Below are 47,011 nucleotides of genomic sequence, written 5' to 3' on the forward strand. Positions count from 1 at the left end.
TCGACCCCTAAAGGCTGATGCCCTGCCTCTTTCGATTTAGCTGCCACACTATCCGCGAGGGATTTCACATGGCGGGAAGAGGTGCCTGATGCGATAATCATTACATCGGTGATCGTCGATTTACCGCGTACATCTAAGACCGTCACATCGCGGGCTTTCATATCTTCAAGGCTAGAGAGCACTAAAGTTTGCAATTGTTCGAGTTCCATTCCTACCTTCATCAGTTGTTAAAAAAGCAGTATTTATAAGCTTAAGAATAGCATGGCTTACAAACCGGCTGGAATCTTTCCACAGAGATTGGTATAAACCTGCCCACCACTCACCACAGGCAAGTGACAGGACAGTGATATATATTCAACTCATTACCCAGCTTTCAAAGCAGAATTGCTATGAATAAATGGGAAGCCATGCGCTTTGGCGCGATAGTATCTATCCCGATGATGCTGGGAAATCTACCTTTTGGAATGATTTTCGGCTCGTTAGCTGTGAGCCAAGGTTTAGAGCCGTGGGTGCCAATCGCGATGTCTTTACTGGTGTTTGCTGGCTCTTCACAATTTGTAGCCTTAGGTTTAATCGCAGCAGGTGCACCCATCCTAGTGATTATTTTCACCACTTTTGTGGTTAATCTACGCCATTTATTGTATTCCGCTGATTTCATGAAATATGTCAAGCACTTGCCTATGCCTTGGCGTGCAGTTTTAGCTTTTGGTTTGACCGATGAAACCTATGCTGCTACGAAGCCTTATTTTGTGAACGGTAAATTAGATGCCACCACAGGGCATTGGGCTTATTTAGGTTCATTTTTAGCGTTTTATAGTATGTGGAATCTCACCACTCTCATTGGTGTAGTCGCTGGTGAATTAATTCCGGGCATGAGTGAATGGGGCTTAGAATTTGCGATGGTGGCCACTTTCTTAGGCATTATTACCATCTATTTACAGACGCTCCCGTATTGGATTACCTTCATCGTGGCTGGCTCGGCCGCGCTATTTTTATATCAACTACCGAATAATCTTGGCATGCTGATTGCCGCCTTACTAGGGGTTGCGGCGGGAGTCCTAGTGCAGCATTTGCAACTGCGTTTAAAAGCCGGAGCAAGCGACCATGCCTGATACCTTAAGCCTGATTTTGATGATTCTCGGCATGGTTGCGGTCACTTTTAGTATTCGCTTTATACTTTTTGCACGAGCGCACCGTATTCAACTGCCTGTCTGGCTAGAAGAAGCTTTAGCTTATGTCCCGGTTGCGGTGCTCACTGCGATTATCATGCCGATGATCCTCATGCCAAACAAACAGCTGGATTTTAGCTGGCATAACCCTTGGCTGTTAGGTGGCTTAGCCGCTTTTGTAGTGGGTTTAATACTGCGTAAACCGTTGGTGACGATTATCGTGGGTGTGCTGGTATTTTTTGGCAGTCAATTTCTCTTGACTTAAGCTTCATTTAGACCTTCAAAGCCAAGCCCCTTGCTAAACGTGATTGCCGAAAGCGTAAGCCCATACTCTGCTGAGTGAGCAACTGACGCAAGGGTGCTATCCGATCCACGGCTACCAAGCCGCCTGCACGAAGCAGGCCTAAGGCTGGGAACTCAGCTGAAAATAGCTTAACGAGCGAATCCGTATAAGCGACAACACTCGCATAATCAGGTTGGCGGGCTGCCTGATAAGCGGCGAGTAACTTCACGACGCCATCATCGCTTCTGATTGCAGTTGGCGTGGCTAATAAATCACTTAAGGTCGCCACATCCCGTAAAGCTAAATTCAAGCCCTGCCCTGCAACCGGATGCAAACTGTGGGAGGCATTGCCAATCAACACAGCCCGTCCCTGCACTTCCGCGACGGATTTCACTAAGCTTAAGGGGTAGCTCGAACGCTTACCCACTTTAATAAAACGCCCTTGCCGATAACCAAAGCTAGTTTGTAATTTCTGCAAAAACTCAGCATCTGTTAGCTCCAAACTAGCGGCCACCTCCGCCGTTTTATGCGTCCAGACCAAGGAATAGCGTTCTTCAGTCATTGGTAAAAGTGCCAAAGGCCCAGAGCGAGTAAAACGCTCATAAGCCACCCCCGTGACCGGACGATCTGTACTTACATTGGCAATGATCGCGGTTTGTTGATAATCCTGAGTTTTAACGGCAATACCCAGCTGCTCACGTAAAGGTGATTGCGCACCGTCAGCGATCACTAATAAGCGTGTCTGCACAGTATCCGTGACCGTTTGACGCTCAAAATGCACTTGAACCGAGTCGCTATTCTGTTCTAAAGCATACACTCTAGCCGGGCTAATTACCTCAAAAGACGCAGCCCCCCCCTTCGCTAGTGCCTCAAACAGCACCCGACCTAATACCCGACTCTCAATCACATAGCCTAAGGCAGGCACCGCTGCTTGTTCAGCAGTTAAGCGAGTAGCCCCGAAATAGCCGCGATCAGAAACATGGATTTGTTGAATAGCCGCCATCTGTGCAGCAAGCTTACCTCCAATCCCCATCCCCTGATAAATCCGACTTGAACCATAGGAGAGTGCTACTGAACGATCATCATAAGCGGGCTGGGAATGGCTACCGAAGGCAACTGCTTCGATCAAGCCTAGTTTCAGATTCAAGGGTTGAAGAGCCAAGGCTAAACTTGCCCCAACCATACCACCACCGACAATCAGTACATCGAACATAGCTTATTTTGACTCAGCCTATTATTTAAGTGCTTTATTTACCTCGGTTTAGTCCGAGGCTTAATCCAAGGGTTGTGCCATCAAGGCTTCAATCTCAGCGATTTCTTTGACCACACCCGCAGTCAATACCTCACAACCGTCTGCAGTGACCAGCACATCATCTTCAATACGAATCCCAATATTCCACCATTTCGGATCGAGATTCTCCGCAGGCGAAAAATATAAGCCCGGCTCTACCGTTAACACCATACCCGGTTCTAAACAACGCCAGGCACCATTAATTTTATAATCGCCTACATCATGCACATCCAGCCCTAACCAATGTCCGGTTTTGTGCATATAAAATTGCCGATATGCTGCTTCTTTAGGCGCGCTCCCATCCGTAGTCTTAGGTGGATCTTGCAAGAGTTCCTCCACCTCACCCTGTAATAAACCCAGCTCAACTAAACCCGCGACTAAAGTACGCACGGCCGCTTGATGCGGTGCATCCCAATCATTACCCGGTTTCACCGCAGCAATTGCCGCTTTTTGGGCATCTAGCACTAATTGATACAGTTGGCGCTGCTCGTGGCTAAAACGGCCATTAACAGGGAAAGTACGGGTAATATCACTGGCATAGCCTTGATGCTCACTCCCGGCATCAATTAACAGCAAATCACCTGCTTTTAACGGTGTCCGATTGTCTACATAATGCAAAATACAAGCGTTTTCGCCTCCACCCACAATAGAGGTGTAGGCAGGTTCCATACCTGCTTTGCGAAATTCACGCTCAATTTCAGCTTGTAGTTCAAATTCAAATAAGCCGGGGCGGCAGATTTGCATGGCACGAGTATGTGCCTGCGCTGCAATTTTGGCTGAATAGCGCATCATTTCTAGTTCAGCGGGTGATTTAAACAAACGTAGCTCATGCACTAGCGTATCGAGCAGTTTGAGAGTATTAGGAGCAGCCACCCCATTGCGTGCTTGACGGCGTAATACCGTCAGCCAACCCAAAACCTTCAGATCAAACTCGGTATCAAACCCTATGCGATAATGCACCTCAGTTCGACCACTGAGGAGGGGGAGGATTTGCTTATCTAATTCGCCAATCGGAAAAGCCTGATCCGCGCCATAATCGTTAACAGCCCCGTCAATACCTGCACGTTTACCTGTCCAGCGTTCCATTGCAGGGTCTTTAGCTTGGCAAAATAAAACATATTCGCCCTCTGCTCGCCCCGGAATAAAGACGGCAACTGCGTCAGGCTCATTGAAGCCCGTCAAATACAAAAAATCGCTCTCTTGGCGAAACGGATAATCTGCATCCCGATTACGAATCACTAGCTGGGAAGCTTGAATAATTGCAATCGCCTGCTCGCCCAATTGAGCTAAGAGGCGTTGGCGGCGTTCAGCAAATTCACTAGCGGGAATCAATACAGGGCTTTTCATTCTTGTTCATACTCCTCAGTTTGTTCTGCTAATTGCGGCTTACCACGGATTGGTTGCAATTCTTCATTCATCATTAATACGCCCACACGAATAAACTCGGCCAGCTCGATAAAGGCGGCTTCCGACTCATCTTCATCCTGCACATCCATTTCACCTGCCGCTCCAATTTTCACGACATCTTGTACCCAATCGCGGCTATCTTCCGGTAGGTCTTGTAGCGTTTTCAAACCTGACAGTGCTAAACCAAAAGCAAAACCTTGACACCATTTTTGTAAAGCCGTCACTTGAGCGGCTAAACTATCTTGTTCGGGTGGTAAAAATAATTCAAAACTTAAATCACCCGAATTTAATTGCCATAAGCTGGTATTAAATAATTGCTGCAGTAGTTTCCGCGCTTCTTGGACGTGAAAATCACGATGATCGCCTTTTAAAATCTGAGCTTGCCAAGCTTTTTCATGGTATTGATTATTAAATGCTAAAACTGCACAGGCTATTCCATGAGCTTCTGAGGCAGTGAAATCAGCATCCACTCGTAATAAAGCATCTTCCAATGTATAAAATTCAGGCAACTGCGTATCCAACACATGCGTCTCCCATAGCTATGCGTGTATTATGAGCTGACAAGGAGCATTTCGCATCCATAGCCCCGAAAACAACGAGCATGCATGATCCCTTATGGCTTTGCAAAATCAACTTAAAACCCTAGAACAAGACTTGCAGCAATTATTAGTGACCCTTGAGCACTTAGCTGCCGAAAAGCGCCGCTTAGAAGAGCGTGAGCAAGAACTCATGGCCGCTTGTGAACATTTGCAACATAAAAATCGCATCGCTAGCCAGCAAGTCGAAGAAATCTTGGCGGCCTTAACTTTAAAGCGGCCCGTCTTACTCACTCCCCTCGAGGACTAAGCTAATGGAAGAGTCTCTCATTGTCCCCGTATCTGTCAAAATTTTTGGCAAAGAATACACCGTTGCTTGCCCTGAAGGGCAAGAGCAAGCCTTGATTTTATCCGCAAAACGAGTAGATCAAGAAATGCGCCAAGTACGGGAGTCTGGCAAAGTTTTAGGTACTGATCGCATCGCTGTCATGGTCGCGCTGAATCTTGCACATGAGTTATTAAACCAGCAGGGCTTAGAGGATCAAGCTGCTTATACTGAGACCTTAGCTAAAGTTGAGCAGATCCAAACTCAGGTCACAGCAGCCTTAGCGCAATATCAGCAGTATGCAACAGGTTAATACCCGATTAGTTAAGTTTGCTAGGGCTTCCCAGCAATGAATAATTGTAATAGTATGCAACTAAGGACGGTCATCTGGGATACTCGTGATGAAATGGATAAATCCTTGAGCCTATTTTTTTATCCCGGGAGCGATCTTTTGGTCTTGTGTGCATGACCGCTGCGGCGGTAAGCCTTTTGGACTAAACTAGCACCCACTTGAACCTTTGGTTCAAGGCTGAAGTTTCACACGACTTCTTGGAGCCGTCCCACTTTTCAATCTTGCTTAGCTTGCCTGATATTTTTCTTGCTTAGTCGTTTAATTCCTGAATAATCCGACCTTTTGCTCATAGTGTATGAGCAATGATAGGTTGTAAATTTATGGCTCATTTTTCTTCAGCACATTTCATTCTTGTTCTGATTTCTGCTATTTGGGGCAGCGGTTTTGTTGCACAACGCTTAGGTTTAGAAAGTTTAGGCCCATTTAGTTTTAATGCAGGACGTTTTGTCTTAGCGACTCTAGCTTTATTACCCGTTTGGTGGTGGATGCACCGTCGAACCCTTGTTCCTGCTACCTCTAAAAATCCTAAATTATTTTGGTTAGGCAGTGCCTTAGCGGGCTCTGTCATGTTTATTGGCTTTAGCTTTCAGCAAGTGGGGCTGCAATACACCACAGCAGGCAATGCAGGCTTTATTACCAGTATGTATATTGTGATCGTGCCGATACTCGGTTTATTCATCGGTCAAAGGACAAGGCTACTCACTTGGGCTGGTATTGGCTTGGCGGTCATTGGCTTATATGCCTTATCCGTTGGCCCGAATTTTCAGATTAACTACGGTGATGGCCTAGAGTTTATTGGTGCATTTTTCTGGGCGGGGCATGTGATCACTTTAGGTTGGCTATCTCGCCGGATCACCGATGTAGTAGGCGTGTCAGTGATCCAATTTGCGATTGCAGCCCTTTGGTCAATTCTTGCAGCTTTGCTGTTCGAGCAAGCGAGCTGGGCAGCATATGAAGCGGCGATTGGACCTTTGCTTTATTCCGGCGTGATTGCTAGCAGCCTATGCTTTACTTTGCAGATTATGGCTCAACGCACGGTAGATGCTAGTGTTGCCGCCTTAATTTTATCAGGGGAAGCGGTCTTTGCTCTCTTGGTCGGTTGGTTATTTTTAAATGAAGCCGTCACTAGCAAACAACTCCTCGGTTGCAGTTTAATGCTCACCGGGATCTTGATCAGTCAATGGCCAGAGCGTAAGTTAGTCAGTGTTGCTAACTAAGGAGTAAAACATGTCAGAAGCTATTTTTGCGAGTGGGCATTGCTTATGTGGAGCGGTAGAATTTACTGTGAGTAGCGCGCCTATTTTGTCAGCGCAATGCCATTGTGAACATTGCCAACGTGCTTCAGGGACTGGGCATATGTCACTAGCATTTTTCCCAGAGGCTGCCGTAGCTATCCGAGGTGAAACCCGCCATTTTGACTCGGTGACGGATACTGGTAGCATAAATACCCGCTATTTCTGCCCAACCTGTGGCAGCCGTTTATTTGGCCAAACCACGATGCGTCCGGGGGTACTTGGGATTGCCGTGGGAGCTTTTGATCAACATACTTGGTTTAAACCGGATCGTATTGTTTATCATCGCAATAAACCCGCTTGGGACTTTATGGACCCGAACCTACCGACCTTTGAAACAGGCGCACCGCCACCACCTAGTAAAGATAAAGCATCCAGCTGAATCAGCTTTAACCTGAATAGACTTAACTGAGCAGATTTAAGCCAATCGGTTTAAATCTATTCAATAGCCGCTAAGACAGCAGCGACCTCTCGCTCGAGGGGATCTGTACCGATGATGAGTAGATCCGCCTGTGTTTTAAAGACTTCGACATAAGCTTCGTGCATGGTGCGCACTGTCGTTAAGTATTGTATCAGTACATCCTCTAAGGTACGACCACGCTCCTGCACATCTCGTAATAACCGACGCGCCAAACGAATATCAGCTGGGGTATCAACGAATACGGATAGATCGACTAACGCCGCTACCCGTTGTAAAGCAAATAACAAAATACCATCAATCAAAATAAAGCGCTTCGGCTGCACAGTTTCTAACCTGTTTGAGCGATCATGTACCGTAAAATCATAGCAAGGCTTCTCAATGGTCTGCCCCTGTTTAAGCGCTTGCAAGTGCCCTACTAACAAATCCTCATCTAAAGCCAGTGGATGATCATAATTACCTTGAATCTCTACCGGAAAAGCAAGCTTGCGATGATAATACGAGTCTAACTCGACCAAGACAGCTTGATCAGCGGGAAAAGCAGACATTAAAGCACGGGCTAATTCGCTTTTGCCGCTCCCACTCCCACCACCAATGCCAATAAAAAACGGTATTTGGGTTTGCATATTGAAAACTGCTCAGATTTTATTAAAAGGCAGATTATATGCCTAAATGAACTAAAAAAAGGGAGCTAGCTCTACACGCTAGCTCCAATACCAGCTTCCCAGAAAATTCCTTAGCACGCTTTAGCAAGTACTAGAGCAGACTAGAACAACGCTAAAACAAGGTGACAGGGCTTAGAAAACGAGTAGCTTCGTCATAAATCACCTTTTCTCTCGCCTCTAAAATCACAATCCGGTCATCTTGTTGAATCATAGGATCTAAACTAGTACCACGGTAGATGGCATCTAAATTCACTGCATAATGCTGTTCGCGCCCATCTAAACCACGTCGGAAGACTAAGGCTTTGTACTTATTTGCCAGCCGAGTCATACCACCTGCAGTTGCCACCGCTTGCATTACGGTCATCCCCTCTTTAAGGGGATAGACCCCCGGCTGCCCGACAGCCCCACTGACCGTAAAGCGGTTATAAATCGCATCTTGCACGACCAAACGATCATCTTGTAAGAGTATAAAATCCTGCAAGCGTCCTTGGCGTATCGCTGCAATATCAATCGGTTGTTGGCTCAGCTCACCCTTAGCATCTTTGCGCAACAAAATAGCGCGCCGACTATCTGCTTGCTCGGTCAAGCCTCCTGCTTTGGCTAAGGCTTGCAAAACGGTCATGCTGCCAACGACAGGAAACACCCCGGGCAATCGCACAGCACCCTCTACTGTTACCCGATTTTGGGTTGACTCTTTGACCAAGACAGTGACTTGCGGATTATGCATATAAGTTTTTTCTAATAAGCTCGCCAGCTGTTGCTCTAATTGAGCCGGACGTAAACCTTTAGCTCGCAATTTACCCACTAACGGATAAGTAATATAACCCTGCCCATCGACGCGCACACTACGTGTTAAATCAGGGACTTTAAACACGGTAATATCCAATAAATCTTGCTCACCGATTAAATCACTACCAGCGACTTGGCTAGCTTTAGGTAGCACTATCGGTGCAACGGGTACAGGACGGGTAATCGGAGCTAAGGGAATAACGCTCGGATTATAAGCCGTCACTGTTGCGGCAAATAAAGGCGGCGCGGGGTAATTAGGGGTTTTAGCAGCACAAGCACTGAGGACAAGGCAAGCACTTAACAAGCTTAAATTCTGAGCTGGACGATGCATGGTTAACTCCATAAAGGATTTTGTTATGCACCGCAGACTAGAAAACTCCCCCATTGAAAGCGAATGCTGTCTGGGGTAATGGAATTATTTAACAGATAAATGGGATTTATTTCCGCCTAGGCTTCAACTAATGCTGGATACAAAGTATGAACATTAAGCTCAAGCCATCGCCCAAGCTTAGTCCAAGTTCAACCTAAAGTTTGCGCAATCTTTTAAGAATAGCCATGCGGATTTTGTTGCTGCCAACGCCAAGCATCTTCACACATGGTCAATAAATTTTTTTCAGCCTGCCAAGCTAATAAGGTTTTAGCTAAGCGTGGATCAGCAAAACAAGCCGCTACATCGCCTGCCCGCCGCTCTACAATTTTATAGGGAATCGACTGCTGACTGGCTTGCTCAAATGCTTGAATCATTTCCAAGACCGAATAACCCTGCCCTGTTCCTAAATTGACCGCTAACCAATGTGGAGTTTGTGGCCGACGGAAGGCCTCCAGTGCAGCAACATGTCCTTTGGCTAAATCCACCACATGAATATAATCACGCACTCCCGTACCATCGCGGGTCGAATAATCATTCCCAAACACGGCTAGCTCAGGATAAATACCCACCGCAACCCGAGCCACATAAGGCATTAAATTATTCGGAATGCCACGAGGGTCTTCACCAATGCGCCCACTAGGATGCGCCCCGACTGGATTAAAATAGCGCAAAACAGCCAGTTGCCAATCGGGTTCAGCCGTGTGTAAATCCAGTAATATCTCTTCAATCATCAGCTTACTGCGCCCATAAGGATTGGTCGCTGAGCGAGGAAAATGCTCTTGAATCGGTACAGTCTGAGGATCACCATAAACGGTAGCAGAAGAACTAAACACGAGCTGTTTAACCGCGTATTCTTGCATCAGCGCTAATAAGCTCACGGTTCCATTGACATTATTATCATAATAACTGAGCGGCTTTTGTACCGATTCTCCCACGGCTTTTAAGCCTGCAAAATGAATAACACTATCAATCGCATGCTGGCTGAATACTTGATTTAAAGCCGAGGTATCACGAATATCTAATTTATAAAAAGGTAGCTCACTACAACCAACAATATCGGCTACTCGCTTTAAAGATTCAGCGGAGCTATTGCAAAGATTATCAACCACGATAACTTGATAGCCTGCCGTTAATAGTTCGAGGCAGGTATGCGAACCGATATAACCTGCTCCGCCTGTGACTAATACCGTTTGCTGCTGTGACATGATTCTAACTCTAGTTTAGCAGAGGCTTACTCTACCTCTGCTAGCCAAGACTACAAGTCTAATCCGCCAATTCGGTTGCTTTTTTTGGTGTTTCTTTGTCCACTTTGATCTCAGAGCCTGCTTTGGTCTCCACTTTCGTGGCCTTGTCTTCAAGTTTGCTCGTTACTTTGGTTTTGCCCTCTGCACCGGCAGCGCCGTCGGTGGTTAAACCTTGATCTAAAGAAATATCAGCTTTGATTTTTTCAAATAAAGCATCACCAATCCCTTTCACTTCTTTAATATCCTCCAAATTTTTAAACTCACCATGCTCTGTGCGATAACTGATAATCGCTTCGGCTTTTTTAGCACCAATACCTTTTAAATGTTCTTGCATAATTTCAGCACTGGCTTTATTAATATTCACTAATTCAGCTGAAACTGTACTGGCAAATAAAGAACCTGCCACTAAGAGCAAAGAAACGACATACTTCATTGATGATCATCCTTATTATTAATTTTTAGACTGAGGTTTTAGATTTAAACTGAGGCTGTATATTCAGCGTTTAGAGCTTGCCATAATTAAATTTAATAGTCTAAGCTGGGCTGATAACTGGCTTTTCAACTGTATGAATAGATTTTTAAGGCTAATATCTCTAATCTTCAGGCTAAGCAAACGCTTAGGAGATTTTCATGCAAGCTCAGATTAAAAAAATTTTGTCCTACTCGATGGTCGGTAGCCTAGGCTTGACCGTACTCGCGAGCTTACAAGGCTGCGATAATAATACACAAACCACGGCAGTTAGTCCGTCTAACAACTCCTCGTCGATTGCAGATGCGACGAGTGAAGGCTTATTTATGGTAATTCAGCAAACGGGAGCGAATCCTGATACTTATGAGCTGAAAGAAAAATACCCATCTGCAGAAGGTTCAAGGGCGATTTTAAAAGGCCTAGATGGCAGTGAACGCATTCTTAATGAAGCCGAACTCAAGCAAATTGCTGAAGCGGAGGCTAAACGCTTTGAGGAGGGTAACTCACAACTTTCTCAACCCTTGGCTGAAAATCAAGGCTTAAGCTTAGGAGAAACGATTTTAGCTTCGGCAGCCGGAGCATTAATTGGTGGGATGCTGGCCAATAAATTGATGAGCAATCAGAATTATCAACGCCATCAACAACAGCAAGCACAAAAACCACAAACCACGATGAGCAGTACTCGCAAGCCTGCACCCACCACTAATACAGCTAACCAAAATAAATCACCACCGCGTTCGGGTTTCTTCGGAGGTAACCAGGGCAAAGCCAGTAATAGCAGTGGCGGCGGTAGTGGTAGTAGTGGAGGTTAAAACATGTTGCAAACAGAAATCGTTCAACCGATCAGTAATGCCTTGATGGAAGAGCTCGGTATGACTTGGCATACCGATTCAGACGGCACACCTTATATCCTGAATGAGATTATTCCCGTCACTCCAGACGAGGCGGAAGCTTATTATACAGCGGCTAATGAGCTGTATGCGATGTATGTTGAAGCCGCCCAATATGTGATTGATCAGGAATTATTCCCTGCATTGGATATTCCTTTCAACTTGGTTACACAGATCAAACGTAGCTGGGAACGGGATGACTTGCATCTGTATGGACGCTTTGACCTAGCAGGAGGCATTGATGGCTTACCGATTAAGCTGATTGAGTTTAATGCGGATACGCCCACCAGTCTGTTTGAAACCGCTGTGTTGCAATGGGCCTTATTAAAAGCCAATGGCATGAACGAAGCCAGTCAATTTAATAATCTCTATGCAGCCATTCAAAAGAACTTCCAACGCCTACTCACTGGTGAAGATGCACCGGAAAATTTTGCTCACTATTACCAATATCAGAATATTTTATTTTCTAGTCTGGCAGGGTTAGCAGAAGATGAGCGCACGACACGTTTTCTTCAGCAAATGGCCAGCGATGCAGGCTTCCAGACTGATTATTGCTATATGAATGAAGCCGCCTTCTCCGAGCAACAGGGTATTTTTAATCCTCAGCATACCCGCTTTGATTATTGGTTCAAACTGTATCCTTGGGAAGATATTGCCCTACAAACCGATGGGATCACAGGCATTCTTGATGATATTAGCCGCCAGCAAACCTGTACGATACTCAATCCTGCTTATACCTTGCTGTTCCAAAGCAAAGGGATCATGAAGATACTTTACGAATTATTTCCAGACTCTCCCTATTTGCTAGAAACCCGCACTGAGCCTTTGCAAGGTAAAAAGCAAGTCATTAAAACGATGTTCGGTCGTGAAGGTGCCAACACGACCATCCTTGATGCTAACGGTCGTGTCCTCAAATCCTTAGGCGGTGAATATGATAACTACCATAAGGTTTATCAAGCCTTTGCAGAGTTTCCTCAAGACCGGGAAGGTCGGAGTTATCAAGCTGGGGTATTTTATGCGTGGGAAGCTTGCGGTTTAGGCTTCCGACGGGGTTGGGACATCTTAGATGATATGAGCAAATTTGTGAGTCATCGTATTTTGTAAAACTCTTTTAACTCAAGGCTCAACGATTAAGTTTTAATTAAGCGCTTTAGATTTACTCTGCGCACATGGAATAAAAATAACGCAACGGATAGCGAGCAGCGAAGAAAAATAAGCTAAATAGCTCTATAAATCATAGAGTTAAAATTAGCAAAGGGCTAAAACACTTATATATCATACTGTTAGGGCTAAAGAGTATGAAAAACCGGGGTCGCACTTGGATAGGTGGATAATTTTAACAATAATATTTCTTCAGCTACGAGTACCTGCATTTATAATAAAAGCAAAATTCGCACGGTACTTGTGGCCATACTTCTTTTTGACCTCAAAGTAAATAAGATTAAATACCTTATTATTTCCACGGTCTGTTACGGTTTTTGCTGTTTTTTATGGTAGGCTTGCCTCGTCATCGACTCGTCATCGACTCGACATAAGGGCCTTAAAATCATGACTATAATTGCGCGCAATCCACTTTCTACACCACCTGCCATCCAAGCTGCTAATGACAGCAGCGCCTTTATTCGCCGCTTAAGACCCGATGTCGGCATTTCTGAACCGGTCTATCGTCAATTACAACGCCAAATCATTAGCATGATTCAAGCAGGTGAACTCCAAGATGGAGACAGTCTGCCCTCTGAGCGCACTTTAGCTGAAGCGCTGCAATTAAGCCGCACGACAATTCGGCGTTGCTATGATGAATTACGTGATCAAGACTACATTAGCACGCATGGTCGAGCGGGTGTGATGGTCAAAGCACCGCCACGGATTAATCCTGAAATTGGTAAACTCAAAGGTTTCACTGAAGAAATGCTTGAGTTAGGCATGCAGCCCTCTACCCAATTACTAGAACACCGTGTCGTCAGTGACCGAGTGATTGCCTCTATTTTTAATCGTCCTTCTACGGCTCGATTTCTGAAGGTTGTCCGACTACGTTTAGCCAATGAACTACCCATGACCCGTGAAGTCGCTTGGTATGACCTTAGCCTAGCGCCTAAACTTGCAAAATGGGATATGAATGGCTCGGTGTATAGTTTTTTACAAACGGAGTGTGGTTTAAGTCTACAACATGGTGAGCAATCCATCGAAGCGACCATGAGCAATCCCGATGAAATGGAAAGCTTCCAATTCCGCGAACCCGGCCCTTGTTTGCTGTTAAAGCGGCGAACTTATACAAATACAGGGCAAATGATTGAATATGTAGAAGGTACTTTCCGTGGGGATGCCTATACCTATCGTATTACCTTAAAAGTGGCGAATGATTCTGCCGGATAAACGCTTCTACGCTGCTTAGCGATGGCAAGGCAGCGAGTACGCCAACCTGCTGAGCCAATAGCGCCCCACAAGCATTCGCAAAACCTAAAGCCTGAGGATCGCTTGTTTGTTGCCCTAAGGTATAGACCCAACCTGCCGTAAAAGCATCCCCTGCCCCTGTCGGGTCAGCTTGCAGAATCTGCCAAGCAGGCTCATAAAGTGGCGCTTGACCTTGACGGAATAAAATCGCTCCGCGTTCTGCCAAGGTAATAATCAACAACTCGCCTGACCAATAAGCACTCCAATTGAGAGTGCACCAGTCTTGCTGAGTTAAGGGAGTTGGGGTGGCTAACTCAAACATTAACCGCGCTTCTACTTCATTTAAGATCAAAATATCCGTTAACTCCAACAGCTCTGCACTGGGTTTTTGCCAAGGGGATGGATTTAACAAAGTTTTTACCCGATAGCGCTTCGCTAACTGAAACGCCGCCAATACCACCGATGGTTGGATTTCAAACTGTCCACAGACGACTTGTGCTAAGGCGATTTCTTCTGTCAAAGCAGTAAGATGGCTAGTGTTTAGTAAATGATTAGCTCCTGAAAATACCGCAATCAAATTGCCTTCATCGACACTAATTAAACCGATACCAAAGCCTGAATGCGCCCCTAGCCGCACAACATGCTGAGTAGAGATACCTTCTGTTTGCAAGAATTCACACACAGAGCGCCCCGCTGCATCCTCACCCACCGCCAATAATAAGCAGACACTCAACCCCAGCCGATGCATACCGACTGCTAAATTCAAACCCTTGCCACCATGCTCTTGCCAATAGCTAGGGGCTTGAATAGAAGCGCCCTTAACAGGTAGAGCAGGCACAGCCAAACAATGTGCTTGCACATAACTCCCTAAAACAACAACCCGCATTACGTTCATCCTCGCGTTTTATTCTTTTCATTATTTTAGGTTTGGCAGCTCGAAAACTACATCCCTAATTGCACTAAGCGATTAAAATTCAACCAAATACTATGCTAAAAACGTCCTGCCATTGTACCTAAAGCTAAGCCCGAAGCTCGAAAACAACACTTGCCTGTAGGCTTTAGGCTAGCCACACTAAACGCTTTGTTAAGTGATTGAGGGTTGTCTGCATGCCAGCTGATGTAACTTGTGATGTTTTACCTGAGACTGTCCTAACGGTTGAGCAAGCTCAAGAGCGAATTTTGGAGACTATTCAAGCGATTACTGAGACAGAACAACTTGAGCTGAGTCAAGCCAATGGGCGGTTACTGGCTGAAACTATTCAAGCAGGTTTTGATGTACCGCCTCATCGTAACTCAGCAATGGATGGCTATGCCTTTGCCCATGAGAGTTTAGCCAGCACCGCCACTTTGCAGCAAATCGGTATTTCCTGGGCCGGTCGACCCTATTTAGGCAGCGTATCCTTAGGCGAATGTGTGCGCATTATGACAGGTGCTTGTTTGCCAGAAGGCACTGATACGGTGGAAATGCAAGAAAACACCCAGCAGCAGGCTGATCAAATCACCTTGCATACTCGACCTCAGTGTGGTGAGCATGTGCGCTATCCGGGGGATGATTTCAAACAAGGCGAGATTATCTTAGAAACAGGTCGCAAATTGACCGCTGCCGACTTAGGTTTAATTGCCTCCTTAGGTATCCCCGCAGTTAAGGTGATTCGTAAACCACGCATTGCCTTTCTTTCAACCGGGGATGAATTACAAACACTCGGTACACCCTTAGCATGGGGGCAAATTTATGACAGTAATCGTTATACCCTGCGCGCTTTGCTACAAAATTTACCCGTAGAATTAATCGACTTAGGAATTATTCCTGATCAACCGCAGGCGGTAGAACAAGCTTTTATACAAGCTCAACAGCAAGCGGATCTATTAATTACCAGCGGTGGTGTTTCAGTTGGTGAAGCTGATTTTGTTACTCGCAGCTTACAAAAGTTGGGTGAAATCAATTTTTGGAAAATGGCGATGAAACCCGGTAAGCCACTTGCACAGGGTAGATTAGGTAACTGTCTATTTTTTGGTCTGCCGGGGAATCCCGTATCAGTGATGGCAACCTTTTTGCTATTTGTCCGCCCTGCTATTTTAAAGCTAGCAGGCATCAACGTGGTTCAGCCACGCCTGCATCCCGCGCTGACCTTAACTCCGCTCAAAAAAGTACCCGGACGCAAGGATTTCCAACGGGGTATTTATACTGAAACTGCTGAAGGTTATCAGGTTCGCAGTACTGGGAAACAAGAATCACATCTGTTGCGCTCTATGAGTCAGGCGAATTGCTTTATTGTATTAGAACGCGACTCAGGGGATGTTGAAGCCGGTAGTCAGGTGAATATTTTGTTGTTTGAGAGCTTATCTTAGTTAGAATTAGATGTTTACTTGGTAAGCAGATTGGGGCAAGTCTCAGGGGGTATAGGTTGAGGTGATTTATTATTAATTTTACATAACATAAAATATGTGTATTCAACTAAACTTTAAGAAAACCACCAACGTGGTTTTCTTAAAATGCGTAGAAACTGTAAGCTAAGGCTTGACTAAAGCGCTACCTTCAATCCATTTTTCAATCAACTTTTTGCCTTGATAGCGAACAAAAAACCAACCAGCCCCTGAGTACGGATCACCTTCAGTAGGCTGCCAGTCGAGTAAACTGACAATATCCTTCTGAATCAGATACATTTTAGTTTTAGCTGCTGCATTCGGTCGATTATACAGAGCAGCCTTTTTCACCTTGATACTCGCACCCGCATTCGGTAAATTTTCACCGGTATCGCCACTTTGTTCATCTTGGCTAGACACTACTTTATGCCCAATCACTTGACCTTGTGGATTTTTAAAGGTCAACCGCTGCCAATTGCCATCATTCACTGTGATAGCCTCCCAATCGACAGCTGGATAAAGCTTGCCCTGCTCTAGTTTATATTTAGTACTAGACCAGACCGGCCCGCTACGTGCCGAAGTCGTCAGCACTTGCCGTTTCGCATCTAACTCTGGATTGCTAATCGTCTCACCAAACTTGCTAAACTGTTGAGCCGCTTGATCCCAGAGAAATAAGTGATAGAACAAGTTAACGCCTCCATAGCCATAACTTTCTAACAGGGCGAGGTCTTGTGCGCCATCAAAATTAAAATCATCAATTAAAGCAATATGTTGGATATTATCGCTAGCCTCATAGGTTTCGACCACGGCCAGCACTTGTTGCTTATTCTTGGGTAAATGGGCAATGACCTCTGCACCTGCAGGCTGATCAATGCTCACACTCTGCCCTTTGACGGGAGCAAATTTAAAGGGGAATTGCCCCTCTTCGCTCGCTGCTAGACCGATAGAGGCATAACTTAATAAAAAGAGTATGCCTATGCTTTGAGCACTTGCTCTAGACCTCATGTAACCAACCTCGCTTTTGTTGTGATCAAGTCCCAAGCTATCCAGCTTAACTCGCTTAGCTCTAAACCTTAGTTCTACTTGTAGTTTCTGTTAGCTTTACCTAGTATTGCCTAGAATTATATACCTAGATACTCATAACAGATTGGCTAACAGATTTGCAGCTTAAACAGGTATAACCTAAGGGTAAGCAATATGAACTATGCACTCAGAAAAACCGTGGGTTTTTTACTACTAACGGCGACAGTTGGCTTAGTGAGTTTACAAGCCGTGTTCCATTTATTTGCGTGAGGAGTGTTATGCCCCATCCTGTATCGAAAGCTCAACGCTATGCACCGGCCGCAGCCGCGACTGCGAGTGAAGCCGCTCATCAGGTGCGGACTAGCCTTCGAGGCCTGCTGCTCTATTTCCTACCGTTTCCTTTATTAATTGGGGCAATCGCTGCCTTAGTCGCCGGTAATGTAGCTAGTACCTTGGTATTAGGTGGCTCATTTGCCGCTTATATGCTGGCCGCAACGATTGCACGCCGGGGATTTAAACTCGAAGCCGAGTATCAACGCCGTAAAATTGCCCGAGCACCCAAAACACCGTTTAAAACCGTCGCAGCCCTCTTCACTGCAGTCACTACCGGCGTTTTAGCATGGTTAGGGGCTGATTATGGTGTGCTTGCCTCTATCATGATGGCAGCAGCAACCTTTTTAGGTTTTGCTTTGTCGTATGGACTTGATCCACGGCGAGATAAAGCGGGTGGTATTTCTCTCGGTGTGACGGTCGATGAAATTATTGAGGCAGTGGATGCAGCCGAAATTCGGATTAAGTCGATTGAACAGGCGCGGCGGGCGATTCGCAACCCCGATTATAGCCAGCGTCTAGAGCGGATTACCTCACAAGCACGCCAAATTATCACGACTATTGAAGAAGATCCGACTCGTTTATCACGTGCACGGAAATTCTTAAAAGTCTACTTAGATGGTACTGAAAAAGTCGCCCAAGGCTATGCGAAGAGCCAGAATAATCAGCAAGGTACCACCACAAATTTAGATACTGATTTCAACCGAGTTTTAGACTCGATTGAGCAAACCTTTCAAGAACAGCAAACTAAACTCTTAGAAAACAATAACTTTGATTTAGATGTTCAGATTGCAGTGCTAGAGCAACAATTAAAACGCGAAGGTGTGTTTTAAGAACCTACCTAACCTAGGTAGGCTAGCCTGCCTAGTTCAAGCATCAAGAATGATGAGGAGATAACAATGAGCAATACCGATCTACAAACCACCACGAGTACTGCCTTAGCCATTATTCCGGGTACAGAGATCACCCCACCACCCGTTATTGAGCCAGAAGTGGTTGCCTATACCGCTGCACCCCCAGCGGTGAAACAAGAAATTGAATCACTGATTGGTGAGATTGATCTTAAAGATCGCAGCAGCATTATGTTTTTTGGCACTAAAACCCAAGAGCAAATGACCGTAATCTCTGAGAAAATGCTCGAGGGGGTCAAAAATAAAGATCTTGGTTCAGCGGGTAAATCACTGACCAATATGATCACAGCGATTAAGGGCTTTGATATTGATGCGCTCAATCCGAATGACGAGCCAAGCTGGTGGGAAAAACTCCTCGGTAAATCCAAACCCGTCGTCGAATTCCTCAGCCAATATGAAGAAGTCCGTAAGCAGATTGACCGCATTACCGATGATATGGAAGGTCATAAGACGCAATTACTGACGGATATTATCACCCTTGATAAATTATATGAGGCTAATCTCGACTTCTTCCATAAACTAGAAAACTACATTGCCGCTGGTGATGAAAAACTGAAGCGGTTAGATAGCCACGATATTCCAGCACTAGTCGCACAAGTCCAAGCTAATACGGCGGATATGGTGATGGCACAAAGCCTACGTGACTTACGTAGCGCTCGTGATGACTTAGAGCGGCGGGTGCATGATTTGCGTTTAACCCGCCAAGTTGCGATGCAAAGCCTCCCTAGCATTCGTTTGGTGCAAGAAAACGATAAGACCTTAGTGAATAAGATCAACTCGACGCTCATCAATACCGTCCCTCTGTGGAAAAACCAGCTCGCGCAAGCCGTGACTATTTTCCGTATGAGTGATGCCGCTGAAGTCGTGAAACAAGCCAGTGATCTCACCAATGATCTCCTCGAAAAAAATGCTGAAACTTTACGCTTAGGCAATGCCGAAACCCGTAAGCAAATGGAGCGCGGTGTCTTCGATATTGAATCTGTGAAAAAAGCCAATCGAACTTTAATTGATACGATCAATGATTCGTTACGGATCGCGGATGAAGGTAAAGCCATGCGCGCCCGAGCAGAAGAGGAATTAGAGGTCATGGAAAGCGAATTACGTGAATCCTTAATCGCAGCTAAATCACGTGTTGCTGTTGCTAATCCACGCTAACTGAGGAGTCTCATGATGGGATTATGGGATAAATTAATGGGTGAGTTTGTTGACATCATCGACTGGACGGATGATAGCAATAATACGATGGTGCACCGTTTTAATCGGCATGGTAATGAAATTAAATACGGTGCTAAGCTAACGGTGCGTGAATCGCAAGTGGCTATTTTCGTCAATGAAGGTGAGGTCGCAGACATCCTAGGCCCTGGCTTATATGTTTTGGAAACCCGCAACCTACCTCTGCTTTCGACTCTACAACATTGGGATCATGGCTTTAATAGCCCGTTTAAAGCAGAAGTTTATTTCTTCAATACCCGCCAGTTCACGAATTTAAAATGGGGTACACGCAACCCGATTATAGTCCGTGATAGCGAATTTGGAGCGGTGCGCCTGCGCGCCTTTGGGACTTATTCGATGCGGATCACTGATCCTAAACTCTTTATGCAAGAGATTATGGGGACAGATGGTAACTTCCGTGTTGAAGAAATTAGTGACCAACTGCGGAATCTGATTGTCACGCGCTTCTCAACGATTGTTGCTCAAGCCAATCTGCCTGTCTTAGATATGGCCGCTAATACTGAACAACTCAGTCAATTCATTACTAAGAAAATTGCGCCCGAATTTCAAGCCTATGGTTTAGCCCTCACCCAAGTATTGGTGGAAAATATTTCATTACCGGATGAGGTAGAACAAGCCTTAGATAAGCGTAGCAGTATGGGCATGATCGGCAATTTAGATCGCTACCTGCAATTCCAAGCCGCTGAAAGCCTAGGTAAAAGCCAAGGTAGTACTGTGATGGATATGGGAGTAGGCATGGCAATGGCTGGTAAACTCTCGGAAGCCATGCGGACTCCAGAAGCGCCTCCTGTTCCCCCACCACTGCCACAAGCCAGTTGGCATGTTGCACAAGGTCAACAAACCAGTGGACCACATAGCTTAGCTGATTTACAAGCCATGGTTAGTGCAGGTCGTTTGACGGTGGCCACCTTAGTCTGGCAAGCCGGAATGGCACAATGGCAAGCTGCCGGTACGGTCACTGCATTGCAGAGCATTTTACCTGCCTCGCCACCTCCGTTACCGCCCTTACCTTAATCGGATAATTTAGCGCCAAGCATGACCGCAACCACACAACGCGCTGCACCTAACTCAGCTCAGGCTCCACAACAGCACTTCCCTTGTGAAGAATGTGGAGCCGATTTAGTGTATCAGCCCGGGATTCGTATCCTGCGCTGTACTTATTGCGGACATGAAAACCCCATTGTGGATGTTCCGATTAAAATTAAGGAGTACAGCTTTTCTGTCGCTTTAGAAGCTTTAGAGCAATCAGAAAAGCGACCTTTAGATCATACGCCTGTCATCAAATGCCCTAATTGTGCAGCTAGCTTTGAACTTAAGCAGAATCAGCATTCGGGCGATTGTCCGTTTTGTGGCACTCCCGTGGTGACTGGCACGGAGCAGACGCGCCTGTTTCAACCGAAGTCGCTACTCCCTTTTAATATCACCGAGCAACAAGCTCGTGCTGCCTTTGAAAAATGGATAGGCCAACTCTGGTTTGCCCCATCTGCTTTAAAGAATAAAGCCAAGCGTGATGAGCGTTTGCTAGGCATTTATGTCCCCTATTGGACTTATGACAGCCATACGGATAGCCACTACCAAGGTCAACGCGGTACTGTTTATTACGAACAACAAGTCGTCACTGAAGTCGTCAATGGACAAACCCGCCAACGTGTTGTCAATGTCCCCAAAATTCGCTGGACACCGGTATCCGGCACAGTGCGCCAATTTTTTGATGATGTCCTCGTTGGAGCAACCCGCTCTTTACCACGGAAAATTCTAGATAATATTCAGCCCTGGGATTTGGATCAGCTGGTTAATTACAATCAAGCTTATTTAAGCGGCTTTCAAAGTGAAATCTATCAAGTTGACCTAGATGAAGGCTTTAATCAAGCACGGGAGTTGATGGATCAGGCAATTCGGCAAGCCGTCCGTCAAGATATTGGTGGTGATCAACAACAAATTACCGCTTTAGATACTCGTTATTCGGATACCACTTTTAAGCATATTTTGCTGCCAGTTTGGTCAGCCGCCTTTCGTTATCAAGGGAAAACCTATCGCTTTGTGATTAATGGGCGGAATGGGCGAACTCAGGGTGAGCGACCTTATAGCATTGTAAAAATTGTTGCCTTAAGCCTCAGTATGGTGGTATTGATGCTTGGCTTAGGCTATTACCTAGAAACCAGTGGTGTCCTAGAGCAAGTGTTGCAACAAGGAGGTGGAGGTGGCTTGCAATATGAGTATTATCCAAGCACACCCAGCTATCCAAGTTACCCTAATTATCCACGCTAGCGCCGCTGATCAAAATAATTAATGGTTTTTGAACTCCAGACTCACTCAAGACTCTAATTTAACCGTATATCCTATAAAACTCAGCGCTTTCAGGTATTGCTAAGCTCTGAACATTTATAATTTTAATAGTATGGACGCATCATCTGCTTGCGCGGGGGCAAAATCAGCAAGTCGATGAAAATAACTAATAAAAATATTGGGGCAAATAACTATGATCATGCGATTCTTCAGGGGAAATCGCCTCATTGCATCGGCATTACTGCTGGTTATGCAGTTGCCACTGCCTTCCGCACTGGCTTATTACAATGCTAATTCACCGCTAGGTACTAACACCAATGAGGTATTAGAGTATGATTCTAGCGCGCCCTTTTTGGATTTGTTTAAAACCTCTTTACCCTTTCGGGAAGCGATTCCTTATCTGACTAAGGGGCAGGTGCAATATGATCGGTTTGGTTGGCCGACCTCGATTGCGCCGGGGGGGCAAGTAGGGACACGCTTAATCAATAAACTACCCGCCAACACGATTCCACGGGGTTATTATACGGTTCTCTATGAAGGCCAAGGCAAAATCGAGTATGGCTTAGATGCCAGCCTCGTCGAAGCTCAACCCGGGCGAGATATTATTAAAATAGATCCCGGTATAGATAATGAATACAGCGTCAAGCTCGAAATTAAAGCCACCAATCCAAATAATTATATTCGCAATATTCATGTGATTCCCCAAGGGGGCATTTGTGCAAGTAATCCCTTCCAACGGGTGAATGGTGCTTCGCAATGTGCACGCGGTGATTTCTTAGATTTTGAACGTCATCATGAAAAGATTATTTTTAATCCTGATTATTTGAAGTTCATGAAAGACTATAAAGTTGTGCGCTTTATGAATATGAGTGGCATTACTCGTAATCCCATTCAACGCTGGTCTGATCGGACTTTGGTCGAGCAAGCAACTTGGGGTGGGGCTGAAGGCGTGCGCGGTGCCCCTCTAGAAGTGATGGTCGAGCTTGCCAATCGTTTACATGCGGATGCCTGGTTTACGATTCCCCATGCTGCTGACAATGATTTTGTGCGCCGCTATGCTGAATATATTCGAACCAATCTTGATCCTGATTTAAAAGTCTATCTTGAATACAGTAATGAAACTTGGAATGGGATTTTCAGTCAGCACGCTTATATGAAACAAGGTGGCAAACAACTAGGGCTTGATCCGGTTGATTATGTCGCTGGCTATAAATATTACTCACTGCGCTCGGTCGAGATTTTTAATATTTTCGAGCAAGTGTTTGGTGGCAAACAGCGATTAGTGCGCTTAATGGCCGGTCTGAATGGTAATCCGGGCATGACTGCTACGATGCTGTCCTTCCGTGATGCCTATAAACAAACCGATGCTTTTGCCGTTGCACCTTATGTATTCGGCGATATTAATGAACTACGGCGTGCCTCTAGCGTCAATGATATTTTCCGTGCCATGCAGAACAAAACTGCCCATCACTCCCTACCAAAAGTACTCGAGGCAGTACGCAAGCAGGCTGATGTGACCCGGCAATTTGGGGTTGATTTGATTGCCTATGAAGGTGGGCAACATTTGATTGATGATAAAACTAAAAGCGATGATCAACATCCGAATAAGCTATTTTATGCCGCTAATCGCCACCCTGAAATGGCGAAAATTTATAAGCAATTACTGGACGGCTGGCGACAAGCCGGAGGAAAAATGTTTGTACATTTTTCCTCACCACGGACTTATAACCGTTTTGGAAGTAAAGGCACTAAAGAATATATTACCCAAGCAGATAAAGAAGCACCCAAGCATCTAGCACTTACTCGCTTCATTGGTGACAATCCTTGCTGGTGGCCTAGCTGCTCGAGTAGTACCGTCGCACGGGTGCAAAAACCACGAGCTTTGAGTACGGCTGAATTATCGCGTTTAACCGGTGATGTTCCTAAACCCTTACCGAATAGCCAAGAAGAAAAAGACGGCACAGATATAGTCGGGAATATCCCACAATTAGATCCCATCAATGACAGCCTGACTAAACCGCCCTTGCCTGCTACCGCGAATCCTCCGTTGGTCAATACCGACCCACAGACTATTCCTATGCTAGCCCCCTTACGCTCTCAAGCGATTTTAGTCTCACAAAATAATCCGCCACAGGAAAAATATGTATTCGGTAATAAAGCCTTGGTTGCTCAGGCGCGTGATCGGATGAATCCACTGAAAGATGCCTCGGCTTATCAATTACGTAAAGTTATCACAGGGCGAGTTGAAGACTCCCGCGATCTTGCTGCTGTGTGGCAAGCCAGCTGGGATAGTCAGCGTCTGTATCTACGCATCGCAGTTGCGGACGACCAAATGAAACTAGACTCATCCAAGATGTGGGATGATGACAGTTTAGAAATTTTCTTAGATGCCGATGCCAGCCAACTACCTCAATACGATGGGCGCAACGACCTGCATTTATTCTATCGCTGGCAAGATCGTCAACTCAGTTTTGGTAAAAACTCAGCCCCAGCTAAAGTCAATTTCCGCAGCCAATATCTAGAGGGGCGTTATATCTTAGATCTCGCAATCGCGTGGGATTCGTTGCGAATCAGCCCGCGTCCAGGGCATCGGATTGGTCTTGATCTACAGGTGAACGATGATGATGACGGCGGCCTGCGCGATGGCAAACTCGCTTGGTTTAGTCGAGCTGATGACGTCTGGCACGATCCAAGTCTAATGGGTGAGGCAGTTTTGGAATGAATCAAGGGATCTAGGCTAGACAAGCAACTAGAACTTTCCTAGAACTTTACTAGAGCGGCTAAACCATAAACCAACAGAAGCTTGGTATCCGCCTAGAAGTCCAGTTATCATGCACGGCTGTGTAACTTTCGGAAGCTTGTTATGTCGCATCTGCAGTTTGAGCTGCTCAAAACGGAAGGCTTGGCACGCCGTGGCCGTCTCACTTTTCCACGCGGTGTGGTCGAAACTCCAGCTTTTATGCCAGTCGGTACTTATGGCACGGTCAAAGCGATGACACCGGAAGAGTTAAAAGGTATTGGTGCGCAGATTATTCTTGGCAATACCTTCCATTTGATGCTGCGCCCAGGGACTGAAATTGTGCGCTTGCATGGCGATCTGCATGAGTTTATGCATTGGGATAAACCGATCCTCACTGATTCTGGCGGCTTTCAAGTCTTTTCGCTGGCTGCCATGCGCAAGATCAGCGAACAAGGGGTGCGTTTTCAATCACCCGTGAATGGCAACCCAATCCTAATGACCCCTGAATCCTCCATGCAGGTGCAACGTGAATTAGGCTCAGACATCGTCATGATTTTTGATGAGTGTACACCCTATCCTGCAACCTATGCCGAAGCTAAACGGTCGATGGAATTATCCTTACGCTGGGCAGCCCGCAGCAAAACCGCCCATGCTGATAATCCGGCCGCTCTGTTTGGGATTGTTCAAGGTGGGGTTTATGCTGATTTAAGACTGCAGTCGGCTGAACAGCTACAAAGCCTTGAGTTTGATGGCTATGCCGTCGGGGGGTTAGCAGTCGGTGAACCGAAAGAAGAACGTGATCGGATCTTAGAAGTCACCGTGCCGCAATTACCTGCTGATAAACCCCATTATTTAATGGGAGTCGGTAAGCCCGAGGATCTCGTGGAAGGTGTATTACGCGGGATTGATATGTTCGACTGTGTAATCCCCACCCGCAATGCCCGCAATGCGTTTTTGTTCACTCGCTACGGGCAATTAAAACTCCGTAATAGCCAATATCAACACGACACCCGCCCGATTGATGAACACTGCGGCTGCTATACCTGCCAGAATTACTCACGCGCCTATTTACGTCATTTAGACAAATGCGGCGAAATCCTTGGTGCACGCTTGAATACTATTCACAATTTGTATTACTACCAAGAACTCATGCAAGGCATACGGTCTGCTTTAGAAGCAGACCGATTCGCTGAATTCGTGCGGGAGTTTTACGCCTTACGTGCACACTAACTGGTGCAGCTTAGGCCAATTTTATCAAACCGTTGATTAAGGGCGGCGGCAGCTCCACGTAAAGCAGGATTATCTGCGTCCATAATATAAACAGGTACTTGCTGCATATAGCGGGTGAAGCGTCCTTTGGTTTCAAAAGCAGCCCGAAAACCGGATTGGATAAAATAATCCCCTAGATTCGGAACGATACCACCACCAATATAAACGCCACCGGTCGCCCCTAAGGATAAGGTTAAATTCGCCGCTACAATCCCAAACCACTCACAGAACAAAGTCATCGTTTCCATACAAGCAGGGCAAGTTTGAGCGATGGCCCGCCCAGAAATCGCTGCTGGCTGCAAAGGCTCTGGCGTTTTACCATCTAAGTGGCAAATCACCTGATAGAACTCTTCTAAGCCAGTACCTGATAGCAAACGCTCGGCAGACATATGCCCATATTTGTCCCAGAAGGCCGCAAAAATGGCTAACTCCCGAGCATTACGTGCACCTAAAGTCACATGTCCACCCTCACCTGACAATGGATACCAACCCGCTGCAGAACGAATTAAGCCAGATACCCCTAAACCAGTTCCCGCCCCCAATAAAGCAATTGCACCATCAGGATCAGCAGTGCCTCCCCCCACTTGCTTCAATTCGCTAGGCTCGAGCAAAGGAATAGATAAAGCCATTGCTGTAAAATCATTGATCACCTTAAGGCGCTCAAAGCCAAAATGCTGGCAAATGCCTCGAATACTAAACGTCCAAGTATGATTGGTGAGTTTAATCGTGTCTTGAGTCACGGGGGTAGCGACATCAATCGCAGCTTGCGTGATTTGGTGAGGCGGTGCTGAACTTAAAAATAGCTCAATGACCTCAGCTAAACCTGCAAACTCATTAATTTTAAAAGTTTTAATATAGTTAGGACGTAATGAGTTAGCTGTAAGCAGTCCTAAACGAATATTGGTTCCACCAATATCAATAGCAAGAGTCGTGTAGACAGCAGACATATTCTTTTTCCTTAAGCTGTTGCCCAATGCGGCATTGAATTATTTTACATCATGAAAAAAATAAATGCTGCTAACTCTAACAGTTTTTAGCGCAGCAATAAGCCTCGAGTTTGTAAAAATGTTAACAGATGCGGACGCTGCTTTTTTTGTACCGCTGCGGCTGTTTGGGCAGACCAATTAGAAATCCGTTGCTGACTACTGCGGGTTTGATAGTAGGTTTGCATTTGCTGATCATAACGATCAACTTCAGTAGCCACTGCGCCTAACTGATAGCTCGACTCATGCAAAATAGTGGCGACCGGAAAGCGCGGTTTAACCGCCTGCGTCTGGGCTGGCCAACCTAAACACATACCAAATACAGGATAAACTTGCTCAGGCAAACTCAATAAATCACAGACCCGCTGGGGATCATTTCGAATTCCACCAATAAAAACACCACCTAAACCTAGCGACTCAGCAGCTAATAACACATTCTGCGCTACTAAGGCCGTATCTACCGTCGCGGTAATGAAATGCTCGGTATGCCCCTCTAAAGCCCCTAATCCATTTTTCACACAGGCGTAATTCACCCGCTGTAAATCAGCACAAAATACCAAAAAAACCGGAGCTGCCACCACCCAAGTTTGCCCACCGGCTAGCTCAGCAATCTGTTGGCGCTGTTCTGCCTCAGTCACCTGCACTACCGACACGGCTTGAATAAAACTCGAGGAAGCAGCCGCTTGACCACAGCGAATTAAGCTTGCCAATATATCCTGCTCAATGGTTTGCTCAGTAAATTGACGGACAGAAGCATGTGCCAACATGGTTGCCATGACCGGATTCATCACTCACCGCCTATACTTAATGCAAGACTAAACCGACTCGATCCCATTGCAAGCCACCTAATTCAGAATTATACGAAAACCAAACTTGTCGAGCGCGCCCTGTCACATCTGCTAGCGGTACAGTACCAAAATAACGCGAATCATTACTATTGGAACGATTATCACCCAAGACAAAGATCTGCCCAGCAGGAACAGTCACCTCAGTCACAGGTAGCACGGCTCGTGGATTTTTCCAAATTACCGGCCATTGCCGCTGCTCATAACGCTCCTGCACCACCACCGCACCCTGCTGTCGAGTACTAGCGACCGTCAGCGCGGTATTATTGACCGTCACTGTTTGCCCACGAATCTTGATTTGATCACCGGGCAAACCGATGACCCGTTTGATATATCCCATACTGCGATTATTCGGATAGGTGAAAGTAATAATATCGCCGCGTTGCATACTCGGCTCACAACCTAAGCAATTATAATGCTTATCCGCATAAATAAAATCACCCGCGATTAAAGCCGGCTCCATACTCGCCGAAGGAATACGAAAGGGTTCAATCCAATGCTTACGAATCTGCTGAGCTAACAGAGGAAATAAACAGACCGTCACCAGTAGAATCAGAAATAGGTAAGTCCCCGCCCCCTGCCAAGCAGCGGCACGATAATCAGCACGATAACGAGCTTGAATAAAAGCATCCAAACAGCCCAACAACCAAATGATTAATGCCAAACCTATCGAGCCCAGCATTAAACTGGCTGTCCACTCATCAGGAAAATAACGAACCAATAAACCCAGTAAAGGAATTCCAAACACCCAAAAACCCAACATAAACCAAGCAGCACGATTCAACTGGCCATTATAAATTTGCCCCAGACCCGGCAAAAATAAGCCCAGCAACAAAGCTAACCAAGCTTTACGGGGATGATTGAGCGGCGTTATCGAATCCATATTAGCCGCTAGTTGAGCTGATTCCTAAAGCCTGCAAATGACGCGGGCTGTTTTCCCAATTTTCTTCGACCCGCACCCATAACCTTAATAAAACTTTGCGCTCTAAGAGATTTTCTAAAGCAATGCGAGCTGAACTACCAATTCGTTTAAGTGTTTCCCCTTTATGACCGATGATAATTCCTTTTTGATTATCCCGACTCACCCAAATAGTGGCATGAATTTCGGTCAACTCAGGGCGAGTTTCAAATTTTTCAAGCTCTACTGCTGTGGAATAAGGCAGCTCTTGGTGCAGATAAATCATCAACTGCTCACGGATTAGCTCACCACAAATAAAGCGGGTGGATTGATCAGTCACCTCATCTTCAGGATAAGCCCATTCACCTGCTGGCAACACAGCGACTAAGGCTTGCTTGAGGGCTTCGGTGTTAATCCCTTTGGTCGCTGATAGAGGAAAAATGGCTTTAAACTCACGTTTCGCGGCCACCTCTTGCAACCAAGCTAATAAAGCTGACTTCTGTTTGATTCGATCAACCTTATTCGCTACCAAAAAAACCGGGCAAGTTAAATGCTGCAAACGTTCTAACACCAAACTATCTTCGTCCAGCCAGCGCTCAGCTTCGACCATCATAATCACAGCATCGACCTCCTCTAAAGCGGCGACTGCTTGTAGATTAATGGTCTTATTTAATAAACTTTTTGCAGAACGATGAATACCCGGTGTATCCATAAAAACCAGTTGGTAATCTTGTTCTGTGAGAATGCCACGAATATTATGGCGGGTGGTTTGTGGTTTATTGGCTGTTGCTGAGACTTTAAAACCCACTAAATAATTCATTAGCGTCGATTTACCGACATTAGGCCGACCTGCAATCGCCACTATCCCGTATTTAGACATGCTTCATCACCTGCTCAAACGCTCTAGCGGCGGCATCTTGTTCGGCTTTGCGTCGGCTACCCGAACTGCCAATGGTACAAATAGCCAAAGCAGGTATTCTGCACTCAGCGGTGAAAGTCTGACGGTGAGCCTCGCCATCGACCTGGGTCAATTGATACAGTGGTAAATCATAGCCACGTGATTGCAGATATTCTTGTAAACGACTTTTAGGATCTTTTAAATCATCCTCAGTCGGCAATTGATTGAGCAACCCTTGATAAATATGTAAAACAAAGCGCTCAGCTTCCTTCAGCCCTTGCTCTAAATAAATGCAACCAATCAGCGCTTCTAAAGCATCCGCTAAAATCGACTTACGCCGAAAACCGCCACTTTTTAATTCACCCTGCCCTAAGCGCAGAAAATCGCCTAGACCTAAGCCAGCTGCTAAATTTGCTAAGGCACCTTCATTTACAAGTGAGGCACGCAAACGGCTTAAATAGCCTTCACTCGCTCGAGGTATTCGACGGTAAAGTTCCGTGGTGATAATAAGCCCGAGCACACTATCACCAAGAAACTCCAAACGCTCATTATGCTTACCATCTGCACTCCGATGAGTGATAGCACGTACAAAATTATCAGTCGCCATCAACTCAACGGAGAGTAGTTTCTTTAATTTATCCAAACGGCTTATTGCCCCTTTAACTCCTCGGCATGATGAAAGTTCATTAGAAAATCAATATTTCCTAGCCAAGGCTTGCGTACTTCATAATCCACCATTAAAGCTTTAGCATTTTTATTTTCAGGCAGAGCCTGTACTGAAAAATGCTCACGCTGAATGGTATACATACCATTAATATTCAGATAGTCATCTAGTTTTCGGTGTAAGGCTTGAGTATTCATCGCACGAATAGAAGTGTCTGCTGCAATCTTTTTCATTAAGGATTGCACACTATAAAACTCAACATAAACCGGAACTAGTTTAATACCGGTCACAAAGCCTAGAATGACCACACTGAGAACACTGACCCAGCTCAAAAATGAAAGACCTTGTTGTTTTTTTCTTGTTTTCATTTTACTACCCAAGTTTATTGTTAACTATTTTTCTTCAGGTCGGGTGTTATGCTTTAATAATTAATAATTAATAATTATTAATCAATCAAGCCAATCCGCTTGAAATTCAAGCCATCTCCACCCCAGTTAAAATGCATCCAGACTAGCATCGCTTTACCGACTAGATTTTCTTCCGGCACTAAACCCCACATACGGCTATCATTACTCATGTCACGGTTATCACCCATCACAAAATAATGACCTTCAGGCACAACCAGCTCACCCGTGCGCCCAGCAGTGCCCGGCAAAATCAGAATATCATGCTCAGCGCTGCCAAGGGTTTCCTTAAGACGAAGGGTGGGATGAACTTGACCTTGCTGGTCATGCGCATCATAAGCACCGAGTTCTTGACGCTTGACAGGTACACCATTCACCTTCAGATCTTTATTATCCCAAGCAATCAGATCACCGGGTACACCGACTAGGCGTTTAATAAAATCTGTTTTCGGATCGTTGGGATACCGAAATACCACAACATCCCCTGTTTTTGGCTCGCCCAAAGGAATAATTTTAGTGTGGGTAATCGGTAAACGAATACCATAGGTAAACTTATTTACTAGAATAAAATCACCGATTTCTAAAGTCGGTAACATTGAGCCAGAGGGAATGCGAAACGGCTCAGCCACAAACGAGCGTAAGAGTAAGACGATCAAGAGTACCGGAAAAAATGAACGGGCATATTCAACATACCAAGGCTCTACACGACGACCGAATTTACTTTTATTTCTGGTAAATAGGCTATACAGCAACCAAATCAGACCACTAACAACCGTAGCAACGACCAGCCAAAACTCTAAGTCCATATCCATGCAGGCTATTCCTTCTTAATTTTCTTCGTTATTACTTATCACTAAATTATTTATCACTGACCCGCAAGACAGCTAAAAAAGCTTCTTGTGGAATCTCTACACTACCGACTTGTTTCATGCGCTTCTTACCTTCTTTCTGCTTTTCCAGCAATTTGCGCTTCCGACTGACGTCACCGCCATAACATTTAGCTAACACATCTTTGCGCATCGCTTTGACCGTACTGCGCGCAATAATCTGGCTACCAATAGCCGCCTGAATCGCGACCTCATACATCTGGCGTGGAATCAATTCTTTCATTTTTTCTACCAGCTGCCGACCTCGTGATTGGGCAAAGTCACGGTGCACCATAATGGCCAAAGCATCCACTTTATCCCCATTGACCAGAACATCCACTCGTACCATTGGAGCTGGCTCAAAGCGATCTAAAGTATAGTCAAAAGAAGCATAACCGCGACTCACTGATTTCAATTTATCAAAGAAATCCAACACCACTTCAGCCAAAGGCAAATCAAAGACCAGTGATACTTGATTGCCCATGTATTGCATATTCTTTTGAATACCACGCTTATCTATACAGAGGGTAATGACATTGCCGAGATATTCTTGCGGAACTAAAATTGTGCCACGAATAATCGGCTCACGAATTTCCTCAATTTTATTTAACGGGGGTAATTCGGAGGGATTATGCACAAAAACCTGCTCACCATTGGTCAGCACCACCTCATAAATAACCGTGGGCGCTGTAGTGATTAAATTTAAGTCATACTCGCGCTCTAAGCGCTCCTGCACAATCTCCATATGCAGCATCCCTAGGAAGCCACAACGGAAACCAAACCCTAAAGCCTGTGAAGTTTCTGGCTCATAGAACAAAGCTGAGTCATTGAGTTGCAGTTTGGAAAGTGCATCCCGTAGATTTTCATACTGATCCGCATCCACTGGGAAAATACCTGCAAACACCCGTGGCTGAATTTCCTTAAAACCGGCTAATGCTTTGTCAGCGGGCTTTTGGGCATCGGTAAAGGTATCCCCGACTCGAGCTGCAGTAATTTCTTTAATCCCTGCAATCACAAAGCCGACTTCACCCGCTTTTAGGCTATCTTTATCTAAGCGCTTGGGGGTAAAGACACCTAATTGTTCAACTTGGAAATCACGCCCAGTCGACATCGCCCGAATTTTCATTTTCTTGCGAATTTCGCCATCGACCACCCGCACTAAGGAAATGACACCGAGGTAATTATCAAACCAAGAATCAATGATCAGTGCGGTTAAAGAAGCATCAGGATTACCTACGGGTGGCGGAATCCGCTCAACTAACTGTTCTAATAAATCCTCAATCCCGACACCTGTCTTCGCACTAACATGCACCGCCTCAGTGGCATCAATGCCGATAATATCTTCAATTTCTTGGCAAACGCGATCAGGGTCAGCCGAAGGCAAATCAATTTTATTCAGGACAGGAACAACCTCAAGGTTCAACTCAATAGCGGTATAGCAGTTAGCAACACTTTGCGCCTCTACCCCTTGAGAAGCATCAACGACTAATAAAGCACCATCACACGCAGCTAAAGACCGTGAAACCTCATACGAGAAATCCACATGACCGGGGGTATCAATAAAATTGAGCTGATAGGTCTGCCCATTACGGGCTTTATAATCGAGGGAAACGCTTTGCGCTTTAATCGTAATGCCACGCTCACGCTCTAAATCCATCGAGTCCAAGACTTGGGCTTCCATTTCACGCTCTTCTAGCCCACCACAATACTGGATGAACCGATCTGAGAGGGTCGATTTACCGTGGTCAATATGCGCAATAATCGAAAAATTACGAATGTTGGGGTTTACTTCAGCCATGTTGTAATGCTTGTCTCACCAGGTCCTCTTCGAAAAAATGGAAACACACGACTTCAGTACCGAGTGTGACCACCGGCACATCTACGTCATAACGCTTGCGTAAATCCGGGTTTTTATCGATGTCGACTAATTCTAATTCAAATGCTAGTTCATGCTGCAAATACCGCAGCGCGGCTATCATTGCATCACACAGATGACAGCCGACGCGATAATACACGCTTAGGGAAGTTTTTTCCTGTCTATTCAACTTTCATCGCCATAAAACGTGCTGCCCCTTCACGATAGACAAGGACAGCGACGGTTTTACCCGGTTCAATCTCACTGGCAATTTGCTTGACCTCTTCAGGCGAAGTTACTGGTTTACCATCTAATAAAGTCACCACATCGCCCGCGTTAATACCCGCACGTTGTGCAGGGTCACCTTGAATCTTTTCAACTAAAACACCACCCACCGCCAGACCTAAAGCCTCACGAATACTGTCATCAATTGCCGTTAATTGCATGCCTAACACTTCAACGCCCTCAAGATCGGCCTTCGGCTCTTCCTCAGGAGTGGCTTGGGCTGCACCTTCCTCACCGGGTAACTCGCCAATTTTTAACTCAACTTCTTGCTGCTCACGATTACGAATCACTGTCAGTTTTACGCTTTGCCCCGGTGAAACTGTCCCCACCATTGCGGGTAGACTACCTGCATTTGCGACTGATTTACCATTCAACTCAATAATCACATCACCTAACTGCAAAATATTATTTGCCGGCCCCTCTGGAATGACTTGAGTGACTAGAGCACCGGTCGGCGTTGTCATACCAAAGGATTGAGCAAGATTCTGATCAACCTCTTGAATATAGACCCCAATCCAACCCCGTGAGACTTTGCCATTATTTTTCAGCTGTGAAACGACATCCATCACGATATTAATCGGAATCGCAAAAGACACGCCCATAAAGCCACCTGAGCGGCTATAGATTTGAGAATTGACCCCGACCACTTCACCATCGAGATTAAATAAAGGACCACCGGAATTACCGGGATTAATCGCTACATCGGTTTGAATAAACGGCACATAAGTATCTGTGGGTAAATTACGGCCTGTTGCACTGACAATCCCCGAAGTAGCACTAGACTCAAAACCAAACGGTGAACCAATCGCTAATACCCATTCCCCGACTTCAATTGTGCCAGAGTCACCAATTTTCAAGGTCGGTAAATTCATAGCCTCGATCTTCAACAGCGCCACATCACTACGTTTATCACTGCCAATTAACTTTGCGGTAAACTCACGACGATCATTAAGCTTGACTAGAATCTCATCCGCTCCATCGACCACATGGTGATTGGTAATAATGTAACCATCCCCCGATAAGACAAACCCAGAACCACGGGCATCAGCACCGAAATCGTCGGGTACTCCCCCACCCCCACCCGGATTACCAAAAAAGCGCTTCATCAATTCATCAAAAGGCTCTTCATAACCCGGAGCATCTGAAGGAAGTTCAGGCGTGGTTTTTTGTTTATGGCTCGTGGTGATATTAACCACTGCAGGACCATTGGTTTTTACAAGCTCAGTGAATTCCGGCAAGCTGCGTGCCTGCACGGAAACGCTAAGACAAATGACTCCTGCCAGTAACCACTGCAGAAGTCGTATACGACTGGCCGGTTTATAAGTCATTGAAAGTCTCCACACAGATGTTGTTCAAATGCTACAAATTAGTCTAGCTTACCCGAATCTAGGTTCGCATAGCTATAGGTGATCGTGGCTGAATGAAATTTAACCCGAACGAATCACCACGCCTGATACCATATCAATAATCACAGAGAACCTCACACTGCAAGCTAGCTTCAGGTTCAAACTACTTAAGATCTTCCACAAAAGCTTTTCAATACAATTAAGGTTGCTGCTATCTGCCGCTGCACTCAATCTTTAGGTGCAAGCTAGCAAGCACTCGTATTCACTTTTAAAAAACCAATAATCAAACATCTTAATCAAATAAGAAAATTAGATGAAAAGAAAATTAATTATATATGACATTTTCCAATATCTATCCTAATTATATAAACTAACTACTATAATATTAAAGCCATTTTTATATTTTGCGAAGCACACAAACTTTATACAATATTCTCTTTTAGATAAGGTATATATCTGGATATAGCATATGATCATAAAACATGAGATGCTTATTTATAAACAAAATAAATTCATAGAGCTTTAATTTTAACTTTACTTAAGCCATTTAATAATAAAGATTAATGGAGGTAATAGTCCATAGAGCCAGTCAAAATCAATAATTACTAATAAAACAGAAGGTAATGAAAATAATCTTATCTAATACCTGTCAAATACTGAATTAAATTTAATATTTAAAGATCCTCATCGTGATTTTCACAAGGAAAAATAAAATGTTTAGTGAACGAAACGAAGCACGGCGTTTAAAAGCCCAAGCCTTACGCCAACAAGCTAGCACTATCGCCACAGAGCGCTCTCATCCACAACGCATTAATAATGGTGAAGAAGCTGCCTATGGTTATCTAGTTAACTACCATAAAGGCTTGCCACATAATGCTGTCGGTGAAGTACAGCACTCTGCATATCGAGCTTTTTTAAACGCATTAACCACCAGCGATCCTTATGATTTTGATCATATTCCGCAAGGTCATGGTGGTAAAGGACGTAAGTTTGTTAGCCCACAGGCAGGCTTAGCCTTTGATCTACAAGGACCTGATGCTCAATCTTTGATGATTCCACCCGCACCACGAGTTGATAGTGCGGAAAGTAGTGCCGAAATGGGAGAACTGTACTGGATGTCACTCTTACGTGATCTCAACTTTGCAGACTATGACAATAACTCACTGGTCAATGCGGCTGTTGCCTCAATGAACACTGATTTCAGCGACTTTCGAGGTGCAAAGGAGCAAGACCAAGTCACCAAAAAAACCTTGTTTCGTGGTATTTCGCTTAATAGTGATGGGGTTAATAGCGATGCGATTGGCCCTTATATTTCTCAATTTCTACTCAAGGGCAACACTATTGGAACGGACTTCAGTGAGAAAGACGGCTATATACGTTTTGGTACTTTGCGGGTTGATCAGCGTAATAAAGTCGCTATTGCAAATACAGACTATCTAACCGACTTTGATGAATGGCTAGCGATTCAGAATGGTAAATTTCCAAACAAAAAAGATGTATTTGAAAAAAACTTAGTGTTTTTACGCAATTTACGTGACCTAGCCACTTATGTTCACTTTGATCAGTTATATGAAGCCTACTTCAATGCCTGCCTGTACTTGCTCAGCGAAACTAACGTAGCGGGCAAGGCTGTTTTCCCATTTTCACAAGGCAACCCTTATTACAACTCACCTAATCAGGATGGCTTTGCTACCTTCGGTGGACCCCACCTTTTATCCTTAGTGACAGAGGTCGCTACCCGCGCACTCAAAGCTGTTTGGCATACTAAATGGTTTGTACATCGTAGAATTCGCCCAGAGGGCTTGGGTGGCTTAATCCATGTTCACCTTAGCCAAAACTTCCCTCAACACAGCTACCCGATGATTAATGAAGAAATTCTACAGGCCTTAACTTGTGGTGGATTGTCACACCATTTCAATCAGGAAACCGGCTTCTTATTACCGATGGCTTTTCCCGAAGGCTCGCCATTACATCCTGCTTATGGTGCAGGCCATGCCACCGTAGCTGGTGCATGTGTTACCATTTTGAAAGCATGGTTCACGGAAAATACTCCGATCACTAACCCTGTTCAAGCCAGTACAGACGGTTTGTCATTAATCCCCTATAACGGAGAGGATGCAGACCAAATGACCTTACTGAGTGAATTAAACAAATTGGCATCCAATATCGCCATTGGACGCAACGGAGCAGGCGTCCATTGGCGTAGTGACTACACAGAATCAATCAAGCTAGGGGAAACCGTTGCTCTGGGGATTTTGCAGGAGCAAAGTTTAACCTACAACGAAACACTCACCGATGGCCAAACACCATTTTTCCAATTGACCTGTTTTGATGGGCGCACTTGCCATATTGCTGCGGGTCAAATCACCTACAGTCGCATCACCCGTGAAGCGGCACGCATTAATACTCTTGACAATACTCCCGATGTTGTACCGGATATTATCCCGAATTTAGGCTAATGACTACCGACCGTCCCCCATGCTTGCATAACGTAGATGGGGGTTCTCAAAATGAGGATCATGATGATGAAAATAATAAATAACCCCGATTGTTTAAACAACATCAAACCTAACAGTACTCGTACTCTTACACCACAACTCCCAACCAATCAAATATCTCCCCCAACATTACTATCAGACTCACCAACATTGAAAGATTTAAAGGACTCATTTTGGGGAAGCTATTCTGTAGAGAATCAGGCAGATGTGAGCTTTTTAACATCAAACCAACCCTCTGATGAGGCTTTAATTGAAAAAATATTTTTAGCTGACGATAGAAAAATAGTTAGACCCACAACACAATATCCGTGGAGTGCCATTTGTGCTTTGCTGATTACGACAGCTAGTCAGAAGAAATATTTAGGAACGGGATGGTTTATACACCCAAGAGTATTAGTCACAGCAGGCCACTGCGTTTACCTACATGAACAACCTACACCTGCTTGGGCTAGTTCTATTGAAGTTATTCCTGCCTGTGATGGTAAAAACAGACCCTTTCAATCAGTCATCAGCTTAACCTTTAGGGCAACTAATGACTGGATACATCAAAAAAAGCCAGAGGCTGATTATGGCTTAATTATATTAGCAGAAGAGTATTCAGAACATAGCCGTATCGGGCACTTTGGAATACATGTTTTACAACAAACAACTGTGAGTAATACCCGCTATACCCTTGCTGGTTATCCACTTGACAAAAGCCATCTAGACTTAGAGTTTACACAATGGTTTCATGAGCTACCGCTGAAAAAACTAGATGACACCATGCTATTTTATGAAATCGACACACTCGGCGGCCAAAGCGGTGCACCGATATGGGAAAATCGAGACAATGACCAATATTATTGTATCGGTTTGCATACGCTTGGCTTGCACCCAGCCAATAAGGGCTTACGTATTACGCCTCAAATTTATCAACAAATTATACAATGGCTAGATGAACTCAAACTATAACCCTCGTAGTAGAGAAGGCGGCGGCTCGCTCTAGCCGAAAGCTAACCCACCTATCATCGCCTCTTGATAGGAAAAAATTTAGAAACCCGCTAGAGTCAGCAGGTCACAACAATAATAAAACCCCATGACAACTGCGACCCCACAATTAATTCAGGCCACCCTGCAGCAATTGAATGCTGTTATTTTAGGCAAAGAGCATACCGTTAAATTGGCTCTAACCTGCTTGTTGGCTAATGGTCATTTACTCCTCGAAGACTTGCCCGGCATGGGTAAAACCACCCTAGCGCATGCCTTAGCTCAGGTCTGCGGTTTAGCTTATCAGCGCGTGCAGTTCACTAGCGACTTATTACCCGCTGATTTAATCGGAACTTCGATTTTTGATCCGACCACTAGCAGCTTTCGTTTTCACCAAGGACCGATCTTCAGCCAAGTCGTCTTAGCCGACGAACTCAATCGTGCCACCCCAAAAGCACAAAGCGCTTTATTAGAGGCTATGGAAGAGCAGCAGGTCAGCATCGAGCGGCAAACCTATCCCTTGCCACAACCTTTTTTTGTGATTGCTACCCAAAATCCACAAAGCCAATCAGGTACCTTCCCTCTGCCTGAATCGCAACTAGACCGTTTCCTATTAAGGATTTCGCTTGGCTACCCTGATCCAAAGGCAGAGCGCGAACTGCTCAAAGGCCATCATGGCCGTCACTCATTAGCTAGCCTTAAACCCATCTTAAATCCTGTACGCTTGCAAGGGCTACAAAGCTTAGTTCCACAAGTCAAACTCAGTGAGGCGCTACTCGACTATGTTCAGCGCCTGATTGCTTATACCCGTCAAAGTGAAGCATGCCATTTAGGTTTATCCCCACGCGGGGCGCAAGCCTTAGTGCGCAGTGCACAAACTTGGGCTTTATTACAAGGTCGCGCCCACGCACTACCCGAAGATGTGCAAGCCGTGTTTGCAGCCGTCGCGGGGCATCGCTTAATCGGTCGCCATGAAACCCAAGGGGATCAATTGGCGCGACATATTTTGACCAAAGTTGATGTGATCGGAAATCGGCATGCTTGAAACTTGGCCACCACAGTTTGCACACTGGTTTAAACCACGCTGGCCTCGGACACGTACACTGACCCTTGGGCAGCGCAATATTTTCATTCTTCCCAGCAAAACTGCCTTGGCTTTGTTGGGGCTGATTGCTGTGCTGTTTTTATTAGGGATTAATTTCCAAAACGCCTTGGTTTACGGCGTTTGTTTTTGGCTATTCGCGCTGCTCATTGTGAATTTACTGCATACTTGGAGAAATTTAAGAGGCCTCAGTATCACTGCGATTCATATCCAGCCCTGCTTTGCTGGTGAAAAAGCGGTTTTAGAATTGGAACTCGCTTGCCCCCCTAAGCAACAAAAATTTGCAATAAAACTCGCTTGGCCCGAGGAGGATGCGGTACAAGTCAATTTGATGACCACTCAAACTGTTCGGGTAAAACTCTCCCATAGTACTCAACAGCGCGGCCACTTCAACCCGCCACGTCTTCATATTTCCACTCATTATCCAACTGGTTTAGCCGTGGCTTGGTCTTATCTTGCCTTAGAGATAACGGGCTTAGTGTATCCAGCCCCTGCACCAAAACATCAGCAACCTTATCCGACCAATTCACTGGACTCGACTCATCCTTCTGGACAAACCCTATCTGGGGGTAGCAGCGATTTTGGCGGTATTCGCAGCTATCAAACCGGAGATTCCCCTAAACAGATTCATTGGAGTCACTACGCTAAAACCGGCAAACTGAATACTAAAGTGTTTGTCGATTATGCGAGCCATGACTTATGGTTAGATTGGGCGAATTTAGCTAACTCTGGTATCGAGCCACGCTTATCACAGCTATGTCGCCAAGTATTGGATGCCCATCAAGCTCAACAGCAATACGGCCTCAAACTACCCGGCCTAGTGATACCTCCGTCGAAAGGTGAAGCTCATCAAGCACGCTGCTTACAAGCCTTGGCTTTGTTTGGAGTAGAGCATGCTCAAGGATAAGCGAACCTCAACACAGCCTTTTATTACCTATACGGGGATGATTTGGCTGTTGGCAGCACAATTAATTGTCATGCTCCCCTTTACCACTAGCCTCCCGCCTTGGTTGTTAGCGGTTGTGGTGCTGGCGGCAGGCTGGCGTTTGCGGGTGTTAGCGGGTAAAGCGAGTCAACCGAAGACCTTACTGAAAGCGGGGCTGCTCTTGCTGGGCATTGCAGCCGTCTTTTTAAGTGGCTTACGTTTACCTTCACTCGAAGCAATGTCTGCTTTATTACTCCTTGGATTTGCGTTTAAAGCCGTGGAAGCTGTGCAACAGCGTGATGCCTTAGTCGTGATATTGACCGGTTATTTCTTAGTTGCCCTCCACTTTCTTTACACACAGAGCATTATCGCAGGTCTATATGGAACGTTAGCACTGATTGTGCTCACCGGAGCTTTGGTCGGTGTGCAACAAACTCTTGAGGAATTGACGCCCGCACAACAAGTACAGTTTAATTTTTGGATAGCGGGTCAAATCCTGCTGCAGTGTTTGCCACTGATGGTGATTATTTTTGTATTGACACCGCGTTTTCAGCCGTTTTGGAGTTTGCCTTTGCCAACGGAACAACACACACGCGGCATTTTGGATCGAATGGCACCGGGGGATATTGAAAAACTGAGCCAATCGGCGGATCTAGCCTTTCGGGTTAGTTTCAAAACTGAGCGCCCGCCGCAGACAGATTTGTATTGGCAAGGTCTTGTTTTGCAGCATTTTGATGGGCGTGAATGGCGGCAATTTGCCACCGAACAAGATCCTGAGCAGTTAAAATGGACACTCAAACACGAGTATAGCTACCAAGAACACAACCTTAAAACTCAAGGTATGGCTTATGAATATGAGGCGATTTATGAGCCATCGGGGCAAAACTGGTTATTTACCTTAAGCCCAACCACAGAGGTGCAGGGTGAGGCTTTACGGGCAGCTGATTATCGGGTCATGGCCAAACAGCCCTTACAAAGCCCGCTGTTGATTCGTGCAGTCAGTCGCCCTGCCTCGATTCGAGACCTTGAACTTAGCCCTAAACTACGCGCCTTAGCTTTACAGCTACCCTCACAAGGTGATAATCGCAGTCGGGAATTAGCAAAAAATTTATACGCGGCTGCGGGTGATGAGCTGACTTATATCCAAACCATCTTAAAGCGCTTTAAAGAGCAAGCTTTTTTTTACACCTTAAATCCACCGCTGTTAGGTGAAACAGATACGATTGATGGTTTTTTGTTTGATTCACAGCGGGGTTTCTGTTCGCATTATGCCGGTAGCTTTGTCTTTCTTATGCGTGCGGTGGGTATTCCAGCCCGAGTTGTCGTGGGTTATCAAGGCGGTGAATGGAATAAAGCGGGCAACTATCTCGCCGTTCATCAATTTGACGCCCATGCTTGGGCTGAAGTGTGGCTGCCTAATCAAGGCTGGTTAAGGGTCGATCCGACGAGTATGGTCGCGCCTGAACGTACTGAGCAAAACCTAGAAGCAGCCCTAAAAAAAGAAGGTCGTTTGCTTGAGCAATCGGTGTTCTCGAGTCGTAAATTTGCTTGGTTAAACAGTATTCGCCAGCAATTAGATCGAATGCAATATGGCTGGCAACGTTGGATTTTAAGTTATGACTCAGCAACCCAAGCGCAATTTTTAGATAAACTCTTGGGTGGACTCAGTGTGCTGAAGTTAGCTGGATGGGCTTTGGCTTTATTGGTTTGCCTAGCGCTGAGTGGCTTAATCTGGCTAGGTTTAACTCGACAAGCGCATGCTGAAGCTTTAGAGCATCGCTTATATCGACGCTTTACTGAGCGCTTAAGTAAACAAGGTTTTGAGCGGCGTTTAGATCAAACCCCGAGTGAATTCGGCGCTTTAGCTGCACAAGCTTGGCCCGCACAGGCAGAGAAAATTTTAGCTTTTACGGCAACTTATCAAACTTTATGTTATGAATGTGATGAGCCTCAGGCCAAGCAGCGCAGCAGCCTTTTAAGAGAGCTGCGGCGCTTACTTAGTCAGCTGCCTTAATTCATGGATAGTTAGCTTTAAAGTTAGACTGACTTCTTTTTAGCCTTAGTCGCCTAGTTTAGAGACTTAAGCACTGTTACCGGTAGCGGCTGTGTTGGAACTACTTGACATTTGCTGCATCAGCATTTGGATCAATTGCATGATTGCAGGTAATAACTGTGCAAGCTGATCGGTTTGCGTCGAACTATTGTTAGCACCTGAGCTATTATTCGTCGCTGCTTGATCCGCCACTGGCGTAGCCGCTGTGCTATTAGCTGACTCGGCCGCATCTGTACCACTGCAATCACAGCTTCCTTTTGCATTGGCATTATTGCCTGCTGAATTCGCAGCACTCGTTCCCGAACCTTTACTCGCTTCACCTGCGCCAATTTTACCCGTATTACCGGTACTGCCTGTATTCCCAGCTGCGCCTGCGTCATCACCTGAGGCGCTCGCGTTTTTACTCCCTTGCATTTGGCTAATAATCTGTGACAGCAAACTCATCAGGCTACTCAATAAAGATTGCAGGCTTTGATCACCACTTGAATCATTAGTCCCGCCACTACTGCCATTAGCTTGGCCGACTGGGTTGGCTTGATTCATTTGATTTACTTGATCAGCCGTAGTCAGATTGCTGCCAAAGGTACTGGCGAATGGGGTACTCCCACCTTGATTGGCATTAACTGCAAATTCTGAAGACTTACCCATCGCTGCATTAAATTTTTGAATATCCGCCGAAGCGGGAGTCGCCAGCGGGGTAAGGTTTTGAGCCGCGAAATCTGTGCCGTAGCTACCAGATAAACCAACTCCCTTTGAAATATCAAATGACATAGTACGAACTCCTGTACTTTTATAAGGATGACTGCAAACAGACGGCTTAAGCCTTTTGCCTCTTCTTGTAAGTTAGTTAATCTAGGGTTCAGCTTCTTATTATCATAGACCAGCTGTTAATGAAAACTGATAAAAGGTCATTATGAATAACCTTTATACACACAACTCTGCAAATTTTGAGTAAATGGTGAATAATTGGCATTTTTTTAAGCAAAAAACCCCGCTAAAATCAAATTAGCTCATTATTGAACCACGAGGGTTTAGAGATCGACTCTGTTTGATAGGAAGACAAGAATCGCGGAGGGACTCGCATTTTTATGTTCAGATTGCGTCTGCTCTCTCCCCTGGGAGTAGGCGCGCTTTTCAGCCTTTAGGTTCGTGGCAAAGTCACTCCGGTTTGCCCTTGATACTTCCCACCCCGATCCTTGTAAGAGGTACTACAAATCTCATCGGACTCCAAAAAAAGCATTTGGGCGACCCCTTCATTGGCATAGATTTTGGCAGGCAAAGTGGTGGTATTCGAAAACTCTAAAGTCACATGCCCTTCCCACTCTGGCTCTAGAGGCGTGACATTCACAATGATCCCACAACGGGCATAGGTCGATTTGCCTAAGCAAATCGTCAGTACTGAACGTGGAATTCGAAAATACTCCACGGTACGAGCGAGTGCAAAGGAGTTAGGCGGGATTATGCACACCTCACCCACAAAATCGACAAAGCTATTAGCGTCAAAATGCTTCGGATCAACAATAGCAGAGTTAATATTGGTAAAAATCTTAAACTCATTGGCGCAGCGCACATCATAGCCATAGCTCGAGGTGCCATAAGAGACGATTTTTTCACCTTGCCGCGCCCGCACTTGTTGTGGCTCAAAAGGCTCAATCATGCCGTGTTGCTCGGCCATACGCCGAATCCAATGATCTGACTTAATACTCATATCGCTCTCTACTAGCTACCGCTAATTAATCTTGGTTAGGCATACTAAAACAAAAAAGCCACGGTGCAAACCGTGGCCTGATCGCTGCAAATCTATTAAGAACTAGACGTTTTGAATTTTAATCGTCGGGAACTTAGCACTGTAATCTTTAGATTGACGGGCTAGGCGCGCTGTCGCTTTACGCGCAATCTCATGATAAAGCCCAGCAATCTTGCCGTGAGGATCAGCCACCACGGTAGGATGACCACTATCAGCCTGCTCACGAATTTGAATATCTAAAGGCAAACCGCCTAAATAAGCCACTTGGTATTGCTCAGCCATACTTTCGCCACCGCCTGAGCCAAAAATATGCTCCACATGCCCACAATTACTGCACACATGCATACTCATATTTTCCACCACCCCTAGAATCGGCACTTCGACCTTTTCAAACATTTTCAAGCCTTTGCGCGCATCTAATAACGCGATGTCTTGAGGAGTGGTTACAATAATCGCACCAGAGACTGGAATTTTTTGGGATAAAGTTAATTGAATATCACCCGTGCCCGGCGGCAAGTCCACCACCAAATAATCCAAATCTCCCCATTGCGTATCATTCAAAAGCTGCTCTAGCGCTTGAGTCACCATCGGACCGCGCCAAATCATCGGCGTGTCTTCTTCAATCAAAAAACCAATCGACATGGCTTTCAGACCGTGATTTTGCATCGGTTGCAAACTACGCCCATCATCGGAGACGGGCTGCCCAGAAATACCTAACATACGCGGCTGGCTAGGGCCATAAATATCCGCATCTAAGATCCCAACCTTAGCCCCATCCGCCAGCAAAGCTAAAGCCAAATTCACCGCAGTGGTCGACTTACCGACCCCACCTTTACCCGAGGCGACCGCGATAATATTTTTAATCCCATCATGACGCTTGACCGTTTTTTGGACGGCATGAGCATTGATCACTGTATCAAACTGCAGGCTCACAAAGCTTGCACCGATTTGCTTTAAGCTGGCAATAACTTCTGCTTGCAATTCATCTTTATAAGCCCCGGCCGGATAGCCTTGCACGAGTTTGAGCGTAACCTGATCGCCAGACACTTTCAGCTCTTTCAGCATTTTTGCAGTGATTAGGTCTTGGCCTAAATAGCGATCTTGAATGCTCGCTAATTGTGCTTCGACTTGGTTGCGCGTTAGTTCCATGCATAGCTCCTCAACAGTTTTATTAGGTTCAGCATTCTACATCAGAGCGGCTGCCTACCCAAATAAGGTCGTCTTTCCAAACGGGATATAAACAGCAGTTTGTAGCAAGTTTTGTTAAACTTGCGTGGTTATTTAGCGCTAGGAATCACTATGTCTACTGCAAATTTGCCACGCTTAGGCCTGATCGGTGCAGGTATTATGGGACGACCGATGGGTTTAAATCTCTTAAAAGCAGGCTATGCTTTAGGGGTTTATGCTCGCCGTCCAGAGACTGCAACTCCTTTAACCCATGCAGGTGCTAACCTTTATGCCAGCCCTGCTGCTTTAGCGGCTGAAGCGGACATTATCATTACCGTCGTGTCCGATACACCGGATGTAGAGGCAATACTTTTTGGCGAGCATGGCCTTGTTGCAGCAGCAAAACCGGGCTTATTAATAATTGACATGAGCACCATCTCCCCCTTAGCCACCCAAGAGTTTGCTCAACGCTTAGGTACACAAGGCCTACGGATGCTGGATGCTCCGGTCTCTGGAGGAGAGGCAGGGGCGATTGCGGGCACACTCACGATTATGGTCGGCGGGCAAGCTGAGGATTTTGCGGAAGCACTACCAGTGCTTTCGGCTTTAGGCAAAACTATTACTTTGATTGGTGAGCATGGAGCGGGCCAAGTGGTGAAGGCTTGTAATAATTTAATCATTGCACAAACAGTCATTGCAGTGAGTGAAGCCTTCGCCATTGCACAAGCCTCAGGAGTCGATTTAGAGAAAATGCGCACTGCCTTAGCGGGTGGGTTTGCAGGCTCAAAAGTGATGGAAGTACATGCGAAACGCATTATTGAGGAGAATTACACGCCCGGCTTCAAAGCGAAACTACATGCTAAGGATCTGCGCATCGCTGCAAATACGATTCAAAGTTTGGGTTTGAACCTGCCGAGTTCACAATTGGCCGTTAATTATATGCATGAACTCGTCGAACAAGGTCAGGGTGAGTTAGATTCGTCTGCACTGGCCAAAATTGTGCAGCAATTAGCATAATTTATTTTAAAATCAAATATTTATCTTATAAAAGCCGCTAAAAGCACTACGGTTTTTCGTAGGCTTTTCAAGGTTCAGATAAACTTTAAATCCTCGCATTTTAAGAACGATCCTCAATCACACAGCACATGAGTTGCTAGTAAAGGAGTTAGGCATGGGCATTGAAGTCGGTGGTTTACTTGGCTTGATTCATTTAATTGTTGCGATTTGGGCGATTATTAAAGTTGCCCAAAGCTCAGCCGGTGGTTTAAGTAAGTTTCTATGGATTTTATTTATTCTATTCTTCCCACTGATTGGCTTGTTGGTCTGGTTCTTAGCAGGTCCTAAAGGCTCTTAACGCTTTGCTTTCCTTGACCTTCTCCCCCGACTAAAGTCAGGTGATTCCTCATTCATCGAGCGTTGGAGGCTGAGCATTTCCCAGCCCCACTGACACACTCTCCAAAGG

46 protein-coding genes and 1 other RNA gene (1 of these 47 only partly in view) are annotated in these 47,011 nt (G+C 45.5%); 24 read left to right on the forward strand and 23 right to left on the reverse strand.

Annotated elements, in window-relative coordinates; all coding sequences use genetic code 11:
• Positions 1-209: the 5' portion of a ribosome silencing factor gene (rsfS, locus tag B5D50_RS05565; protein ID WP_078921593.1), read on the reverse strand. Its footprint begins 151 nt before the window's first position; only the first 209 of its 360 coding nucleotides appear in the window; its start codon is at positions 207-209; its stop codon lies beyond the left edge, outside the window.
• A 180-nt stretch (positions 210-389) separates the two neighbouring features.
• On the opposite strand from rsfS, the gene B5D50_RS05570 reads away from it, so the two are divergent.
• Both B5D50_RS05570 and B5D50_RS05575 read left to right on the forward strand, forming a co-directional pair.
• Positions 390-1,112 carry an AzlC family ABC transporter permease gene (locus B5D50_RS05570; RefSeq protein WP_078921594.1) on the forward strand — a complete coding sequence of 241 codons (723 nt, stop codon included), beginning with the start codon at positions 390-392 and terminating at the stop codon, positions 1,110-1,112.
• Positions 1,105-1,434 carry an AzlD domain-containing protein gene (locus tag B5D50_RS05575; RefSeq protein ID WP_078921595.1) on the forward strand — a complete coding sequence of 110 codons (330 nt, stop codon included), beginning with the start codon at positions 1,105-1,107 and terminating at the stop codon, positions 1,432-1,434. The genes B5D50_RS05570 and B5D50_RS05575 overlap by 8 nt, the downstream gene beginning before the upstream one ends.
• 7 nt (positions 1,435-1,441) lie before the next feature.
• On the opposite strand, the gene ubiH is transcribed toward B5D50_RS05575, so the two are convergent.
• From ubiH to B5D50_RS05590, 3 genes are read right to left on the reverse strand one after another with little or no spacing between them, the layout of a single operon-like run.
• A complete protein-coding gene (ubiH, locus tag B5D50_RS05580) occupies positions 1,442-2,665 on the reverse strand; it encodes a 2-octaprenyl-6-methoxyphenyl hydroxylase (protein ID WP_078921596.1) in 1,224 nt (407 codons plus the stop codon).
• A gap of 60 nt (positions 2,666-2,725) precedes the next feature.
• A complete protein-coding gene (gene pepP, locus B5D50_RS05585; RefSeq protein WP_078921597.1) occupies positions 2,726-4,090 on the reverse strand; it encodes a Xaa-Pro aminopeptidase in 1,365 nt (454 codons plus the stop codon).
• Positions 4,087-4,674, reverse strand: coding sequence for a UPF0149 family protein (locus B5D50_RS05590; protein ID WP_078921598.1), 588 nt, complete (start codon positions 4,672-4,674; stop codon positions 4,087-4,089). Before B5D50_RS05590 ends, pepP begins: the two co-directional genes overlap by 4 nt.
• 91 nt (positions 4,675-4,765) lie before the next feature.
• On the opposite strand from B5D50_RS05590, the gene B5D50_RS05595 reads away from it, so the two are divergent.
• The 5 genes from B5D50_RS05595 to B5D50_RS05615 all read left to right on the forward strand — a co-directional run bounded on the left by B5D50_RS05595 (position 4,766) and on the right by B5D50_RS05615 (position 7,037).
• The gene (locus B5D50_RS05595; RefSeq protein WP_078921599.1) at positions 4,766-4,996 is read left to right on the forward strand and encodes a hypothetical protein; all 231 of its coding nucleotides are present in this window, start codon (positions 4,766-4,768) and stop codon (positions 4,994-4,996) included.
• A 4-nt stretch (positions 4,997-5,000) separates the two neighbouring features.
• Entirely contained in the window at positions 5,001-5,324 is a 324-nt protein-coding gene (locus B5D50_RS05600; RefSeq protein ID WP_078921600.1) for a cell division protein ZapA, read from the forward strand.
• Positions 5,325-5,392: 68 nt separating this feature from the next.
• Positions 5,393-5,570: non-coding RNA, 6S RNA (gene ssrS / locus B5D50_RS05605), on the forward strand.
• A gap of 113 nt (positions 5,571-5,683) precedes the next feature.
• Positions 5,684-6,580 carry a DMT family transporter gene (locus tag B5D50_RS05610; RefSeq protein WP_078921601.1) on the forward strand — a complete coding sequence of 299 codons (897 nt, stop codon included), beginning with the start codon at positions 5,684-5,686 and terminating at the stop codon, positions 6,578-6,580.
• Between the two features lie 10 nt (positions 6,581-6,590).
• A complete protein-coding gene (locus tag B5D50_RS05615) occupies positions 6,591-7,037 on the forward strand; it encodes a GFA family protein (protein ID WP_078921602.1) in 447 nt (148 codons plus the stop codon).
• 56 nt (positions 7,038-7,093) lie between these two features.
• Here B5D50_RS05615 and udk read toward each other — a convergent pair whose 3' ends face one another.
• The 4 genes from udk to B5D50_RS05635 all read right to left on the reverse strand — a co-directional run bounded on the left by udk (position 7,094) and on the right by B5D50_RS05635 (position 10,574).
• Positions 7,094-7,699: a uridine kinase gene (gene udk / locus B5D50_RS05620; protein WP_078921603.1), complete on the reverse strand. Its 606-nt coding sequence runs from the start codon at positions 7,697-7,699 to the stop codon at positions 7,094-7,096.
• Between the two features lie 151 nt (positions 7,700-7,850).
• Complete coding sequence (locus tag B5D50_RS05625; protein ID WP_159448583.1) at positions 7,851-8,858, reverse strand: SLBB domain-containing protein; 1,008 nt, start codon at positions 8,856-8,858, stop codon at positions 7,851-7,853.
• 212 nt (positions 8,859-9,070) lie between these two features.
• Complete coding sequence (gene galE / locus B5D50_RS05630) at positions 9,071-10,102, reverse strand: UDP-glucose 4-epimerase GalE (RefSeq protein ID WP_078921605.1); 1,032 nt, start codon at positions 10,100-10,102, stop codon at positions 9,071-9,073.
• A gap of 58 nt (positions 10,103-10,160) precedes the next feature.
• Positions 10,161-10,574 (reverse strand): ComEA family DNA-binding protein, encoded by a 414-nt coding sequence (locus tag B5D50_RS05635; protein WP_078921606.1) that lies wholly within the window; start codon positions 10,572-10,574, stop codon positions 10,161-10,163.
• 197 nt (positions 10,575-10,771) lie between these two features.
• Here B5D50_RS05635 and B5D50_RS05640 point away from each other — a divergent pair, with 197 nt between their 5' ends.
• The 3 genes from B5D50_RS05640 (at position 10,772) to B5D50_RS05650 (ending at position 13,873) form a co-directional block, all read left to right on the forward strand.
• Positions 10,772-11,422 (forward strand): Cj0371 family chemotaxis-regulating polar lipoprotein, encoded by a 651-nt coding sequence (locus B5D50_RS05640; RefSeq protein WP_078921607.1) that lies wholly within the window; start codon positions 10,772-10,774, stop codon positions 11,420-11,422.
• Positions 11,423-11,425: 3 nt separating this feature from the next.
• A complete protein-coding gene (locus B5D50_RS05645) occupies positions 11,426-12,604 on the forward strand; it encodes a glutathionylspermidine synthase family protein (protein WP_078921608.1) in 1,179 nt (392 codons plus the stop codon).
• Positions 12,605-13,048: 444 nt separating this feature from the next.
• Entirely contained in the window at positions 13,049-13,873 is an 825-nt protein-coding gene (locus B5D50_RS05650) for a GntR family transcriptional regulator (RefSeq protein WP_078921609.1), read from the forward strand.
• Here B5D50_RS05650 and B5D50_RS05655 read toward each other — a convergent pair.
• Entirely contained in the window at positions 13,839-14,777 is a 939-nt protein-coding gene (locus B5D50_RS05655) for a PfkB family carbohydrate kinase (RefSeq protein ID WP_078921610.1), read from the reverse strand. The genes B5D50_RS05650 and B5D50_RS05655 overlap by 35 nt on opposite strands.
• A 221-nt stretch (positions 14,778-14,998) precedes the next feature.
• Here B5D50_RS05655 and moeA point away from each other — a divergent pair, with 221 nt between their 5' ends.
• Complete coding sequence (gene moeA, locus B5D50_RS05660) at positions 14,999-16,240, forward strand: molybdopterin molybdotransferase MoeA (protein WP_078921611.1); 1,242 nt, start codon at positions 14,999-15,001, stop codon at positions 16,238-16,240.
• 162 nt (positions 16,241-16,402) lie between these two features.
• Here the strand turns inward: moeA and B5D50_RS05665 are convergent, their stop codons facing one another.
• Positions 16,403-17,260: an XAC2610-related protein gene (locus tag B5D50_RS05665; protein WP_078921612.1), complete on the reverse strand. Its 858-nt coding sequence runs from the start codon at positions 17,258-17,260 to the stop codon at positions 16,403-16,405.
• A gap of 296 nt (positions 17,261-17,556) precedes the next feature.
• Between B5D50_RS05665 and B5D50_RS05670 the strand changes: the two genes are divergently transcribed.
• The 6 genes from B5D50_RS05670 to tgt all read left to right on the forward strand — a co-directional run bounded on the left by B5D50_RS05670 (position 17,557) and on the right by tgt (position 26,008).
• Positions 17,557-18,441 carry a 5-bromo-4-chloroindolyl phosphate hydrolysis family protein gene (locus B5D50_RS05670; RefSeq protein ID WP_078921613.1) on the forward strand — a complete coding sequence of 295 codons (885 nt, stop codon included), beginning with the start codon at positions 17,557-17,559 and terminating at the stop codon, positions 18,439-18,441.
• A gap of 66 nt (positions 18,442-18,507) precedes the next feature.
• Positions 18,508-19,674, forward strand: a complete 1,167-nt coding sequence (locus B5D50_RS05675) for a toxic anion resistance protein (protein WP_078921614.1) — start codon at positions 18,508-18,510, stop codon at positions 19,672-19,674.
• Between the two features lie 12 nt (positions 19,675-19,686).
• A complete protein-coding gene (locus B5D50_RS05680; RefSeq protein ID WP_234975805.1) occupies positions 19,687-20,766 on the forward strand; it encodes an SPFH domain-containing protein in 1,080 nt (359 codons plus the stop codon).
• 21 nt (positions 20,767-20,787) lie between these two features.
• Positions 20,788-22,020, forward strand: a complete 1,233-nt coding sequence (locus B5D50_RS05685; protein ID WP_078921616.1) for a TFIIB-type zinc ribbon-containing protein — start codon at positions 20,788-20,790, stop codon at positions 22,018-22,020.
• Between the two features lie 268 nt (positions 22,021-22,288).
• Positions 22,289-24,760 (forward strand): CBM9 family sugar-binding protein, encoded by a 2,472-nt coding sequence (locus B5D50_RS05690; protein ID WP_234975806.1) that lies wholly within the window; start codon positions 22,289-22,291, stop codon positions 24,758-24,760.
• A gap of 150 nt (positions 24,761-24,910) precedes the next feature.
• Positions 24,911-26,008 (forward strand): tRNA guanosine(34) transglycosylase Tgt, encoded by a 1,098-nt coding sequence (gene tgt, locus B5D50_RS05695; RefSeq protein WP_078921652.1) that lies wholly within the window; start codon positions 24,911-24,913, stop codon positions 26,006-26,008.
• Here tgt and glk read toward each other — a convergent pair.
• The 10 genes from glk to B5D50_RS05745 form a co-directional block, all read right to left on the reverse strand.
• A complete protein-coding gene (gene glk, locus B5D50_RS05700; protein ID WP_078921618.1) occupies positions 26,005-26,994 on the reverse strand; it encodes a glucokinase in 990 nt (329 codons plus the stop codon). The two genes, tgt and glk, sit on opposite strands and share 4 nt — an antisense overlap.
• Positions 26,995-27,080: 86 nt before the next feature.
• Complete coding sequence (gene nfsA, locus B5D50_RS05705) at positions 27,081-27,818, reverse strand: oxygen-insensitive NADPH nitroreductase (protein ID WP_078921619.1); 738 nt, start codon at positions 27,816-27,818, stop codon at positions 27,081-27,083.
• Between the two features lie 16 nt (positions 27,819-27,834).
• Positions 27,835-28,758, reverse strand: coding sequence for a signal peptidase I (lepB, locus tag B5D50_RS05710; RefSeq protein ID WP_078921620.1), 924 nt, complete (start codon positions 28,756-28,758; stop codon positions 27,835-27,837).
• 1 nt (position 28,759) lies between these two features.
• Positions 28,760-29,653: a GTPase Era gene (gene era / locus B5D50_RS05715; RefSeq protein WP_078921621.1), complete on the reverse strand. Its 894-nt coding sequence runs from the start codon at positions 29,651-29,653 to the stop codon at positions 28,760-28,762.
• Positions 29,646-30,314, reverse strand: a complete 669-nt coding sequence (gene rnc, locus B5D50_RS05720) for a ribonuclease III (RefSeq protein WP_078921622.1) — start codon at positions 30,312-30,314, stop codon at positions 29,646-29,648. Before rnc ends, era begins: the two co-directional genes overlap by 8 nt.
• A 5-nt stretch (positions 30,315-30,319) precedes the next feature.
• Entirely contained in the window at positions 30,320-30,703 is a 384-nt protein-coding gene (locus B5D50_RS05725) for a DUF4845 domain-containing protein (protein WP_078921623.1), read from the reverse strand.
• 77 nt (positions 30,704-30,780) lie between these two features.
• Positions 30,781-31,551: a signal peptidase I gene (gene lepB / locus B5D50_RS05730; RefSeq protein WP_078921624.1), complete on the reverse strand. Its 771-nt coding sequence runs from the start codon at positions 31,549-31,551 to the stop codon at positions 30,781-30,783.
• 46 nt (positions 31,552-31,597) lie between these two features.
• Positions 31,598-33,403, reverse strand: coding sequence for a translation elongation factor 4 (gene lepA / locus B5D50_RS05735; protein WP_078921625.1), 1,806 nt, complete (start codon positions 33,401-33,403; stop codon positions 31,598-31,600).
• On the reverse strand, positions 33,396-33,650 hold the full coding sequence (locus B5D50_RS05740; protein ID WP_078921626.1) for a glutaredoxin family protein: 255 nt from the start codon (positions 33,648-33,650) through the stop codon (positions 33,396-33,398). Before B5D50_RS05740 ends, lepA begins: the two co-directional genes overlap by 8 nt.
• The gene (locus tag B5D50_RS05745) at positions 33,643-35,073 is read right to left on the reverse strand and encodes a Do family serine endopeptidase (protein ID WP_078921627.1); all 1,431 of its coding nucleotides are present in this window, start codon (positions 35,071-35,073) and stop codon (positions 33,643-33,645) included. The genes B5D50_RS05740 and B5D50_RS05745 overlap by 8 nt, the downstream gene beginning before the upstream one ends.
• A gap of 731 nt (positions 35,074-35,804) precedes the next feature.
• On the opposite strand from B5D50_RS05745, the gene B5D50_RS05750 reads away from it, so the two are divergent.
• From B5D50_RS05750 to B5D50_RS05770, 5 genes are all read left to right on the forward strand, one after another.
• The gene (locus B5D50_RS05750) at positions 35,805-37,550 is read left to right on the forward strand and encodes a vanadium-dependent haloperoxidase (protein ID WP_200807037.1); all 1,746 of its coding nucleotides are present in this window, start codon (positions 35,805-35,807) and stop codon (positions 37,548-37,550) included.
• A gap of 60 nt (positions 37,551-37,610) precedes the next feature.
• Positions 37,611-38,540: a trypsin-like serine peptidase gene (locus tag B5D50_RS05755; protein WP_159448584.1), complete on the forward strand. Its 930-nt coding sequence runs from the start codon at positions 37,611-37,613 to the stop codon at positions 38,538-38,540.
• A 124-nt stretch (positions 38,541-38,664) separates the two neighbouring features.
• Positions 38,665-39,600, forward strand: a complete 936-nt coding sequence (locus B5D50_RS05760) for an AAA family ATPase (RefSeq protein ID WP_078921629.1) — start codon at positions 38,665-38,667, stop codon at positions 39,598-39,600.
• Entirely contained in the window at positions 39,593-40,564 is a 972-nt protein-coding gene (locus B5D50_RS05765; protein ID WP_143594262.1) for a DUF58 domain-containing protein, read from the forward strand. The genes B5D50_RS05760 and B5D50_RS05765 overlap by 8 nt, the downstream gene beginning before the upstream one ends.
• Positions 40,551-42,596 (forward strand): transglutaminase TgpA family protein, encoded by a 2,046-nt coding sequence (locus B5D50_RS05770; protein WP_078921631.1) that lies wholly within the window; start codon positions 40,551-40,553, stop codon positions 42,594-42,596. The genes B5D50_RS05765 and B5D50_RS05770 overlap by 14 nt, the downstream gene beginning before the upstream one ends.
• Before the next feature lie 66 nt (positions 42,597-42,662).
• Here the strand turns inward: B5D50_RS05770 and B5D50_RS05775 are convergent, their stop codons facing one another.
• The 3 genes from B5D50_RS05775 to apbC all read right to left on the reverse strand — a co-directional run bounded on the left by B5D50_RS05775 (position 42,663) and on the right by apbC (position 45,531).
• Positions 42,663-43,406: a hypothetical protein gene (locus B5D50_RS05775; protein WP_078921632.1), complete on the reverse strand. Its 744-nt coding sequence runs from the start codon at positions 43,404-43,406 to the stop codon at positions 42,663-42,665.
• Positions 43,407-43,776: 370 nt separating this feature from the next.
• On the reverse strand, positions 43,777-44,343 hold the full coding sequence (gene dcd, locus B5D50_RS05780) for a dCTP deaminase (RefSeq protein WP_078921633.1): 567 nt from the start codon (positions 44,341-44,343) through the stop codon (positions 43,777-43,779).
• Between the two features lie 102 nt (positions 44,344-44,445).
• Positions 44,446-45,531: an iron-sulfur cluster carrier protein ApbC gene (apbC, locus tag B5D50_RS05785; RefSeq protein ID WP_078921634.1), complete on the reverse strand. Its 1,086-nt coding sequence runs from the start codon at positions 45,529-45,531 to the stop codon at positions 44,446-44,448.
• A 150-nt stretch (positions 45,532-45,681) separates the two neighbouring features.
• Between apbC and B5D50_RS05790 the strand changes: the two genes are divergently transcribed.
• Positions 45,682-46,566 (forward strand): NAD(P)-dependent oxidoreductase, encoded by an 885-nt coding sequence (locus B5D50_RS05790; RefSeq protein ID WP_078921635.1) that lies wholly within the window; start codon positions 45,682-45,684, stop codon positions 46,564-46,566.
• A 154-nt stretch (positions 46,567-46,720) separates the two neighbouring features.
• A complete protein-coding gene (locus tag B5D50_RS05795) occupies positions 46,721-46,903 on the forward strand; it encodes a PLDc N-terminal domain-containing protein (protein WP_078921636.1) in 183 nt (60 codons plus the stop codon).
• The last annotated feature ends 108 nt before the right edge of the window (positions 46,904-47,011 follow it).

This window comes from Thiothrix eikelboomii, assembly GCF_900167255.1.
Taxonomy (GTDB): domain Bacteria; phylum Pseudomonadota; class Gammaproteobacteria; order Thiotrichales; family Thiotrichaceae; genus Thiolinea; species Thiolinea eikelboomii.

Coding starts and splice junctions, on each gene's coding strand:
- B5D50_RS05640 (WP_078921607.1), top strand. CDS start 10,772: ATGCAAGCTCAGATTAAAAAAATTTTGTCCTACTCGATGGTCGGTAGC.
- B5D50_RS05650 (WP_078921609.1), top strand. CDS start 13,049: ATGACTATAATTGCGCGCAATCCACTTTCTACACCACCTGCCATCCAA.
- B5D50_RS05795 (WP_078921636.1), top strand. CDS start 46,721: ATGGGCATTGAAGTCGGTGGTTTACTTGGCTTGATTCATTTAATTGTT.
- B5D50_RS05690 (WP_234975806.1), top strand. CDS start 22,289: ATGCAGTTGCCACTGCCTTCCGCACTGGCTTATTACAATGCTAATTCA.
- lepB (WP_078921624.1), bottom strand. CDS start 31,551: ATGGATATGGACTTAGAGTTTTGGCTGGTCGTTGCTACGGTTGTTAGT.
- lepB (WP_078921620.1), bottom strand. CDS start 28,758: ATGGATTCGATAACGCCGCTCAATCATCCCCGTAAAGCTTGGTTAGCT.
- era (WP_078921621.1), bottom strand. CDS start 29,653: ATGTCTAAATACGGGATAGTGGCGATTGCAGGTCGGCCTAATGTCGGT.
- ubiH (WP_078921596.1), bottom strand. CDS start 2,665: ATGTTCGATGTACTGATTGTCGGTGGTGGTATGGTTGGGGCAAGTTTA.
- B5D50_RS05790 (WP_078921635.1), top strand. CDS start 45,682: ATGTCTACTGCAAATTTGCCACGCTTAGGCCTGATCGGTGCAGGTATT.
- B5D50_RS05635 (WP_078921606.1), bottom strand. CDS start 10,574: ATGAAGTATGTCGTTTCTTTGCTCTTAGTGGCAGGTTCTTTATTTGCC.
- B5D50_RS05765 (WP_143594262.1), top strand. CDS start 39,593: ATGCTTGAAACTTGGCCACCACAGTTTGCACACTGGTTTAAACCACGC.
- B5D50_RS05575 (WP_078921595.1), top strand. CDS start 1,105: ATGCCTGATACCTTAAGCCTGATTTTGATGATTCTCGGCATGGTTGCG.
- B5D50_RS05750 (WP_200807037.1), top strand. CDS start 35,805: ATGTTTAGTGAACGAAACGAAGCACGGCGTTTAAAAGCCCAAGCCTTA.
- B5D50_RS05685 (WP_078921616.1), top strand. CDS start 20,788: ATGACCGCAACCACACAACGCGCTGCACCTAACTCAGCTCAGGCTCCA.
- lepA (WP_078921625.1), bottom strand. CDS start 33,403: ATGGCTGAAGTAAACCCCAACATTCGTAATTTTTCGATTATTGCGCAT.
- B5D50_RS05675 (WP_078921614.1), top strand. CDS start 18,508: ATGAGCAATACCGATCTACAAACCACCACGAGTACTGCCTTAGCCATT.
- B5D50_RS05615 (WP_078921602.1), top strand. CDS start 6,591: ATGTCAGAAGCTATTTTTGCGAGTGGGCATTGCTTATGTGGAGCGGTA.
- B5D50_RS05625 (WP_159448583.1), bottom strand. CDS start 8,858: ATGCATCGTCCAGCTCAGAATTTAAGCTTGTTAAGTGCTTGCCTTGTC.
- B5D50_RS05600 (WP_078921600.1), top strand. CDS start 5,001: ATGGAAGAGTCTCTCATTGTCCCCGTATCTGTCAAAATTTTTGGCAAA.
- B5D50_RS05680 (WP_234975805.1), top strand. CDS start 19,687: ATGATGGGATTATGGGATAAATTAATGGGTGAGTTTGTTGACATCATC.
- B5D50_RS05670 (WP_078921613.1), top strand. CDS start 17,557: ATGCCCCATCCTGTATCGAAAGCTCAACGCTATGCACCGGCCGCAGCC.
- B5D50_RS05610 (WP_078921601.1), top strand. CDS start 5,684: ATGGCTCATTTTTCTTCAGCACATTTCATTCTTGTTCTGATTTCTGCT.
- B5D50_RS05645 (WP_078921608.1), top strand. CDS start 11,426: ATGTTGCAAACAGAAATCGTTCAACCGATCAGTAATGCCTTGATGGAA.
- apbC (WP_078921634.1), bottom strand. CDS start 45,531: ATGGAACTAACGCGCAACCAAGTCGAAGCACAATTAGCGAGCATTCAA.
- B5D50_RS05745 (WP_078921627.1), bottom strand. CDS start 35,073: ATGACTTATAAACCGGCCAGTCGTATACGACTTCTGCAGTGGTTACTG.
- B5D50_RS05655 (WP_078921610.1), bottom strand. CDS start 14,777: ATGCGGGTTGTTGTTTTAGGGAGTTATGTGCAAGCACATTGTTTGGCT.
- B5D50_RS05570 (WP_078921594.1), top strand. CDS start 390: ATGAATAAATGGGAAGCCATGCGCTTTGGCGCGATAGTATCTATCCCG.
- B5D50_RS05775 (WP_078921632.1), bottom strand. CDS start 43,406: ATGTCATTTGATATTTCAAAGGGAGTTGGTTTATCTGGTAGCTACGGC.
- B5D50_RS05770 (WP_078921631.1), top strand. CDS start 40,551: ATGCTCAAGGATAAGCGAACCTCAACACAGCCTTTTATTACCTATACG.
- pepP (WP_078921597.1), bottom strand. CDS start 4,090: ATGAAAAGCCCTGTATTGATTCCCGCTAGTGAATTTGCTGAACGCCGC.
- B5D50_RS05725 (WP_078921623.1), bottom strand. CDS start 30,703: ATGAAAACAAGAAAAAAACAACAAGGTCTTTCATTTTTGAGCTGGGTC.
- galE (WP_078921605.1), bottom strand. CDS start 10,102: ATGTCACAGCAGCAAACGGTATTAGTCACAGGCGGAGCAGGTTATATC.
- B5D50_RS05755 (WP_159448584.1), top strand. CDS start 37,611: ATGATGATGAAAATAATAAATAACCCCGATTGTTTAAACAACATCAAA.
- dcd (WP_078921633.1), bottom strand. CDS start 44,343: ATGAGTATTAAGTCAGATCATTGGATTCGGCGTATGGCCGAGCAACAC.
- B5D50_RS05665 (WP_078921612.1), bottom strand. CDS start 17,260: ATGAGGTCTAGAGCAAGTGCTCAAAGCATAGGCATACTCTTTTTATTA.
- B5D50_RS05595 (WP_078921599.1), top strand. CDS start 4,766: ATGGCTTTGCAAAATCAACTTAAAACCCTAGAACAAGACTTGCAGCAA.
- B5D50_RS05760 (WP_078921629.1), top strand. CDS start 38,665: ATGACAACTGCGACCCCACAATTAATTCAGGCCACCCTGCAGCAATTG.
- nfsA (WP_078921619.1), bottom strand. CDS start 27,818: ATGAATCCGGTCATGGCAACCATGTTGGCACATGCTTCTGTCCGTCAA.
- glk (WP_078921618.1), bottom strand. CDS start 26,994: ATGTCTGCTGTCTACACGACTCTTGCTATTGATATTGGTGGAACCAAT.
- moeA (WP_078921611.1), top strand. CDS start 14,999: ATGCCAGCTGATGTAACTTGTGATGTTTTACCTGAGACTGTCCTAACG.
- udk (WP_078921603.1), bottom strand. CDS start 7,699: ATGCAAACCCAAATACCGTTTTTTATTGGCATTGGTGGTGGGAGTGGG.